The following is a 53,711-nucleotide window of genomic DNA, read 5'->3' on the forward strand; positions in this document are numbered from 1 at the left end:
TGGCTGGCGGGAAAGGGCCACCGTCTGTCGAGTAGCAGTGGTGGCGCGCGGACACGGGAGGAACGCGTAGACGGGAGAGGACGGTCCAGACACCGGTGGTCGAACGTGCCGGTGGGTCAGTTGGAAGGTGCGTCGTCACCGGGGTCCGTATCGGTGGTGGTGGAATCGAGATCGGTACCAGGTCCGACATCGCTCGTCCCATCGCCACCCTCACCACTTGCATCCACGTTGGTCGCAGCCGGCAGATTCGGATCCCGGAACGGATTCCGGCCGTACGCCGGCAACTCGTCGTCGAGCTGGGACTTCAGCACCCGTCGAAGGCGGTTGAGACTCGTCGTATCGAGGCCGTGATCCGCTGCGAGGCGTTTGAACGTCGGCTCGTCGGTGATGTCGTGCGCGCGGTACTGGCCGAACAGTTCGTCCATTCGATCGGCCGACAGCGTCTGGGCGTCGATATCGTCGAGCCCAAAGTAGGCCCGGCGGTCGAGATCGACGACGTGGCGAATCACCACCAGCGCGACCTTGGGGATCGCCCGCTGGCTGCCGAACTCCGTCAGGTCGATCTCGTCCATGACGCCGAGTGCGAGGTCGCGCTGCCAGGGGGTGAGCTCGAGTGCGTTGCACAGCGCCTGCGTCGTCCGCAGTCGGTCGAGGTGGTGGGCACGCTCGCTGTAGCCCGGCGTGGCGGCGTGTTGTTCGTCGTGGAGGCGGCGAACGCTCTCCGAGAGGTCCGAATCGGGTGATTCCGCGCGCCCGATGACGGTCGCACTCGGCGTCACGATACCCCATTGGCGGACCGTCGTATCTCGCTTCGCGGCCGCTCGCGAGAGCGTCCCCGCACCGGGACGGGTCTCCAGCGGACGCTCGGGGCGCTCTCGAGGGCGATCAGGGCGGGCAGTGACGGCTCCCGCCCGCTCGGGAACTGGACCGCGGTCGGCACCGTCGTCGTACATTGTCTGTCGCTCAGACAGGGAGACAGAAAAAGGCTCGCTCGTTTTGCGCCGCGTTTCAAGACGACTGACAGTCGATCCGACAGCTCTCCGGGAACTGGTAACTGATTCCACCTTACTCGAGTTGAACGGAAGCCAGCGCAGTCGCTCTCCGAGCGTAGTTGTCCCGCGAAAAGCCCTTCGTAGCTACACCTTGTGACCAGAGGCACTTAAAGAATCCTTGCCGGTGCGAGACGAACGGCGATAGATAGCCAATGGACAGTCGAACGACTACTCGATTCGAACGAACCGACGCAAAACAGCGCGTCGGTGACCCGTCGTATCTACACCTTGTGACCAGAAGCACTTAAAGAACTGCTGCGAGCAACGCGTCGGTAAACTCGTCCAGCCGCGCCGGCTCCGGGCCCGAACGCGCGTGAATCGCCGGCTCGATCTCGACTGACGGGTGGGCGAACTCGCGACCGACGACGTCGCCGACCATTGCCTCGCCCTCGCCACGGCGCTTTCGCTCGAGCAGGTCCCACGCGCGCTCGATTCGTTCAGTGTCGAAGACCGCTGGTGCCTGCTCGGTGAGAAACTGATCGAACTCGAGTGCTGGCAGGTCGTGGCTGGTTGAGCTGGTTGGGCTGGTGGGGTTGCTGGGGGTGTCGCCAGCCGCTCCACACTCACCAGTCGCCTGCAGATAACGTGCGGCCATCGCCGCGCGATAGATTGTGAGATTGCGCTTGACGGTGGGCTTCGTCTGCGTTTCGGTGAATCGGTCGTCGTCCGCAGCGATGGTCATGGTGGTCGTGTCGTCGCTCGCCGTGCCGTCGCTTGGCTCGTCAGTCGCTCGTTCGACGACGTAGCCATCCGCACTCCGCTCCACGATAGGAAACAGCTCGTCGTCTGTACGCACGAGATGGTGTGAAATGTACTTACGGTAGTTACTCGCCGCGATCCCGCGGTAGGCGTGATAGAGGTCCATCGGGTTGTACGTGTGTTCGACGTAAGTCCGGAGTTCGTCGAGGACAGACGGCTCACACGCGACTCGGTACCGGATCGGGCTCCGAACGAGGTCGAGGGCACCGTCGTTCGACCCCGCGAGCAGGCTCGCGAATTTCCGGACGTTCCAGCCCTGGTAGTCGACGTCGTCTTCGCCACTGAACTGTGTGACGAGGGTGTCGTCGGGGCGCTCGAGATGTGCGTACTGCCGGAGATCGGTCGGCGCAAAGACGAATCCAACGTCGTAGTCGCTCGCCGGACTCGCCCCACCCCAGGCGTGGCTTCCGCGAGCGACGGCCAGCACGACTTTGACGTCGTGGGCGCGCTCGATACGCTCAAGCTGACACTCGACGGTGGCTCGAACACGCGCTGGTACTCGTGCGGAAGCTGCTGGCGCTGTTGGCATAATTCGTTTACCGTAACTGAAACCGCCAGTCGACAAGAAGCCGTATGGCCGCGCAGTGCCGTTCGTAGCTACACCTTGTGACCAGAAGCACTTAAACGGCGATGGGGGAACGGCTGTGACCGACGACCTGTCCTCCCTTCCTGAAGGAATTTCGTCCGGTACTCGAGTAGCCGCCTGCAATTGGGGACGTCTCGCTTCGCTTTCCGGCTTCTCGAGGCTTTTTGGTGGTTCCCGACGGGACAGTAGTATGGGTACTGAGGACACACTACATGGAAAGGCGGCGCTGGTCACTGGAGCGAGCGCGGGAATCGGACGGGAAACTGTTCGAGCACTCGCAGACGAAGGAATGAACGTCGCACTTGCGGCACGGCGTGCCGACGAGTTAGATGCGCTGGCGGCGGATGTCGAAGCGGAGTACGGTGTCGACACGCTCGTCGTTCCAACCGATGTGACGGACGAGGAGGCGGTCGAACAGCTGGTGGCCGAGACGGTCGACACCTTCGGCGGACTCGACGTAGTGGTCGCCAACGCGGGAACGGGAACCGAACGCGGCGTCGGAATCGACGAACTGGACACGGAACAGTACCGGACCGTGATGGAGGTCAACACCGACGGCATGTTCTTTACGACGCGAGCGGCCGTTCCGCATCTCGAGGAATCGGCTGGGACGATTGTATTCGTCGGCAGTTTCGCGGGGAAGTTTCCGCGGTCGGGAAGCCCGGTCTACGCGGGAACGAAGTGGTGGACTCGCGGGTTCGCGCTGAGTCTGGCGGCACAGGTCGGCCCAGATGAGATCGGTGTCACGGTCATCAATCCGTCCGAGGTCAGAACTGAGTTCGGCAAGGAGTACCGCGACGAGGCGGAGTTATCGAAACAGCGGTACGATCCGGGAGAGATTACCGAACCTGCGGACATCGCGGCGGCGGTCGTCTTCGCCGCACAACAGGAACCGCCAAACGCCGTGACTGAGATCGACCTCTACCGGCGAGATAAGTTCGAGATGTTGTAGCGAACTGATTGAGCGCCAAACTGACGGGATACTGAACTGCTGGATACCGAACCGACCAGATTCCGGATTGAGTGGATATCGAACCAACTGGTATCCGATAGAGCCCCAGTCTTCCCAGTCTGAACAAGGGAGAGAGTGACTCCGCAGAACGACGCTCCTCCGTCGTATCTACACCTTGTGACCAGAAGCACTTAAAGAGCCGTCGCGCTGGAGTGGGTCCACTGTGGCCCACAGCGCAACCGGTGCCGTCTGCCGGTATTCGGCAGTGAACTGTCCGTTCCGAAAGGCATAATCGCGCGCTCCCCTGAATGCGGGCAATGAGTCACCAGTTGCCGGACGTGCAGGCGTCCTCGCCGGACGTCACCGTCGGCCTGAGCCAGGTCGGCGTCACCGGTGTCGAAAAGCTCGTCAAGCTCGCCCGGGAGGACAAGCGCCCGATCGTCCTCACCGCCGAGTTCGAGGTCTTCGTCGACCTCCCCGCCTGGCGCAAGGGCGCGGACATGAGCCGCAACATGGAGGTTATCGACGAGATTCTGGAAGACGCCACGCGCGAGGAAGCCTACCGCGTCGAGGATGTCTGTGGCGACGCTGCAGAGCGCCTCCTCGAGAAGCACGACTACACGTCGAAGGCACAGGTCTCGATGGAAGCCGAATTCATGCGCCGCGAGCAGACACCGGCGAGCGACCGCGAGACCCAGCACACCGTCGATATCATCGCCTCAGCGACGGCGACGGAGGACGGCACGCGCGAAGAGATTGGTGCGGAAGTGACCGGCATGACCGTCTGTCCGTGCTCGCAGGGGATGTCGGCCGCGCGCGCAAAGCAGACACTCGAGAACCTCGGCGTCGAGGACGAGACGATCACGCAGTTCCTGGAGGAAGTGCCACAGCCGGGCCACTCCCAGCGCGGGCACGCGACGCTCACCGTCGAGGCGGGCGGCGACCCCGACGTGGATCTGAACGACATTATCGACATCGCGCGCGATTCGATGAGCGCGCGGATCTACAACCTGGCCAAGCGCCCCGATGAGGACCACATGACCTACGAGGCACACGCGGACGCGAAGTTCGTCGAGGACTGTGTGCGCTCGCTTGCGGAGGGCGTCGTCGACGAGTTCGACCAGTTGCCGGACGATGCAGTCGTGACGATGAAGCAGTCGAACGACGAGTCGATCCACCAGCACAACGCCCATGCCGAGCGTATCGTCGAGATGGAGACGCTGCGCGAGGAAATCGCGGCCGACGAGTAAGCGAAACGCAGCTAGAACGTCAGCGGCTCTGCATCCTCCCATCGCGGCGCGAACTCGTCGTGGACGTTCGCCGCGAACTCGGGATCTTTGAGGTCGATCATGCCGAACGCGTCGCCCGACGAGAGCGGGTTCGGCACCTGAATACAGACTTCGGCGTCGTCGATGAGGTTGAACGACCCGGTCACTTCTTCGCTCGTGCGTACGTCGAAATCATCACGCGCCTGCAGCGTCGAGCGATACCGCTCGCCGACGTTCTGGGAGAGCGAGTTGACCAGTCGGCGCGTCATCAACACGTCGACCGAGACGCCGCGATCGAGGGCGTCCTCGAGTGTCGCCAGCACGTCGTCGCCGACAGTCTGCATGTCTCGCTGTGGAACGGGGTCTGCGGCGACCATGACGATGGTCTGATCGGCGGCAGCGAGGCGCTCTAAGAGGAGGTCGATCGTCTCCTCCGGACCGACTGCGGCGGTCCAGAACTGCTCTTCGACCGGATCGGCCGCGTCGAGTTCGTCAGAGAGGTCGTCGACGATGGATTCGTACTGATCTGCTTTCTCGTCGAGTTCGCGTTTCTTGTCCTCGAGCAGGCGGTCGAGCGCGGTCGAGGGTTCGACGGCGACGTACTTTTTCGGTCTGCTCGCGGTCTGCGTTCGGACGAGATTGTACTGCTCGATGCTGTTTAACACGTCGTAGATACGGCCCATGGGAACGTCACTGGCGCGTGACAACTCTTTGGCCGTTGTCGGGCCGGTGTTCAACAGTGCTCGATACGCTCGCGCCTCGTACTCCGAGAGCCCGAGGTCCCTGAGGCTGGCCATGTACTCACCAATCCGACCGGAGAAACATAAACGCTGTGGTGGTTTGCGATCGAATCGAGCCGGCCCGTTTCAGCCCCCGACTAGTCGAGAACGGACTGCACTGCCTCGCTCAACTCAGTTGGAGTTTCAGCGACGGCCGAACTGCGCTCGCCGAGGATCACGCGGGCAGTTCCTGTCTCGACTCCGGGCTCGATATCGACTGTCTCCGCGTCAGGAACAACGACTTTCTCGTGGTCGGCCATCCGCAACGCGGCCCGGTGCAAGTCAGCACCCGGCTCGTCGCCAACCGCAATGACGAGCGGCCCCTCGAGTAGCCGCGACGTTGCCGTCGCGTACTGGGCGATCTGGACACCGAACCGATCGCTCGCGCCGGCGAAGGACTCGAGTACCTCCCGGGCAACGGTGCGGTACGTTCCGTCACCGGTGAGTGCCGTGAGGTCGAGCAGCGCATCGGCGAGTACGACGTTCGAATCGAGCGGGCGAAGCGGGTGATCGAGGAGTCCCGCGCCCGTCTCCGGTCCGTCGACGAACGAGTCGTCATCGCGCAACTGATCGATCGTTGCGTCGGCGACGGCGGTCGCGGTCGGCAAGACGTCTGGGTCGAGAACACTCGCAGCCGTCGTCAGCGCCGAGAGCGTCCGGGCCTGCGTCGCGAGTAACGGCGCGGTTGCACCAGCGCCGCTGGCGACGGTGTCGGGATGGGCGTGTGTAACGACACCCTCGTCGATCAACTCGGAGCGGAGCGTCTCGAGTGCACGCGTTGCGTACCGCCGGGCGCGCTCGTCGTCGGTGTAGGCCGCGTAGGTGGCCAGCCCCTCGATCGCGAGCGCGTTCGGGCCTGCGAGGACGGCGTCGTCGACCGGCGGCTCGGCCGCCGCCTCGCGATCCGTTGCATCGAGGCCGTGGGCGTCAGTCTCGCCCGGCGCCTGGCTGTTCGCGAAGGCGTCGACGGCGTCGTTCCAGAGTGTCGTCGTCAGGAACTCGACCGTCCGCGCGGCCGGCTCGCGGTACTCGTCTCTCCCAGTGAGCAGATACGCGTTCGCGAACGCGCGCACGAGCGCGCCGTTCGAATCCAACAGCTTCTCGTGCTGGAGGCCGGACCAGTCGGGGTCCGTCGCGAAGCGATAGAAGCCGCCGTCGTACTCGTCGAGCAAGTTCGCACTCACCGCGTCGAACGAGCGCAGCGCCATCTCCCGGTCGCGCTTCAGGGCGAACTCGAGTGCGTCGGGCAGCGGGAACTTCGGTTGCTGGCCCCAGCCGCCTGCGGTCTCGTCGTACGCCTCGGTGAGTTGGCCGAGCATGGCGGATTCGATGTCCGGCGTGAGCTCTCCGGCGGGTGGGTTGTCCTCGCGCAGCGGACGTGGGACGCGACCGGCACCGCTGCCCTTCGTGTCCCACATGGTGCGGACGCTGTCGAGGACCTGTCGCATGCCGTCGTGGCCGAGGTAGCCCGCGCCGGTCAGCACCGAGCCGTCGGGTGCCAGAAAGACAGTCGAGGGGAAGCCGCCCATGTTGTACCGATCGCGCACGCGTGGGCGACGATCGACGTCGACGCGGACGGGTACGAAACTATCGTTGACGTTCGCTGCAATCCGCGGTTCTGCGTAGGTCTCTTCGTCCATCTCGTGACAGTGGTCACACCACGTCGCAGTGAGCGAGAGCAAGATGGGGAGCTCTGCCTTCGCTGCCTCGTCGAAGGCCTCCTGGCCCCACTCGCGCCACTCGACGCGCGTTCCGTCGTCGCGGTCACTGCCCATACCGATACCCATACCGGAGGTGGGTGGGTGACTGGGGTAAGCCCTTCGTTCGGCCGTGCTAGCCGTCGCAGTGAGCCTGCTCGTCAGGTGTGATGAGAGTAAAGGGTTTTCACCCTTCGCTGGCTATATTGCGGTATGCTCCGGTGGATCTTCGCGTTGTTGCTCATCCCGTTTCTCGACGCGGTGCTTCTCGCGGTCGTCGTCAGTCAGACGGGCCACATCGGCTGGGTCGGCATGGTGCTTCTCGTCGTCCTCACCGGCCTCGTCGGGATGCTCCTCGTCCGTGCAGAGGGCCGCAGGACGCTCCGGAAGATGCAGCGCTCGCTCGTCCAGGGTGAACCGCCGACGAATCAACTCCTCGATGGGGCACTCCTGATCGCAGCCGGCGCGTTCTTGCTCACGCCCGGTCTCGTCACGGACCTCATTGGGTTCCTGATCGCGATTCCGATCACCCGAATCCCGATCCGAACCGTCCTCAAGCGGTACGTGGTCATCCCCTACGCTGACAAGAAGACCGACGGTCTCGCGAGCGGAGCCGTCTGGACGTTCGGCTTCCCCGACGACGGCCATCCGGACGCAAGCGGCGCCGGCACAACACAGGAGACCACCGGAACCGGTGTCGGAACCGGCACCGCAGGTGGCACGTACGATCTCGGCACCGACGACTACTCGGTAGACACTGGCTCCAGTTCCGAAACGGACGGCGGAAGCAGCCGCGACAGCGCTAGCGACGGCACCACGATCGATCTCGGGGCAGGCGAGGAGAGCGAGAATCCGGATGACAGCGACGAAGACAGTCACCACGCGCGGTAGCGCGTCGCACAGGGCATGGAGAAAGAAACGCTTAAACATCCCACCGAGCAACTACCGAGTGCAGACGCGGGCCAATAGCTCAATCAGGTTGAGCGCCACTCTGATAAGGTGGAGGCTCTCGGTTCAAATCCGAGTTGGCCCACTTCTTACGGCGAACAAGCTCGTGAGCCGCAAGCACGTGCTGCCGCGAGGATTTGAATTACGGAAGTCGCAGCCCGCACAGTGAGCGAAGCGAGCGAGCAGGATCGTCTTCAGGTGGTTCAAATCCGAGTTGGCCCATCCTTTTCCGACGAACAAACTCGTGACCTGAAGATATCGAATCCGACTCGAGTTGAAATAGAGAAATCGCAGTCGACACAGTGAGCGAAGCGAACGAGCAGAATGGTCTTCAGGTGGTTTGGCTTCGAGTGAGTGCTACGGCGTACTGAGTGTCTGGTTGCGCCACTTCGATAGCTGGATACCTGTCGCAGTCGGCCGGCTTCCGAATACTTTTGACTGACTGGTCAGTACGTTACCGTACTCGAATGGACGATACGGAACGAACGATTTTCGAAGCGACCAACCGCGTTCTCTGGGAACACGGCTATGCGGACCTGACAATGCAGTACATCGCGGACGAATCGGAGTTGAGCAAGGCGACTATTCACTCCCACTACGGCAGCAAGGAGCGTCTCTTTGCGGCATTTCTCACGTCTCTCGACGAGCGGTACTCGGATCGACTGGACGAAGTCTCTGAGAAGACCGCGCGTGAGCAACTCGAGGAGTTGCTCACGATGCAACTCACAGAGACGGCAGATAACCGTGGTATCGACGACACGTCTGCCATCGGTGAGACGCCGTCAGAGGTGACCACCTGATGGGGATCAGAAAATCCGTCGACTCGCTGTTCAAGGGACCGGAGGATCTCGATCTCACCTCGGGTGAGATTGGCCGACCGCTGTTTTACCTTTCGCTGCCGATCATTATCCAGAACCTCTTTCAGGTGCTGTACAACCTGGCTGACACCTTCTGGCTCGGTCGCCACAGCACGGAGGCGCTGTCTGCGATTACGTTTGCGTTCCCGATCGTCTTCCTGATGATCTCGCTCGCGCTGGGCGTCTCGGTTGCAGGGAGCGTCCTCGTCGCCCAGCACACCGGGGCGGGCAACGAGAAGCGTGCCGCGTACGCCGCCTCACAGACGATGGCGTATGCGTTCATCATCTCTGTCGTGCTTGGCATCCTGGGATACATCTTCGTCGACGATATTACTGCGCTTCTCGGCGTGAACGAGACCGTCGCGCCGCTGGTCGTCGAGTACATGCGCATCTACGCGGTCGGTCTGTTCGCCGTCTTCGGCTTTGCGGTCTTTATGGCGCTCATGCGCGGCTACGGCGACACGGTGACACCAATGTACGTCATGGCCGGCTCGGTCGTCATCAATATCCTTCTCGATCCGATTCTCATCTTCGGCTTCGAGGCGAATCCGCTGTTTGGCTTCCTCGGACTCGCTGGGCTCGAGGCGGCGGCACTCGACGCGACCGGGTTCGACGGCTGGGGGATTGGCGGCGCTGCGGTCGCAACGGTGTTCTCGCGAGCGGTCGCGCTGGTGATCGGACTCGCCATCCTGTTCCGCGGCAATCACGGCGTGCAGATCCGCCTCTCGGAGATGGGGCCGGATCTCGAGTTTGGGCGGACGATCGTCACCATCGGACTCCCGGCCTCCGTCGAGGGTGCGGCCCGATCGCTCTCTATCACGCTGCTTCTCGTCGTCGTCGCGACCTTCCCGAACGCGGTCAGCGGGGCGTACGGCATCGGGACGCGAATCTTTTCGGTGATCTTCCTCCCGGCGCTCGCCGTCTCCCAGGGGATCGAGACGATGACCGGCCAGAACATCGGGGCCGAGGAACTGGACCGCGCCGAAGAGACGAACCACTTCGGGGCGCGTGCCATGCTCGTCCTCCTCACGATCGGTGGCGGACTCATCATGCTCGCCGCGAGACCGATCGCCGGTATCTTCTCACCGGATCCGGCGGTGGTCGACCACGCCACGACCTTCCTGCGCGTGACCGGGCTCACATTCGGGTTCATCGGCGTCATGCGCGCCTACACCGGTGGCTTCCGCGGTGCCGGTCACACGATGATCGCAGCCGTCGTCTCCCTCATAACGCTCGGGTTCATCCGGCTGCCAGTTGCCTGGGTCGCGTCGGGCCCACTCGACGTGATGGGGCTCTGGATCGCATTCCCCATCTCGAACATCGTGGGAGGGATCGTTGCGTACCTCTGGTTCAAACGCGACACCTGGCGTGATGGTAACCTGACCGAGAGCGGCCCGTCACCCGACGGAATCGAATCGAGCGTCGCATCGACCGACGACGATTAACCACGCCAGTCACGACGATTCCCAGACCAACCAGCCACAATCTCGACACCAGCAGTCGTCGGCCCTATCGCTGCCGTCCTCACTCTCACCGCGATCCGGATAGCTATAGAACAACTGCAACTATTTACACACTGATCGCACAGCAGTCGTGCGATCAGGTGTGCATTGACTTGCAGTGGCTACTATATCGACCGGGTACTCGAGTACTGATCACACGAGAGATAATTCGGTGTGAGAGAGTACAGACTACTCTAGGAACATATCAGAGTAAATTGTATTTCTCGGAGATGGGGAGGGTCGAGAGGTTCGACTGTGGTGTATACGGGTCAGTGTGGACGTGAGTCGACTTTCTGATGGGAATAGGGGACAATTAATCGGAGAGCCGCATATAGAGATACTACTCCCAAAACCGCTTTTGAGGATTGTCTGCGTCCGTACTCGAGAGGTATCGATAACTGAGGACTAAATAGGCAGGTAGCTATGATATTTAGAGCAGGTATCTAGCTAATCCGGTACCAACGGTGAAATCACCTCACGACAGATTCGCAATAACGAGTCCTTCAGCCCGGAGGACGACACCAACGTCGCCGTTGTCGCCCTGAAACACCTCTTCGTGGGACGTAATATCGTCGACACCGGCACCGACTCGGAACTGTTCTGCGTCCGGCAGGGAGGCGAGCGTCCGTCGCTCATCTGGCTGTAACTCGAGATCCTGCATGAAGACCGTGTCCTCGGCCGTCTGACACCGCACGCGCACCGTCGCCGCCCGCGGCAGTTTGTTCTGGACGACCAGCGTCCCTGCACCGAGTCCGACGACTCCCTTTAGGGTCGCCACGAGCATCGAGAGATTCGTCGCACGAATCTGATTCGATATTTTGGTGACCTCCTCCTCGAGTATCCCTGGGACGGCGGCCGGTTCCGGCGGGAAGTTCTCCGGATCGTTGCGGTAGACGAGCAGGGTAAGCGAGGAGACGAGGACGCCGAGCAGTCCGAGGAGGATAAGGAACCACGGCAGCCCAGCCTCGTCTTCTGGGGGGTCAGTCGTCGAGTCGGATTCGTTAGTCGAACTCGAGTCGGACTGGTTGGACGGCGGTTCATCCGGGTCGTCCGAACCGTCGGAATCATCGACCGGTTCGTCGTCGATAATCTCGACGCCGACACCGACTGTCGAAGCGGCGGTTGCGTCGTTCGTTTCAACGGCAAAGTCGTATGCACCGATGTCTTCTGGGGCGTCAATCGTCGTGGAAACGGTCGTCGATTCCCACGGGCCGAGCGTCACCCGGTCGACGTAAACGAGTTCGTCATCAAGCATGAACTCGACGTACTGGTCACCGGGTTCAGTACCGGTATTGTTAATCTCTGAGGAGAGCGTTAGCTCACGGTCGGTGTCGTTGTTGTAGTCCCCAGTCAGATTCTGTGGCTCGTAGTGGGTGCTTTTGGATCGGACCGTGGCATTCGCAAGCGCCTCGTCGTTGTTGCTGAGGATTGCAACCTCGATCATCGGAACGTCGGTCTCACTGGGACGGTAGAAGAACTGTTCAGTTGTCCGTTCACCGACATCGAGTGAGACGTTTTCCCGGTCACGAATTTGTCTCAACGTCCGATCCGAATCGGAGATTCCGCTATCGATTCGCAGTCGGACCTCCTGCTCGCCCGCAATCTCACCGGTGTTCTCGATCACCGCAGTCGTGATGAGTTCCTCGCTCGCGTTGACCGGATCATTGACCTCCTCGATAGTCACCTCGAAGCCGCTTCCGGTGATTCGGGGCTCGTCGGTGTCTCCGGAGCCAGGCGTGATCAGTTCGGCAGCAACACGCGGGGCATCACCCTGTTCTGTTTCGTACTCGAACGTTTCGGTAATTGTCTCATCTCCGTCTAGCTCGACAGTCCGGTTTTCGATGTGTTCATCGTCGATATAGAACTGCACTGGATACTCCTGTGGTTCGTCCGGTATTCGATCCCACCGGTCATATCCGATCTCAGCGGTGAGTTCGAGCGTCTCGCCTTCGTCAGGATCGTTTTGATCGATGAACGTCGCCTCGACGTTCTCTTCGTGAGTTGCCTGACCGAGAACGTCGACTGACGCCGTGTGTGAATTGTAGCCACTCTTGACTGTCGCCTCGACGGATGGTGAATCATCCTCTGAGGTTTCGTAGGTAAACGTCTCGACGGTCTGCTCGCCGGGGCTAAGTGCGACTGGTCTCGTAGTCACGTGCGAATCGTCAATCAGGAAGTCGATGATGTACTCCTGCTCGCCATCCGGGATGTTGCCGTGACGAGTGATCTCAACAGGGACTTCAAGTTCGTCACCCGCAGCGGGGAATCGCGTCCAGTCGTCGGTGATTTCGACATCGACACTGGCTTCGTTGACGGTGATTTCGGTCGTGTCCGTACTCCCATCCTCGGTACGCACACGAGCGCTTTCGATTACGTCGTCGCCTTCTTCGGTTTCGTAGTCGAACGTGACCGTCCCCGAGTCATCACCATCTAACGAGATTGAGTCCGTAAGGGTCTCTTTGATCTCGTCGTTGCCATCGCGCAGGAAGAGTTCGAGTTCCTGGTCATCTGACCCGTAGTGTGGATTCGTGACTTCGACAGTGATAGAGAGCGTCTCCCCTTCTCCAGGACTGTTCGTCTCGGTAATATTGGGCTGGAAGTCGACCGTATCGTGCTCCGTATACTCGACAGTATTGCCGTCCGCCTCGACTGTCGAGCCACCGTTGACAGTCTGGACCGTGCCGTCGTCGGTGAGCTCGAGTGTATCATTGAGGTAGACACCATCTGTGACGACGAGATCAGGATCGTTCTCCGCGACGCGGACTTCGTTGTCAGCGACCATGACTGGTTCACACGATTCTGTCACCACGGTGCCGTTATCGAGGTCGACGACCAGCGCCTCATCGTCAGCGGAAACGACGGGATCAGGAGGTAACGACTCTGCATCCGCACTTGAACCCGTGATAACGTTCTCATCGTCGAACGTAACGACTACCGTATTCGAGTAGTCGTCCGACGGATCGGTACACTGCTGTGTCACAGCCGGCTGTAGTGATGGTGAGGGGCCATCGAGAGTCGTCGATCCGCTCGTCTCTGCTGTCGGCCCACCGGCTATGTTGGTTGCACCAGCTGTACCGGCACCGAGAGCGACGAGCAGCACTGTCAGCACGAGCATCGCACCGAGTGATCGCGGGACACGCCGACCGAAGCACAAACACGACTCGGTGTCCGAAGTTGCGTCCCCGTTCGTCATGCTGTATTCGCTCCGTGCATTGCCGTCGCTGGTTCGGCTCCAGCCCGTTCAACGGGACGTCTCGCCGGCTGTTCGCCAGCGTCCCAATGCTGCTCTGTCATAGTTTCTTCTTTCCGCGTCGCCTCGAACCACATCGAGTCGAGCTGCTCTTGGCGAGCAGTAGGAAATCCATTCATATCATATTGCCGGCCCCGCGAACGACGTTCTGCCAGCAGGGGGCCGAAACAGTTACCCGTACACACCGAACGGCCGACGAATTTTTCACGGTCTGGTGTGACGGCATCGTAACGATGCCACGATATCCTGGGGAGCGCTCTGTTTGCGACGACGAGAGTGACCGGGACTCTTTGCGAGATCGATCACCGACTTCCGCACCGACAACACGGCCCGCTGCCACTGCCGACTCGAGTTCGACTCCCCACTCGAGTACCGGTACTGGACGCAGTGGTCTGACTCGCCGCACTGCGCTGGGTGCGGTGACGACTGCAGCGGTTGGATTGACGGCGGGCTGTCTCGATTCGATCCGCCACATCGGCCAGACGCGAGTGCCAGTCGATCCCGAAGACCCGGGTGACGATCCGGATGCAACGCCGGGTGAATTCTACCACCTTCTCGAGGAGAACGATATTGCGGTCAATGAACTGTATCACGATACGGAAGACGACGACTGGATTCTGTTCTACGAGTCTGCGGCGTCGGATGCGGTCGAATCGGACGACGAGATTGCGCTCATCTATCGTGTGTTCAGCGAGGGGATGGTTGACCGCGGTGCGGAGGTCAACCACCTTTACACTGAAGTCGAAGACCGGTTCGATGGGCAGGTAGAAGGCTGGGCGGTCAACGCCCAGTGGGCCGAAGAGCACCTTGACGGAGAGGCCTCGGATATCGAACTGTGGAACGCGATTGCTGGAACGAAGCAGTACGAAGATGGCGAGGAGCCGGGTGCGGATGCAAACGAGTCCGACGAAGGAGGCGGTGAGTTGTCGGAGGGGGACGACGAAGACGTGGGCGATTCTGATGCGGATGAGGAGAGTGGTGACGGAGACGGCGATGGTGATAGTGATGGTGGTAGCGACGGTAGCGACGGTGACGACGGTGACGATGGCGACGATGGTGAGGGTAGTGAGGAGAGTGAGACTGATGAGGACAACACCGAGGACGAGACCGATGAGAGCGACGAAACCGATGACAACGACGGCTCGTCGGACGACTCATCCACCAACGAGACAACAAATGGCACCGAAAGCGACGAGTAGGTGCACCCGGTGTCACAACCGACCCCGAACCGCCACCGTGAGAGCACAACCAGAACCTGCACCGCGGAGACGGGCTTCTGGCCCCCACCGGTGATCCCGTAGCTATGGCGTTATTCGAACTCGAGCGCAACGCGAACTTCGAACAACTCATCCGGCACCTCGAGGCCAGTTCCAACCCGGACATCCGTCGCCGCGCCGCCGAAATTCTCGGTAGTCTCGAGACGAGTGCGGACGACGTCGTCACCGAGGGACAGCCCCGATCCGTTCGGGACGATGTCGTCGATGCGCTGATCACCGCCTCACAGGAGGACGAGGACGACGAGGTCCGGGCCGCGGCGATCGACGCCCTGGACCAGTACGGCCAGGATGCACTCGAGGAGTTCATCGGCGAACTCTCGGGGCAGGACTTCGAGAACCTCGCGGAGTGGAAGAAGGCGAAGGTGCTCGCGCGCGGGCTGTCGGCCGATCGGGCCGAACTTCGGATGGCCGCCGCGACCGGACTCGGACGGATCGGCGAGGACAACGTCGTAAAAGCGCTCGTCAACCGACTGGACGATCCGGACGCACGCGTCCGAAAGCGTGTCGCCCGCGCACTGGGTCGTATCGAGTCCGCAGGGAGCGTCCCCGCGCTTGCGAAACGGTTTCACGCCGACACCTACGCCGTCCGGATCGAGATTGCCTACGCGCTCGCGGATATCGGGACGGACAACGCACTTCGCGAACTGATCGACGTCGCCGACGCGGAGGACGAGGTGCTCCGGCGGATTGCAGTCGACGCACTCGGTCGCCTCGGCAGCACGGAGGCCGTCGAAGTCCTCGCGAACGCACTGAGCGACGAGACGGACATGGTTCGCCGGACGGCCATGTTCTCCCTCGTCCAGTTGCTCTCGGAGGCCCCCTCGAACGCGAGCCACCAGGTCCGCGAGAAAATTGTGGGTGAACTCGAGGTGGCCGACACCGACGAGGTGATCGATCCGCTGATCGAGATTCTGGATCGGAGTACCGAGACGGCACAGCGACGCAACGCGGCGTGGCTCCTCGGACGTGTCGCGAACGACAACGAAGGCCACACCGAGGACGCACAGGACGCGCTTATCGAGACGATGGGCGACGACGACGAGATGACCTCGAAGTTCGCGGCGACGAGCCTCTCGATGCTCGACAGCGACGGGCTGGAGCTGCGGCTGCTCGAACTGGTTGAGGACGGGCTGAAAGACGAGGAGCTGCGCGTCAAGGCGCTGTTCGTCCTAGGGAAGATCGGCACGGATACCTCACGGCGGCGACTCTCGAGTTTCGTCGAGCGAACCGACAGCGATCGGCTGCGAAAGCGTGGCTTCTCCGCGCTCTCGAAGCTCGGTGGCGTCGGCACAGTGGCTGGTGACCCAGTATGAGCGGCGGCGAACAGAAATTGGCGGACGTCACAGGGAAGTTCACGCAGGTCGTCCGCGAGGGCCGCAAACTCTCGGATACGAACTGGTCGAACGGCCGCATCGTCCTCTCGAACAAGCGAATCGTGATCGTCAGCAACGACGGGAAGGTGACGATTCCGCTCGGGAAGGTGCAGTCGATTCGCGGCCGGTACGACGTGAACCAGACCGTCGCGAAGGTTTCGAACTACATCAGCATCAACTACGGGGCGAACGTCTACCTCGTTTCGATGGGCGACGTCCAGGAGTTCGAACTCCAGATCCAGAAGGCCGTGTTGGACGGCGAAATCGTCCTCGTCAAACACCCTGCTGTAAAAGGCGGCGTCGTTCAGGACTCCTCGTGGCGCAAGGCGCGCGTAAAGATCAACGATGGCGTCGCGAATTTTGCCATCGAGAGCGGTGAGTTCGTCCAGATCGAGGTCGACGACGTGGGGACCGTCGAGAGCGACGAACGGACGGTTCGCTCACAGGAGCGACCCGTGATCGAAGCCGAGCACACGGAGGACGGCTCGAGTGTCCAGACGTATCTGTCGGGCTCGAGCCAGAACTGCGCGATGTTGAAGTCCGTGCTGGATCGCGGGGCGGAGAAGAACGCCTCGCAGATCGACCTCTCCGGGAAGGAAGAGGAGGTGTTGATGGCGATCTACTCGGGTGTCTCGCCGTTCGAGGTGCCGGAGTTTTTGGATATCGAGACGGACGAGGTCGAGGAGATTTACGAGCGCCTGATCGAGCTGCAGGTGTTAGAGGAGGTTCGCGTTCGGCGCGAGGTCGCGTTGAAGCCACGCGGGCGGAACATCGCGAGTGAAGCGATGAATAACAAGTGAGGGCTGGGACGTTAGCGGCGTTTTGTTTCTGCATCGGTTGTGTCTGGGGGCAAAATTGACTGACCGTCCAGTAACAGTCGGTACAGAAGTCTGATCGGGCGGTGTTCTGAGAGAATCGGTGGGACAACAGTCCGCGTTCCCCACCCCCATACTGAGTTCGTCTGTAGTCGCGGTTCGATACCGTCAGCTGCGTCCTATTCGCTCTTGAGGTAGCTCACGTCGCGTTCGAGCTCGTAGCCGCGCGGGACGCCGACGTTTTCGAGGCAGTCGTCACAGAGTGGCTTCGCGTAGGTGCGGTTGTTCGTCTTGCCGAGAATATTGGCGTCGTCGAGTGAGACGATGTCATCACAGCGGCTACACTCGATCTTGTCGCCGTCAACGATATTCATGCCGCAAATTCGTTCGAGCGGGGAGATAAGTCTCCCGGCCGACTGGAAGTCGACGGAGGTGGAACGGGGAATCGGCCACCAAGTTTAATTACCTGTCCAGCAGTTCGGCCATTAGGTTTAAGATATCCACCTATCGGCAGTTAGAGTTAAGAGTGTAAAGTTTGGCAAGTAGACTTAATAACAATCGCTCTGAACCAGTGCCCACTGCCCGGTATCGCCGGGTGTATAATACCAATGTTCGAACGAATTACAGACGACGACCGCGGTCAGGTGGGGATCGGCACCCTTATCGTGTTCATCGCGATGGTGCTTGTCGCTGCGATTGCCGCGGGCGTGCTGATTAACACGGCTGGCTTCCTGCAGACGCAGGCAGAGGCCACCGGTGAGGAATCGACGAGTCAGGTGAGTGATCGCCTGCAGATCGTGAGTGAATCGGGAAGCGTTGCACCTACGTCACTGCAAAGTGATTTGGACTTTGATATTGAGTCCGGACAAGAGGAAATAACCTTCCTTGTCGGAATTGATGAAGCTGACGATAATTCTGCGAATCTGGAAGGTGAAGAATTCACATTGTCGCTAGCAACGGCGGCGACAGAAGGATTCGAAGATACCGTTATTGGTCAATTCCCAGAGAGCGATGAGGGTGATGCAGTTGAGGTTACCTTCACTGGCATTCCCGATACTACCACTGATGCTGATGATCTGGTAGCCACGCTCGACAGTGATAATCTGCAGGCTCAAACCCTTGATGACGTCGATACAACCAACTCGGAAAATAATGGCTTCGAAGAGGTCGGTGATGGCGACAACTCTGAGATCGGTACTGATCTAGATGATGGTGAAGTCTATGCCTTCGTTGAACTCGATAGTTCTGAGTTTGATGTTGACGAGGTCGAAAATGACTTAGCCGTTCGTCTCACTGACCAAGACCGAACTCAGGGAGATACTATCGGTGTGGCCAACGACCCAAGTCAGGAGGATCTCAGTGATGCCTTCGAAGGTCTCGATAGTGAGCTTACTATAGGTGACACTCTAGGTGGTGGAGACTACGTGACCCAAGGTGATGATAGTCTGTTTGGGGATGCTGATCACACTGAAGATGATGAGGCAAATGTCGACTCCACTGACATAATCGTTGGATTCGAAATTGGAGAACTCCCAATCACTTCTGATGGAGAGAATGAGGGCTCGTATGCACTCGAAGTCATCGGTGTTGACGATGACGGTGACGGAACCAACCCAGTCGTGGTTGATTTCGAATTAGACGCTGCTGACGACGGGTCTCTAGTTGGTGTTGATGCGACCGATGGAGAACCAGTCAGTATCGAAAACCGCGTTGATGAGATTCAGTTCGTCACTGCAACTGCACCTGGCTCGAACCCGATCGACCTCGAACAGACGTCTGTTCAGTTCATCGGTGAACAAGGTGCAGACAGTGTTGCTATCAGTGAAGCCCAGAACGTCAACAATATTCAGGGTGTCACTGACGGTGTGCTGACCGACAGTACCGACCGAGCAGAAGTAACGTTCCGTGTTGTCGGTGAAATTGACGAGTACAACCGTTTGACCGAAGGTGAGCGGTTGTCGGTGATCTTTACGACCGACTCCGGTGCGACAACCGAAGCGGAACTTCGTGTTCCAACGACGATTACGAACGATGACGAATCGGTGAGGCTATAACAATGTTCGAAACCAACAATGACGACCGCGGTCAGGTTGGGATCGGTACCCTCATTGTGTTCATCGCAATGGTGCTGGTCGCCGCAATCGCTGCGGGCGTCCTGATCAACACTGCAGGTATGCTGCAGTCGCAGGCCGAAGCGACAGGTGAAGAGAGTACTGAACTCGTTTCCGAGCGGATTGATGCCACGAGTGCTGTCGGTATCGTGGATAACGATGGCGGCGCAGACGAGGGTGAACTCGAAGAGATCCGCGTTGGCATTACTGCCGCACCAGGGGCAGATGATATCTCTCTCGAAGATACGATCATCCAGGCTGTCGGTCCGAACGGACAGGCAAACCTCGTCTACGCAGACGATGACTTCGACCACGACGATGGCGAAGTCGGGCATCTCGATGGAACGTTTGTCGCTGAAAATGCCAACGACGAATACGTCGCCCCATCTGACGCAGTTCTCGACAACGAGAACGACTTCACACTCGTTTTCGACCCAGAGGACACGCCGTTCGGAGATGGTGACCCGTTCGGTGAGGGAGACGAGTCGCAACTCGACATCGTCTCGCCATCGTCCGCAACGACGCAGGTCACGCTGACTGCGCCTGACCTCTTCAGTGAGGACGGCGAAGCAGTCCGACTCTAAGTCGGCACAGCTGACCGCGTTGCAGTTTATTTTTTAGCCGGTGCGTGCTCAATACACAGCACAAGCGAAGAGCAGCAGCGAGCACAGTCCTGTGCAGTACAAGACGATACCCAAACGAACAGGACGAGGGCTGCAACCAGATCATAGCTACTCGAGTACACCACGCCACACCGAAACCGAGTGATCGACACCTGGAGAGACGACTGGCCAGAGCGCTTTTAAGAATCTGATACCTCAAAGAGACGTAATGGGGTTCAGTACGAGCGGCGCTGTTCTCGTCATCCTGGTTGGCTTCCTCGTCGCCATCAGTGTCATCGTCCCCACGGTGTTCAGCGTCGGCGCGGCGACCGGCGACGCGTTCGCCGCCCAGAACGACCAACTGCGAGACCAGCAGAACACTGCCCTCTCCATCGACTCGTTTGAGTACACTGGCGAGGATGGCGAGAGTGACGCCGACGCCATCGTTGTCGTCACTAACGACGGCTCGACCTCCCTCTCCGTCGACAAAACCGACCTCGTTGCCAACGGCCACTTCTACCCCACTCAGGGCTACGACGACGAAACCACGATCATCGACGGCGAGGCAGAACGCGACGACAGCGATGTCTGGACGCCCGGCACGCAACTCGAGATCGAACTCTCCGACGGCGGCGACGCGAACGGCGAACTCGAGTTCACCGGCGACGAAGACGAGGACAGTATCCGCATCACGACTGAACGCGGTGTTGCTGAGACGGCGTGGATTACGGTACCGGAGTGAAGTCGGCGTAAGCGCGGCGGTTGCAGACGAACGCGGGCCAGAAGACAAACCAAGGACGAATCACAACGAATGGAGCACGAATAAATGTCGAGCGTCTCGGCGGCCCACCTGATCATGTTCATCGGCAGTCTCGTGATTGCCTCGGCAGTTGCGGGAACGGTCATCATGGAGGTCGGCAACGTGAGCGACTCGATCGAGATGCGCGGTTCATCGGTCGCCGAGGGGATCGAAACCGACATCGCGATTATCAGCGACGAATCCCAGGCTGATGCGATGGTTACTGCGCCCGAGGGTGACGACGACGTATACGAAATCACGGTTCTCGTGAAGAATATCGGCAGTGGGGATATACCAGCACAACAAAGTGCCGTCGATGCGCTTGTCGACGGGACGTATTCCCCCGTGACGAACGTCGAACGGATCGACTACGACAGCAACACCTGGGACGCCGGTGCGGTCGTCGAGCTCACGATTGAAACCCACCAGGTAAGCGGCGATACGGACGTGGCAGTGCTCGTTACGGGCAGCGAGGACACGATCACGTTCTACTGGGACGAAGAAGACGACTGAACGGACCGGAACAGAACGACACTGAATCAAACCCACACATGACACTACTGCTATTCAGCCAACTCGGTGGCGGCGACGACTCGGACGACGCTGACGATGCCGATGCCGACGAGGGCGACGACCTCCTCGGGAGCGACGACGGCCTGATCGGTGACGACCTCGGCTTCGACGACGGCGGCGACGACGAAGACTCGATGGACGACGAACTCAATTACCGACTCGACGAGGTCGAAAAGGAGGTCGACTCACTCGAGAACAAGGTCGAAACCGTCCGCGGGGAGAACGAACAGATCAGCGACTCGATCACGAGCGTCGAGCGCAACGTCGACAAGCTCGTCGACATGTACGAAATCGTCACCCAGGGAGTCAACCCCTTCGTCGGCGATCAGGAACTCGGCAACGCGTTCGAGACCGCAGCCGGACAGGGCGGCGTCTTTGGCGGTGAGGACGACCCCGCCGACGATATCGACGAGGATATTATGAACTCCGAGGCGGAGGACTTCCTCGACGACGACCTCGACGAGGAGCCCACAGACGACGATTTCGACGAGGTCGACACCTTCGAGGACGGCGACGACGGGCTGGAAGACGAGTTCGACGGTGACGACGATGGTGGCGAGGGCACCGAGTTCGATGACGAGTTAGCTGCAGACGAGAGTTCGTTCGACGACGAACTCGGCGTCGAGATGGACGCGGAGTCGGAGCTGACCGACGACCCCCTGGACGGAGTCAGCGAGGACGACGACGTTCTCGAAGACAACGACGTCGAGACCGAGGCAGATCCTGCAGAATCGACCACCGACGACGCTCCAGATCCTGACTCTCCTGTGCCAGACCCAGCAGCCGAGGATCCATCCGCCACAGCGCCCGACGGAACGAACGGCGAGGACGGCGACCTGCCGTATCTCGTCACCGTCCCCGCCAGAAATGACGCCGAACTGGCGGCACTCGAGTGGCTCCAGTTCCTCGTGGACGGGGCGGGACTCGAGGGGGCGGCACAGACGATTGCGTACTACGAGTCGGTGGGGTGGATTTCGTCGCCGGTGGAGACGTACTTACAGCGGTTGTTGAACGGGTTTGGTGGTGACGATGCGCCGCTTGCGGCTGCGGAGATCGAGCCGAAGTCGGTGTTGCGAAACGATGAGCACAAGCGGAGTTTGCGGTATATTGCGGGGATCGCGACGCCAGAGCGTGATGTGCCGGACGCCGGATCTGTCCCGGATGCTGAGTCTGTCCGGAGTACTGAACCTGCCCAAGATGTTGTGTCTGGCCCGGATGTGGAAACGTCGACAGAGTCTGCCGTCGGTGCTGACGGTGACGCTGGCACTGGAACTGGCACTAACACTGGCACTGATACCCACTCTGAACCGGGTGACCGCAATGAAACTGGCGCTGCGGCCAGCACAGAGACGGACCCCACATCGGATGCACGACTCGAGTCCGGACCAGCGGACGCCGCGACGAGCGAGTCCAGCGAGTCGAGCGGGGAGGTCGCGGAACACGGTGACGAAGGACCCGGGCGTGAGTCTGGGGCGCAACTCGAGTTGGAGGGGCAGGTAGAGCAGGGAGCTGCGGGGGTGGGTGAGGGCGGAGTGAACGCTGAGTCGGCGTCGGAGCCTGAGTCGGAATCTGCACTCGAATCGTGGGTGGAGTCCGGGCAGGAGTCGACGGCAGAGATGCGAGAGTCGGGGTCCGAGTCTGCGTTTGAGTTTGAGTCTGAAGCCGATCCCGATCCCGGTCCTAATCCCGATTCCGTGTCCGAGTCAGAATCCGAGTCTGGACCAGAGTTCGACCCCGAATACTATAGTAACAACTGAAACGGTTTACACACTGATCGCCGATCAGTCTGGCGATCAGGTGTGCACTGACTTTCAGTGGCTACTATAACGCCCGTTGCCACCGCCGCTGTGGAACGCAGATTCCCGGAGATAACAGCGGTCCTGTGTCGTTTTCTGTCGGCCAGTACGTTGATCGTCTCGACACCGTGAGCGTTCCACACCTGATTTGCCACTGTTCGTCGGGCTGACGGTACCAGCCAGAAGTTTTGTATGCTGAGCTTGCAAAGAAGTGCCTACGACACGGACGCGGTCGCGGTCGCAGTCGATGTCAGTCGTCGGGAGCCACAGCGGCTGTCGACGTGTGACCGCACTCGAGGAAACCGCTGCAGACACGCGGTGCGGACGGAGGAACGCAGGACGCACAATGGGTATTGCGGATAACACAGCAGCGATCAACGATCTCAGCAAGTCCATCATTCGGTCGTACGACGAGATGGATCTCCCGGCACGGTTGTACGTCCCGGGAGTACTGCTGCCTGCGTTCCTCTTTTTCCTCGCAACCATCGTCATCGCGGTGGTGCTCGATGTCTTCTTGCTGGTCAAACTCCTGATCCCGGTGCTCGGCCTCCTCGTCTTCGTCGCGGCGGTGGGCTATCCGCGCCTGGCGGTCGACCAGCGCCGGATCGAGATGGAGAACCGGTTTCACCTGTTCATTATCCACATGACTATTCTGTCGACGACGAACATCGACCGGATGGAAGTGCTGCGCAGGCTCGCCCAGGAAGAGGAGTACGGCGAGCTGGCGGACGAGGTACAGCGCGTCGTCGACCTCGTCGACGTCTGGCACCTGAGTCTCGGCGACGCCTGCCGTCGCCGAGCGAAGGCAGTGCCGAGTGAATCCGTTGCAGACCTCTTCGAACGGATGGCTTACACACTCGGTGCTGGCCAGCAACTCGACGAGTTCCTCCATCAGGAACAGGACGTGCTGGTCGAGAAGTACTCGACGGTGTACAAACAGTCGCTTGGCAACCTGGACGTGCTGAAAGACCTCTATCTCTCGCTGATCATTTCGATGACGTTCGCGCTGGTGTTCGCAATCGTTCTGCCGTTGCTGACCGGCAACGATCCGACGCTGACGACCAGCATCGTCATCGTGCTGTTCGTCTTCATCCAGATTGGGTTCTTCTTCGTCATCCGCGCGGTCGTCCCCGACGATCCGATCTGGTACCTCGAAGACGGCTATCGCACGACGACGAAGAAGCGAATGCTTGCCTCGACGGTCGTCGGCGTCGGATTGAGTGTTCTCACCGTCTTCCTACTTGGGCTGATCTTCCTCGACGTGATTCCGGAACCGGGTGGGCTCCCGATTCGTGACCTGCCCTCGATGCTTCACATGCCGATCGCGACGCTCCCGCTGTTGATCCCCGGTCTCGTCTTCTGGTACGAGGAACGACGCGCGTTCGAACGCGACCGGGCGTTTCCGAACTTCATCCGTGCCCTCGGGACAAGCGAGAGCGCAAAGCAGAGCACCACCTCCGAAGTGCTCGCGACGCTGCGCTCGAAGGATTTCGGCCCGCTCACCGAGAACATCGACGACCTCTACCGGCGGCTGAATATGCGCCTGAGCACCGAGAAATCCTGGCGCTACTTCACCGGCGAGACGAACACCTTCCTGATCCAGAAGTTCAGCGAGATGTACCTGGTTGGCCGCGAGATGGGTGGTGGCCCGAAGCGACTCGGCGAACTCATCAGTACCAACATGAGCGAGATCATCAACCTGCGCGAAGAGCGCAAACAGCAGACGACCACGCTCGTCGGCGTGATGTACGGCATCACCGCCGCCTCGGCGTTCGCGTTCTTCATCGGACTCGAGTTGGCCCTGATGCTCTCGAGTTTCGATATCGATCTCGACGGCCAGATGGGCGGGCAACTCATTCACACCGACGAGTACAACGTGCCGGTGCTCCGGTACCTGATCGTGCTGGTGTTGATCTTCAACGCGTTCATCTCGTCGCTGGTGCTCCGAGTGGCAGACGGCGGCCACTTCGGGAACTCCTACGTTCACTTTACGGCGCTGCTCTGGATCGGTGCGGTGACGGGGACATTGACGGAGCGACTTGTCGATGTCCTCATCACGGTCGATCTGTGATCGGTTGCGCCGTGATCGATCGCGGTCTGTATCACTGCTGTCTGGTATGGGACGTCATGGGTATGGATATCGCCATGACTGTCGCTTACTGCCCACTTTTTCCTCTACAACTGTATAGTGACAACTGACAGTGCACGCCGAGTGACCGGTGAACCACTCCAGGTGACCGGCCACAAGACAATTAGTGACAGCGGCGAAATCGACGAGACAGACAACCATGCGCTCCGATCGAACGCAGCGATTTCACGCGGCGGCACGCGGTATCGAGTCGGTACAGAGCGGCGCGCTCCTCTTTGGGTTCTCGCTTATTCTCTCGTTCTTTATGGGGACAGTCATCTTTATGAACGGTGGGTAACCGGCTGACGGTGTCACTGCCGGCTGTTTGAAACGTGCTGTCCGAACCTGTCTCCATATCGTGGCCGACTGTTTCGATTCTGCTGATCTCTACTCGAGTGCATCGCGCAGGTCGCCGATGGTATCGGTGTCGTCGAGTCCGTGTTTAGCGGCGGTTTTTCGCAGTTGTGTCTCGGTGAGTTCCGGAGCGAATTCGGATTTGGCGAACAGGAGGGACGCGGTTCGCATGGTGGGTGTTTTGCGGGCGACGTGCTGGGCGTACCAGAGGACGAGGTTGTCGAAGGTGCCGACGACGTCGTCGGAGGCGGTACGGTGGCGGACGGTGTCGCTGCCAAAGCGGGAGACGATGTCGACGGCGAGTCGGGCGTCGGTGCGCTCGAGTTCGTCGGCGAGGATGGAGCGGGCGTGTTCGGGGCTCTGGGGTGGTTGTGGGGTAGGTTGTTGGTGGTGGTGCTGGGCCGGTTGCTGTTGGTGCTGGCGTTGACGTTGATGTTGGCGCTGGTTGCCCTGCCCTTGCTGTTGCCCAGCGTGCTCCTGCCCAGCCTCGTCCTGTTCGTGCGTTGGCGCGTGCTGTGATGAACGTGCACGTGCCTCACGGTCTGTGTCGGTCTCTGTGCCCGTGTCGCCTGTTCCAGAGCCAGACTCAGAGTCAGACCCAGACTGAGTCCGTACACTGGTGCTCTCGCCGCGTGTACTCGAGTGTGTCTCCTCGGGGACGTTCGGCGGACTGTGGTCGGCTGATACGACGTACCGGCTCTCTGAGACCTCGGCTACGTATGGGCTCTCGGTAAAGTCCAGTTCGTCGGGCGAGAGGACGCCGCCACCGTTGTTGCCGCCGGGTTGCTCGCTTGGGAGCACGGGAGGAACGTCGGCGTCGTCGGACGAGTCTGGATTGCCACCCTCGTTACGATCTGTCATGGAACGATCGATAGTCGGAGTTCGAGGGCAATCGAAAAGAAACCTTTGTTCGGGTGAGCGCCGTGAGAACAGTGGAATTGCTGAGCGGCGAACACACGGGCGGTGTGGCGATAGAATCCGGCCGTTCGGAACGTAACGGTCCAATCGGCCACAATTACTTAATACGTAGGTTGTCATAGTTTTCCTGAATGACGACTCGTAGCCATCCGGAGCGTCGAGCCAGCACGCGGGTTCAGTTCGGTGGCCGACCAGGGATGGCAACGAGTGAGCGAGCGGTAGACGCCAGCGGAACAGGTTCACCATGGTACTCTCGATAATCGGTAACATACTCGGAGACGGCGATGACGATGGCGCCAGTGGTCGCTCGAGCTCCGGGAACGATAGCGACGACATCATCGGTGGTGACCTCGCCGGCAGTATGAGCGACGACGAGTTGCTCCCAGGTGCGCGAACTGAGAGCGCCGCCGGGGGGAACGGCGGCGATGGTACCGGCAACGACGATCTCTTTGACGATGGCGACCTCGGTGGTGATCTCGACGGCGATCTCGATGGCGGTGGGGATGACTTCCTCGACGACGACTCGATGTCGATCGACGGCATGGGCGACATGTCCGAGATGGACGACATGGGGTCGATGGATGACATGGACAGGATGGACGGGATGGACGCCATGAACGACGGTGGCGCCGTCTCGAGTGAGGTCGAAGCACGCGTCGAAGAGATGGAGAACAGTGTCGGATCGCTTTCCTCGACGGTGAACACCGTCCAGAGCGAGAACGAAAAGATCAGCGAATCGCTCGACGATATCGAGGAGAACATCCGGAAACTGCTCGAGGTCTACGAGATGGTGACCCAGGGTGTCAACCCGTTCGTCGAGGGCGATACCCTCACCGATTCGATGGCCGGCGGCGGTGCCGCTGGAAGCGGTGACTTCGGCGGGCAGAGTCTGTTCGACAGTAACGACGGCGACGAGGAAGACGAAGCGATCGATGAGGATATCGCGAACGCCGAAGCCGACGACTTTCTGGACGAGAGCATCATCGACGACGATGAAGGCTTCGACGATGATGACGAGTTCGACGACCTGGAGGACGATATGAGCATGGACGCAGACGCAGACAGCGACCTCGATGACGCTGACTCCGGTGGTGACGATGACCTGTCGTTCGATGAACTAAAATCCGAATACGATTCCGGCGACGCTGACTGGGATGCCGATGCTGATGGCGATGGCAACGCCAAGGCTGAGGGCGATATCGACGAGACAGCAGACCAGAGCGCCACAGAAGGGACGGATCCACTTGAGGACGACCTCGGCGACGAGTCGTTTGCTGACGACCTCGCGGTCGATGGCGAGTCGACGGATGACGCCGCCTCGTTGATCGACGATGCCGATGCCGATGGTGACGCTGATGCTGGCACCGACACCAACGCCGATCCCCTCACAACCGGTGATTCCACGGAACACGCCACCGACAGCCTCGAACACCCGGTGTGGGACGACGGCGGCCGGCCATACCTCGAAACCATTCCCTCCGAGTACGACACCGAGTTCGTCGTCATGGACTGGCTCGAGTACCTGGTCTCCGAACTGGGTCTCAACGGCGCAGCCCGGACGCTCTGTTTCTACGAGTCGATTCACTGGGTGAGTGGCTCGGTCGAGTCACACCTCCAGACGGTATTGAACGGATTCGGCGGCGGCCCGGACATCGGCGACCCGGAACCGCACTCCTCGCTCGGTGTCGACCACAAGCGAAGCCTCTGGTGGATCAGCCAGATTGCGACGCCCGAGAAGAAACGCCGAGCGTTCGACGTGTGGGTCGAGGAGGAAGGGATTACTGTCGCACAGGCGATGGCCGCGGCGGAGCAACACCAGCCAGAGGCGGAGACGGCTGGGACCGACGAGTCCAGCACGTCCAGCACGTCCAGCGAATCGGACACAGCGCCACCAGTTGACGACGTGTCGGCCACTACCGAGACGAACGACCCGGCTGCCGGCGCTTCCGGCGCGGAACTCACGTTCGACGAATCGACAGCTACCGACAGCGACCACGAGTCTGTCTCTGAGTCGGTTGCAGTGACGAACGCCGGCGAGCACGCTGACGGTGCACTCGACACCCACGACACCCACGACTCTCCCGAAGAGACACTCAAGGACGAGACCACTGTCGATGACAGTGCCGATGCAGACGACATCGAACTCGAGTTCACCACAGACGAGCCGCTCGATCCGTTCGCGGCCGAGGGCGACGAGGACGGCTCGGCCGACCAGATCGACGGTGACAGCGAGGGCGACTCGATCTCGGGTGCGGACGACGATGGGACAGCAGCGACGACCGCAACGGCAGCCGACACCGAACTCGAGTCCAGCGGCGCACAGAAAATCTTCATCGAGGAGGCAGAGGCGGATACGACGGACTCGGATCACCGCAACGAACCGGCTGGCGAGCGAGTCGAGCCGGAAGCGGAAGTGACGGATGGCGGGCAGATGATCTGGGTGGACTCGGATGTCGTGCTCTCGGAGTCCGGTGCCAGACTGTGCAACACGCGCGCGACCACCGGTGGCGTCGACCGCGAGGCCCGGACCGAAATTGCAAAGCCGCTTGTCGTTTCGGACGAGCCAGCCGATCTCGAGGGCTGGCAGGTCGAGCGGATCAAACTCCTGCTCGCCCCGGAGGAGTTCGACGTCGGTCGTGAGCGTGGAACCGACCGCGAGGAGGCGGCTGACGAGCGCGAACAGGCTCGTGAGCCCGAACAGGAACAGTAATCGCCGTGGACGAGCCACGAGCAAGTAGACTGAAGAGCCCGGAGAACGAGCCACGAGTCAAGGCGAAGACGAGAGACGATGAGTCAGTTTAAAAATATCTTCTCACTCGGTCTCGACGACCGCGACCGACTGAATAAGGAACTCGGGGGCGGTATCCCGACTGGGAGTATCGTACTGATGGAAGGCGACTACGGTGCCGGCAAGAGCGCTATCTCACAGCGTTTTGCGTACGGCCTCTGTGAGACGGACAAGTCCGTGACGTTTCTCTCGACGGAGCTCGAGGTCAAGGGCTTCGTCGACCAGATGGATTCGCTGAACTACAACGTCGAGGAGCACCTCCTCTTCGAGAACATGCTGTTCCTTCACGGCGACCTCGACAGTGGTAGCGTGCTCTCGTCGACCGACGAGGAGCAAACGCGCCAGGATCTGTTGACGGATCTGATGGACGAAGAAACCCTCTGGTCTGCCGACGTCATCATCATCGACACCTTCGACGCAATTCTCCGAAACGATCCGAAGTTCGAGGCGCTGGTTCGTCAGAACGAAGAGCGTCAGGCTGCCCTGGAGATCATTTCGTTCCTGCGCGACGTGATCTCACAGGGGAAAATCGTCGTGCTAACGGTCGACCCATCGACCGTCGGTGAGGAGGCGATCGGGCCGTTCCGCTCGATCGCGGACGTGTTCATCGAACTCGAGATGATCGAGGTCGGGAACGACATCCGGCGGCAGCTGTTCATCAAGCGCTTTGCGGGGATGGGCGAACAGGTCGGTGACCGGATCGGGTACTCGGTGCGATCCGGAACAGGCATCGTGATCGAGAACCGGAGTGTTGCCTAGAAGGTGACTGTGGCATGACGGAAATGGGAACGCCGAAGCCGTCGGACGAGCTTCAGGAGCTGGCTGCACGTCGTCCACACCTGCGCGAGCACCTGAAGAAGTTCAGGCAGATTACGGGCGAATTCCCGGTGCTGATCGACGAACCCTCTGCGGAGTACGAGACACCGCATCCGAACGTCCTCTATCCGGTCGGTGGCCCGATTTACAGTCACGTCTACGGCGACGTGGGAACGAAGATGCAGTACTTTGCGGTCGAGCCGACGCTGTCGGACGAAGAGCAGTCGGTGTTCTCGACGGTCAAAGACTCGCTGCTTCGCCGAAGTGCGACCAAGGTGGCACCCGAGAAGGACGCAGAGTACAGCGACAGAATCGAGGAGTTGCTGAGTGAGACGACCCACATCAAGGGCAACGAGGTCGAGAACATCGTCGAGCGGCTCAAGGTCCGCTTCCATCCGGGTATTCAGGAGATTCCACAGGAAACCTACGAGAATATCCGCTACCGGCTGAATCGAGACATCGTTGGCCTGGGACCACTCGAGCCGGTCATGCGCGACCCGGCGAACGAGGACATTCACGTGATCGGCCCCAACGAGTGTTACGTCGATCACGGCGTCTACGGGATGGTCGAGACGACGGTCGACTTCGGCACGCAAGACGAGTTCGACCGCTGGCTCTCGAACATGGGTGAGCGTATTGGGAATCCGATGACGGACGCGGAACCGATCGTCGACTCGACGCTGCCCGATGGCTCGCGTCTGAACGTGATCTACAGCGACGACGTGAGTGTGAAGGGGCCCTCCCTGACGATTCGTCAGGGCGACGAGGTGCCCCTGTCGGTCACCCAGATTACGAACTGGGGGACGCTCTCGCCCGAACTGGCGGCGTACCTCTGGCTCTGTCTGGAGAACGAGCGAACGGTGTTCGTCGTCGGCGAGACGGCATCCGGGAAGACGACGACGCTGAACTCGATCATGTCGTTCATTCCGCGGGACTCGAAGATTTATACCGCGGAGGACACCGCCGAGGTGCTCCCGCCACACGACACCTGGCAGCAGCTACTCACCCGTGAGAGTCGCAGCGAGGACAGCGCGGACGTCGACATGTTCAACCTGGTCGAGGCCGCGTTGCGTTCGCGTCCCGAGTACATCGTCGTGGGTGAGGTTCGTGGTGAGGAGGGTCGAATGGCGTTCCAGGCGGCCCAGACCGGCCACCCGGTCATGCTGACCTTCCACGCGAGCGACATCGTCTCGATGATCCAGCGATTCACCGGTGACCCGATCAACGTCCCCGAGACGTTCATGGACAACGCCGACGTGGCACTGTTCCAGAACCGCGTCAAGCAGGGCGACGACGTCCTGCGTCGTGTCACCTCAGTCCAGGAGATCGAGGGCTACTCCGAGCAGATGGACGGGGTCGTCACTCGACAGGTGTTCTACTGGGACCCCGTCGAGGACGAGATCGTCTTCCAGGGGATGAACAACTCCTACGTGTTAGAAGAGCAGATCGCGACCCTGCTCGGCTACGCCGACACGCGCGATATCTACGACGACCTGCAGTTCCGCTCGGACATCATCGAACGGATGATCCAGGAGAACATTCTGGCCTACCACGAGGTAAACGACACTATCGATTCGTTCCAGCGCGACGGTGTCGAGGGCCTCCCGTTCCACGTGACGCGACCGGACTAACGGTCTCCCGTCCACGATTTTGCCCATTCCGGCGAAAACGTGTAAAGAGCTAAGAGATTTCGACGAGAAGGACCTGTCATGTCAGAAGACGTCGTTGCCGACTTTACCGGCCGGTTCTTCCGCAATCACGGAGAATCGCCGGGCACGCCCACGTCGGGACGAATCATCATGACGAAACGCCGCCTGGTCCTCGCGACGAACGACGATAAGACGACAATTCCACTCTCGACGGTCATCGACGTCAACGTCGGAACCGTTCCCAGCCACGTCACGCAGTTCTTCGACGATACGGTGACGATTGGCTACACCGACGACGGGCAGACCCGTAGCGCCGTCATCGAGAGTACGGGTGAAACCGTCGACACCTTCGTTGCAATTCTTTTTCGCTGTCTCCTCAACGGCCGCAAAGCCGCGGTCAAACACCCCGCACGCGTCGGTGGTCGCGTGAAGGATACGCCCGTCGTCCCCGGAAAGATCCGCATCAAAAACCGACGGATCGAGGTAACGACCAAGCGCGGAACCTTCAGCTTCGACGTCGAGACCGTGATGCGAATCCAGCGCTCGAACAAACTCGGCGAGAGTGCCGACCGCGTCACGCTGGTCGTCAAGTACATCGACACGGACACCGACGCCGGTCTGACCAAGACGTCGCTCATCTCGCCCGCCAAGAGCCAGTACGTCAACCTGCTCGGGCGCTTCCTCCGACTCGAGTTCGACGAGCTGCGCGAGGAGGTCGCCGACATCGAACTGACGAATCCCGAAAAGCGCGTGCTGGTCGGGATTCACGCGACTGGTGGCGATATCGACTTTACGAATATGCTGGACGGTGACCCGGCGTACGTGACGAACGTCCTGAACTCGGTGCAGAACAAGGACCTGGTACTCGAGAACGCCAGCGGTCTTTCGCTAACCTCGAAGGGACGAATTATCGTGAGCGAGCGGATCGAGGACGTGAACGCCTGACCGCTTTGGCTGTGTGTTCGAGCGGTCTGCTGTGCTTTCTGGAGACGACATCGCTGGCGAATCGGTGTGGATTGCTGTGTACGCTGTGTATCGCTATGAATTGCTGTATATTACTGTGTACGCTGTGTATCGCTGCGAATTAGCGCTATGGTACAAACACGAAGCTCCGACACGACTTGCTCGTCAAAAATCTGGCCTCGGGGTGTGATTACTGGCGGTCGAACAGTTCCGCTGGATCGACGCTCGTGTTCTCGGAGTTCTCGATCAGGAGGTCTCCAAGCGCCTGCTTGAGTTCAGACCGTCGCGGTAGTGCGAGCATCTGGCAGGTGAACACCTGGTCGCTGTTGGTCTGGATGTTCGAGTCGAGCATGAACGCGTGATCGTCGGTTTCGGCCATCTTGGCCGTGATCGGCGTCATGATCGACGAGCCGGTGTCGGCGACAAACTGCGGCGGCTCGTGTTTGATTTCGGCGTTCAGCACGTTTGCCCAGCCGTCGACGAAGCCGCTGGTCATGATGTTGCCGAGTTCCTTCAGTGCGCCCTGTTCGACGGAGCCCCACTGCTTGTCGGTCTCCATCGGGACGAGGGAGTCGACGACCGCCCGCCCGGACGGCTGATCGAACAGAATGACCAGGTTACCGCTGAACTTGCCGTCGAACGGCATGACGGTCCCAACGTAGCGCTTGTTGCCGACCTCCGCCGGAATATCATCGATCGGAACCAGCGTCAGGCGGCTGATTTCGACCGTCGTATCGATGCCGGTCATCGACGTAATGTTCGCTGCGGCCTTCTCTGCGCCCTCTTTGGTCATGTCATTGAAGACCTTGAGCTTCTCCACCGAGACGATGTCGTCGGTCCGCGGCTCGAAGGCGCGCTCGAGTGAGCTCGATTCGGGGACGAGCAAGATTCGGAAGTCGATCGGTTCGTTGACGCCTTCATCGGCCGCTTCGACGCGGCTTCGGAAGACGAACAGATAGTTGTCCTCGGTCGTCGCGGACTTTGGTAGCACGTCGGTTCCAGTGCCCTGGATGTACGACGGCGGCGAACTCTTGATCTTCGCGTTCAGGTAGTTCGCCCAGCCGTCGACGAAGCCGCTCGACATGATGTTGCCGACCTCCTCGATGCTGCTCTTTTTCTTCTCTGGGTCGTCCGCCGGGACGAGTTTGTCCGTGATCGCTTTCCGTCCCTGTTCGTCGAACGCGAGGACGACCTCGCCCGAGATTTCACCGGAGAGGTCGATGTTGACGCCGGCGAACTCGTTGCCGATGAACTCGTACTGGAGGTCCGAGGAGGACATGAGCGAGACGTTCGTCACCTGTACGCTCGTACTGATCCCCGTCAGTTGCGAGAGCGATTCAGCAGCTGATTGTGCGCCGTCGTGAGCGAGCTCCTGGTAGGTTTCGAGCTCGCGAATATCGATTTCCATGGCGGATTACCCGGCCGCGATGCTGTTGAGTTCCTCGAGGACGCTCTCCTTCTGGAACGGTTTCGTGATGTAGCCCTCGGCACCGGCCTTGATCGAGTCTTTCATCTGCTCGGCCTGCTCGACACTGGTGCACATGACGACCTTTGCGCTCGGATCCATATCCGTAATTTCGTCGGTCGCCTCGATGCCGTCTTTGATCGGCATCACGATGTCCATGAAGACGATGTCCGGCTGTTCTTCCTGATAGAGTTCGACGGCCTCGACCCCGTTTTCGGCCTCACCGACGATGGTGTGGTCTTCTTCCAAAATTTCACGGAGAAGATCCCGCATGAAGCCGGAGTCGTCCGTGATCAGCACATCCATGACCGAGTCAATACACGCAGATTACTTAATAATATTGACCAAGATGGTGACACTCGACCGACTGGAATCCACTGACGGCGTGGCGGTCTCCGAACCGCGTCTGCCGTGTGAGCAGGTGTGTGGTGACTTGTGGTGGCTACTACGGATGATGGCTGTGGCCGACGAGAGACGGCGGGAGACGGCCAGAAACGGTCGGGGACGACCAGTGGTGACGGGAAAAGCTGACCAGCGACCAGTAGACCAGCACCCGATCTGATAGCATTCCGAGACCGTTTACAGCCCAAAACCGTCTCCAGAGCGTCTCTAACTGGACTCTTGAATACCAGCCGAACCAAGAATCGGCCACAAGCTTTACAACCGTATGGGCATAAATCGGTTTCAAATCTGATAATACAGCCGGTGTGTTCGTTAGTACATCAGCGGGGGGTCCAAAACAAACAGTCTCGTCGGTGAGCACACTGCATCCGTTCGGTATCGGCGACTCACAGTAGGTCCACACCCCGACAGAAACGCCGGTTGAATCACGCGGTCACCTATAGTAGCCACTGCAAGTCAATGCACACCTGATCGCACGACACTGTGCGATCAGTGTGTAAATAGTTGCAGTTGTTACTATACGACCGCACACCAATCTGTTCTCAGTCGTCGATCAGCACACGACTCAGTCCCGACAGCGAACGCGTTCCGTCACTCACGTCCGTCGATAGATTCGATGGCGGTTGTCCGTCGCCTCGAACGTCGACTTCAACGACGGCGGAATTGTTTCGCTCTTCCCAATCACCAGATAGCCGTCCTCCTGCAGAGAGTTGGCAATCGTTTCGAGCATCGATCGCTTGTACTCCGTATCGATATAGATGAACAGATTTCGGCACGTCACCAGATTGAAGCCGGACTTCGACGCCCCGCTGATCAGATCGTGGCGCTCGAAGCTCACCGGTCGCTTGACTCGGTCGCGCACGCGATAGACTCCCTCCTCTCGGTCGTGGTCGACGTACTGCTCGTAGTTCGAGAGGTACTCGAGTTCCCCGCCGAGATCGGTCGTTCGTGACTCCTCGTAGACGCCGTCGCGGGCGACTGCGAGGGCGTCCTCGCTGATGTCGGTGGCGACGATGTCGACGGCGGATTCGTCGATCTGGGGGTCGGCATGGATGAGCATCGAGAGCGAGTAGGGTTCGCGGCCGTCAGCGCAGGCGGCACTCCAGATCGAGACCTGGCGTTCGCGTGCGGAGAGGGTGCGAAGGACATCGCGGATGCCGTCCCAGACTTCGGGGTTGCGAAAGAAGCCGGTGACGTTGATGCTCATCGAGTCGAGCAGGGCCGCTTGCTCGTCGGGGTCGGTTCGAAGCTGATCGAAGTAGTCGTCGTAGTCGTCGCACTTCGTTCGGCGAAGCCGGGCCGTGACTCGTCGGTCGAGGTAGCTATCGTTGTAGTGGCTGGTCGAGAATCCAAGTTCGGTTTCCATATAGTCGAGGAGAGCGCGGAACGAGTCATCGGCGGGCACGGTTATACACAACTTTCAGATTCCGTGCAATAATAACCTTACGACACTGTGTAGCTCTCTTACACCTCTGTAGTAGTTGATCTGCATATGTTTTTATTGTTATGTGTGTGGCCAAGCGCGGGAAAATCACAGGCGGGCTCCGGGTCGAAACGAACGAGACGCTGTTCACGCTGAAAAACCGGCCAAGAAGTGTAGATTCACAAATCATTATGTGTGTTGACAAACCATCACAACCGGGTGGGTCTCTCTGACAGAACTCAGTAATTCGCGACGGAGTCGACGAGACGGACGGTGGTATCGGGTCGACAACACAGACCGACAGCCGACGCTCGATGGGTGGGCACAGCGACAACACGCAGCCGGCTATCTCCCCTCGGTGATCCACCGATGATCGCGAGCGAGCCGATTCTCGCGGGCTCGGGGATACTGTTACTCCTCGGGGCCGGTGGCTTCACACTCGGCACACGGCGGTTGCCAGCGACCACACGGCAGTTTGGCTACGCGGTTGCACTCGCCTGTGCCGGCATGGGGGCCGCATACCTGCTTATGGCTGCAGACGCGCTGACAGTCGCAACCTCCGGCCGCGAGGAATCGGCCGCTCGATTCCTGGGGTACACGGTCGTGATGACGACCAGTAGTCTCGTCATCGGTGCGCTCGCAGGCGCGCGACGGCGACAGACACTCCTCCTCGTGGGCGGGAATCTGGTCGCAGTCTGGGGAACGCTCGGCAGTTGGGTCCTGAGTGGGACAGGAGAACTGCTCGCCACCGGGCTTATCCTCGGTTCGTTCCTCGGCGTCACGGTCCTCCTGCTCGGACCCATGGCACGCACAGCCAGCACGGTTCACGCCGAGCGAACGCTCCTCTACGGCAAACTCAGGAACCTGCTGTTGCTCGTCTGGGCCAGTCTCATCGTTCTCGGAGCGATCTCCGAACAGACACTCGGCCTCACCGATGCTGTCGTCGGCCAGCTCGCCGCAACCTACGTGGATCTCGTCTTCCTGTTCGGATTCGGGTTCCTCCTCGTGCGAAACACCACGGCACTCGAGTCCACCGGGCGGCTCGTCTCGTGGGGCGCGGTTAAGGGTGGGTCGAGTACGGACGACTCGAGTACGGGGCACTCGAGTGGAGACTGATCGACTGTGAGTGGAACTGGGGCACAGACGCCTGGCTCGAATGCAGTAGAAGTAGAGAGCAACTGAGGAGTGACTGAGTGTGGAATCGGTGCGGTCGTGAATCGGTGTGAGTGCGTGTAGGACAGTCGGCAGCTGTGATGATGCTCGTCGTGATATGGGGTGACCGATTTGTGTGGCATGGGATGCGTAAGTGGTGTCACATGGAGTGAGCTACCGTGGTGGCAATAACGATTATGTGGGGGTAGTGAGATGTCTACTCTAAGGCGGGAGTCTGTGTGTTGACTGAGTAGACGCACTGACTCCAGCGGTATGAGAAGGGAGACCACGGGATGCAACTCGATTCACTACTACCAGCACGGATTCGTCGCCAGTACAGTCTCAAGATAGCCGGTGCGCTCGGTTTCGTCGCCGTCGTGACGATCGGATTCGGTGTGTTGTTCGGACTGCACATCGTCAACGGCCCGACCGAGGGACTGCAGGAACGCGCCATTGCCGGACTGACCGGCCTGCTCGTTATTTTCTCAGTCAATCTCGGACTCGTCGGGATCGTTCTCGGCGGCAACGTCGCCCTGTCGCTGCGCCAACTCGGCGAGCGAACCGAGCAGATCGGCGACGGCGAGTTCGACGTCGACCTCGAAACCAATCGGGCCGACGAGATCGGCCAGCTCTACGACTCAGTCGGTGCGATGCGCGACTCACTCGAGACGACACTCGAGGAGGTCGAGGCCGAACAGGAACGCGCCGAGACGGCCCAGCAGGAAGCCGAAGAGCAGGCAGCCCAGCTCGAAGAAGAGCGCGAACGGATTCAGGACCTCCAGCATCAGGCCGAACAGCAGAATCAGGAGCTCGTCGCCGAAGCCCAGCGCTTCTCGGACGTGATGGACGAGTGTGCTGCCGGCGACCTCAGTCGGCGACTCGATCCGCAGACGGACGACGAGGCGATGCAGGCGATCGCGAACTCGTTCAACCGGATGCTCGATCGCATCGGCGACGTGGTCGCCGAGGTCCAGGACGCGAGCGAGACGGTCGACGAGATGTCCGGCGACCTGCAGGGTTCGAGCCAGCAGATCCGCGCAGCCAGCCAGGAAGTCGCCGAGTCGGTCCAGGAGATCGCAGACGGTGCGACGAGCCAAACCGAAGACCTCGAACTCGCCGCCAGCGAGGTCAGCGACCTTTCTGCGGCCACTGAGGAAGTCGCGGCGACGACCTCCGAGATCGCAACCCAGTCCGAAGGGATGGCGACGCTCGCAGACGACGGCCAAGACGCAGCAGCCGACGCCGCACAGAACATCGACCAGCTCGTCGAGGCGACCGAAACCGTCGTCGAAACAGTTGAGGAACTCAACGAGGAAGCCGCCCAGATCGGCGAAGTGATCTCACTCATCGACGACATCGCCGACCAGACGAACCTGCTCGCACTCAACGCGAACGTCGAAGCCGCCCGCGCCGACGAGAGCGGTGACGGCTTCGCAGTCGTCGCGAACGAGATCAAATCGCTCGCCGAGGAAACCATGGACGCCGTCGACGAAATCGAAGGCACACTCGAGTCCATCCGTGATCGGACGGGGACGACCGCAGAGGAGATCACGATGGTCGACTCGAATATCAAGACGACGGCGACCCGCGTCGAGGAGTTACAGACCCAACTCGAGACGATCAGTTCCGAGGCGGACCAGATGGACGCGAGTATTCAGGAGATTACGCAGACTGCGGACGACCAGGCCAGTTCAGCACAGGAGCTTGCGACGATCGTCGACGACGTGACGAGCGTGTCGGCGGAGACGAGCAGCCAGGCCGAGCAGGTCGCAGCAGCCTCCGAGGAGACGACGGCGACGACGGAGAGTGTCTCGACGATGGCGGGCGATCTGGACGAGCAGGCCCAGCGGCTCAACGAGCTGATGGAGACGTTTACGATCGATCGCCAGCAGTCTCAGATGGCGACTCCGGCTGGAGCCGGCGACGACTAACACTGGCGTAGATAGCGGTTCTGGAGTGGCTTTCCTACCGTATAATTCGGCAAATAGCTGTTGACGATTCGACGGTAGGACGACGGGATCACGACAACATCACGACTACGACGCTACGACGATACCACGACTACAGCAGTACGACGACGCTACGGCGATACCACGACACCACCACGACGACGCTACGACGATACGACGACAACACCACGACTACGACACTACTACCACTACAATGATTGACCACACGACAACCTTCGTACTGACGAGCACGATTCTTGCAGCGATGACCGCACTCTTCCTGCTATGGACCCGCCGACTCGAGGCCGGATCGCGGCGTCTCGGCTACGCAGCCGTCGCTGCCTGTGGCGTGATGAGTCTCACATACTTGCTCATGGCTGCAGGCGTTCTCACCGTCTCGACGACCGGCCGTGACGAGTCGGTCGCCCGGTTCCTCGGCTACTCGGTCGCCTGGGGTGCCGTCGTCTCCGTAATCGGGCTGATCTCCGGTGCCGAACGGCGGTACACACTCACCCTGCTCGGCGGGATTCTGCTGAGTCTCTGGGCGACTGTAGGGAGTTGGATTCTCGGTGGAACGGCCGGGACCGTCGTCTCACTCGCGATCGTCGCCGGTGTCGGCGTGATGGGTGTTACTCTGTACGGTCCGCTCGCACGTCAGGCACAGACCGTAAGCAGCGAGCGAACGCTTCTGTACGGCCGACTCAGGAACCTGACCGTCCTCGTCTTCGTCGGTCTCCTCGCAACCGGCATGCTCTCCGCACAGAACCTCGCGTTCACCGACGCCTTCGTCGGCCAGACGCTTGCAACCTACCTCGACATCGTCTGGCTCGCCGGCTTCGGCATGCTGGTGCTTCGCAGTACGGATGCGCTCGCAGACGCCGGCGACGACCAGCACGCGAGAGCCGCGGTGAACTCGAGTTCGAGTACTGGCAGTGCCACGTCCGGGACGGCACACTCTGCGGACTGAGCGGTGCGGGTGCCGTTGCCGTTGCTGATGCTGATGCTGATGCTGATGTTGATGTTGGTGTCGGTGTCAGTGTCTGAATTCGAGAGTGAACGAAGAAGACGCAAATGACTGCGGACTGTGAACTGCGGTCGAATCTCTGCCCGTTCTATCTGCTGCACAGCACAGCACGACGAGCGTCTGCTGGCAGCTACGTTGAGTGCGTGTCGTCGGCAAGTCGGTCGACTTCGGACTCGATCTCGTCGACCAGTTCCTCGACCTGCTCGTTCTGGTCGACGATCGCCTCGATTTCGGTTGTGACCTCGTGTGACTGTTCCATTGCGGTGTCGGCCATGCTTGCAACTTCCTCAGTACTCGCAGCCTGATCGTCGGTTGCCGTTGCGACCTCCTGGATGCCCGTACTCGCCTCCTGGACGGACTCTTCGATTCGCTCTAAGTTGTCGACTGTCTCTTCGACCAGGCCGACGCCGCTTTCGATCTCCTCGTTTGCCGTCTCGAGACTGTCGACCGTCTCCTCCGTGTCTGTCTGGATCTGGTCGATCATCCGCTCGATATTCTTGGCTTCCTCCTGGGATTCCTCGGCCAGGGACTTGACCTCGTTTGCGACGACCGCGAAGCCGTCGCCGGCCTCACCGGCCGTCGCCGCCTCGATCGAGGCGTTGAGCGCGAGCAAATTCGTCTGGTCGGCGATGTCGTTGATCACGTCGACGATCTCGTCGATTGTCTGGACGCTCNAATTCGTCTGGTCGGCGATGTCGTTGATCACGTCGACGATCTCGTCGATTGTCTGGACGCTCTCGCGCAGATCCTCGACGTCCTCAGTTACCTCGTCTGCGGCGTCGTCGACGACCCCCATTTTGTTGATGGCCTCCTCGGCTGTCTCCGTCGTATCAATCGCGATCTCCTCGGCGCGCTCGCTGGTCGCGCTGACCTCTTCTGCGTTCGAGGCGATCTCCTCGACCGTCGCCGACAGTCCGGCAACCTCGCTCGAAATCTCGCCCATCGCGTCGGACTGTCTCGCCGCCAGGTCGCTGATCTCCTCGGATCGCTCTGAGACATCCGTGGAACTCTCGCGCAGGTCACTAACCGATGACTGGACGTTCTTCGAGACCTCGCGTCGGTGCTCGAGTTCGTCCTCGACGTCCGCGTAGGCGTCGATGTAGGTGTCCATCGCGATCTGCTGGTCGACGTTTAACAGTTTGAGCACGGAGAGTGACTGTTCGACGACGTCGTCGACCATCGCCTGGGCCTCCGAGAGCGGCACGAGTGGCTCGTCCTCGGTCGTGGCTGGCGTGTGCTCCTCGCCTGCAGACACAGACGACTCTGTGGCAGATGTCTCCGAAACAGTCTCACTGGCAAGCTCGTCCATCGCCTCCTCGGCAAGCGCCGTCAGAATCCCCTCGTAGTAGATCGAATAGCCGCCGAGATAGAACTTCGGCCCCATATCCAGCATATCGTGGATCTTGCCAATTCTGGCACGCCGCTCAGCGTACTCGGCTCCGTACTCGCCACGACCAAGATCCAAGAGATACTCGTACTGGGTCTTCTCGAGTGCGTCGACAGATTTCGACGAGGAATTGAGAACAGCGGTCGCATCAGTGTTCGACTGCAGATGGGCGTAGAATTCGTCGACGAGGTCGTCCGCAATCTCCTCGAAGAGTGGTGCCATCGACTCGAGTCGGTCTTCATCTGCGGCGTCGAAGCCGACGAACTCCTTTCGCCACTCGATTTCGCGGCGGTCAAGTCCGATTCGGGCGGCGAGTTCCTGACCGTCTACCTGGCGTCTCTCGGCTGCATCGACTTTGAACTGCGATTGGCGCTCCGTCTGGTGGGCCGGCATTGTCCCGATGTTCTGTCGAGTCACCCATATACTTATTGGCAGGGCGACGCTTCGCAGCCGATATGACCGCCTATTGGCTGTTTCAACGGGTTCGGATATTGAGAGGTGTCAGAAAATGGTGGGCGCTCTGACGATCGTACTCGAGTCCGGGCTGCCGTACCGAAACACGTTATCGTCGGGTCCCGCGTTACCGTGGTGAATGAGACACCGTGGGACCGTGGTATCGTCCCGAAACGAGTTGCCGTGGTGAAACAGTCTCACAGCGGATCGTATTCTGGGGCTGGGACCGGACGGTTAGACGCGAACGTCCGTCGGATCAATCCACAGCACGAATTCGTCTTCCTGTCGAACGATGCCAGCGATTCCCTCGCCGTCAACGGCGGTGTCGACCGTCGTCGCGTCGATCTTGCGTACCTGGCGCACTTCGTCTGCGAGCCAGCCGATCCGGTCGGTCGAATCGCGCTTTCGCTTGAAGACGATGATTCGATTCCCGAGTTCGTCGCTGTCGTTCTCGCCAAAGATCGTTCGCAGGTTGACGATCTTCGTTGTTTCGCCACGGAGGTCCATCACGCCCTCGACGTGGTCGGGGGTGTTCGGGATCGTGGTCAGTTCGTCCGTGTTGACGATCTCCGCGACGTAGCCGATGTCGACACAGTAGCGGTTTTCGCCGAGGTCGAACTCGAGTACGTGGACGGTGAGTTCGTCGGGGGTGTCGGTGTCGGTGTTGGTGTTAGCGGTGGCGTTGGCGTTAGTGTTCGTGTTGGCGTTAGTGCTCGTGTTGGTGTTGGTGCCAGCGTTGGTATTCGTCTCTTCAGTCGCGTTCGATTGTGTTGCGTTGGGTTGATTCGTGGATACCATGGCAGTTCGGTGTTCGGCGTTCGGCGTTCGGTGTTCGGTGTTCGGCGTCCGGCAGCCAGCAATCGGTAGTCGAAGTCGTGGTCCGCAGAGAGACCGCTCTTCAGCTGTGGTCGTCCGTCGACAGACGACGAACGTCGCCCTCGACATTGTCGACCAGTTCGTCGACGGTCTCGGCGTGGTCCTCGATGGCTTCGAGACCGCTGGCGACCTGCTGGGATTTGTCCATCGCAGTATCGGTCATGCTTGCGACCTCCTCAGTACTCGCGGCCTGGTCGTCGGTCGCGATCGCGACCTCCTGGATGCCCGTACTCGCCTCCTGGACGGACTCTTCGATTCGCTCTAAGTTGTCGACTGTCTCTTCGACCAGGTCGACACCAGTGGAGACGCGCTGATTCGCCGTCTCGAGGCTGTCGACCGTCTCCTCGGTGTCTGCCTGGATCTGGTCGATCATCCGCTCGATGTTCTTGGCCTCTTCCTGGGACTCTTCGGCCAGGGACTTGACTTCGTTCGCGACGACCGCGAAGCCGTCGCCGGCCTCGCCGGCAGTCGCCGCCTCGATCGAGGCGTTGAGCGCGAGCAAATTCGTCTGGTCGGCGATGTCGTTGATCACGTCGACGATCTCGTCGATTGTCTGGACGCTCNAATTCGTCTGGTCGGCGATGTCGTTGATCACGTCGACGATCTCGTCGATTGTCTGGACGCTCTCGCGCAGATCCTCGACGTCCTCAGTTACCTCGTCGGTTGCGTCCTCGACGTCCTCGATCTGATCGATTGCTTCCTCTGCTGTCTCCGTCGTATCGTTTGCGATCTCCTCGGCGCGTTCGCTGGTTGCACTGACCTCCTCGGCGTTCGAGGCGATCTCCTCGACCGTCGCCGACAGTCCAGAAACCTCGCTCGCGATCTCGTTCATCGACGCCGACTGTTCGTCCGCGAGATCGGTGATCTCTGCGGTCCGCTCGGTCACGTTGTCCGTCGAATCTGCGACCTCGCGAAGCGTCTCCTGAATGCGGTCGCCAACGGCCTCACGGTTGCGTTTCGTCTCTAACTGGTCTTTCAGCTGTGCTTCGTACTCTGCGATCCGCTCCTTGTCGGCTGCCCGCTGTGTGTGCTGTGCGCTGGCGTAGGTCTCCATCGCGAGTTGTTGATCGATGAGACTGTGGCGTAGGAGCGAAAGAGTCCGCTCGACGACGGTGTCGACGGCGTCGTCTACTGCAGCCTCCACATCGTCCGCCGTCTCGCCGTCGGTATCGGCATCGGCAGCGGACTCGAGTTCGGCTTCGGCTGCAAACCCAGATTCGGCCTCACTCCCAACTTCTGCTTTCACATCCGCAGCAATCGCCTCGAGTGCCCCCTCGTAGTACGCACCGAACGAGCCGATGTACACGTCAGGACCTGCCGCGAGAAGGGTTCCGACAGCCGGCGACTCGAACCGCGCTGCGAACACATCGGCGTCGGCCCGCCCGTTCGCCGCGGCGTCGACGAGCGCGGCCTGGGCGGACTCGAGTTCCTCCTGGCTGGCCTCACGCTGGTCTGCGAGTGCACTCGAAACGGCAGGGTCGCGGCAGGCAGCGTCGGCGGACGCTGCGGCGAGGGCTGTGCGATTGTCGGCGAGGAGTTCCGAGAGCGACTCGAGTCGAGCCTCGTCGTCGGCGTCCAGTGACACGAGAGTGCTCGCGCGTTCGACGCGTTCGGAGTCGACGCCGGCGTTCGTAATGGCGTCGACGTCCGCGTCCGTGACCGACGCCGACCCGGTTGCCGTTGGGTCGGTAGCGGCCTCGAGACGGGACGCTCCGCCGTCTGTTCTGGGCATAGTGGTGACAGTGAGAGTCAGCTAAATAAGTGTTTTTGCAGATTCGAAGAAGCGGGAGGGTTGGTGGCCACAACAGTCATATACGGTGGTTTGAGGGCCGAGACATATGCAGCGATCGGTACAGAACGCAACAGCTTTTTGGTGAATAGTTACTCAGGATCGGCGAACAAACCGAGAACAAAGACGACCGCATCAGCGAGTAAAACGAGAGCGAAGACGACCACATCAGCGAGCGAGGCGTCAGTCGATGTTCGCGATGAGTTCGTCGATATCGAGCCAGGCGACGAGCGTCGTTCGGTCGTCGTCGTCCTGCTTTTTGATGATGCCGCGAACGCACTCGTGTTGGTGGTCGCCGGCGGCGTCCATGACGCTGCCCGTCTCGTCGATCTGGCTGTCGTGATAGGTGACCGCCTGCGAAACGTCAGTCACGCGAACGCCGAGTTTCTGCTTGTCGTCGTCGCGTTCGAGGACGACGATGTACTGGTCGTCGGACAGTTCGTTGTGCTCGACGTCGAGCATCGTCGTCGGGTCGAGAACGCCCGTGATCTCGCCGCGGAGGTCCGTCACGCCGTCGATTGCGGTGGGGCCGCGCGGGAAGCGCGTGATGTCTTTCATCTCGACGATGGCGCTGATCCGGTCGATCTCGATGGCGTAGCGGTTCTCGTTCAGGTAGAACTCGAGCATCTGGATCGTCGACTCGCTGTCGTGTGTCGAGTGGATCAGCGTGTTGCCCTGCTCGAACATGGCGTCCTTGCGCGCGGCGGTCGCGTCGCCGTACCCTTCGGCATCCGCCATCGTCGCGGAGCCGTCGACGGTCGGTTCTGCGCCGGTTCCCGTGAGTTCGGCGACGGTAGACTGGCTGGCGACGGCACCGCCGAGTGCGGCGAGCGGACCGCCCGCGTTGGCGTTCGGCCCAGCGTCGGAGACCGAGTCGCCTTCGTTGAACGAGAGCGTGACATCGCTGTCGTCCGTCTCTGCCGACGCGTCGGCAGCTGCGGTCTCGACAGGCCCCTCCGCGGGGGCAACAGCCTCAGCCCTGGTCTCACCCTCGCCAGCGGCGTCAGAATCGCCTGCTGGTGCCCCAGTCTCTCCCTCATCTGCCTCCGAATCGGCCGCGTCCGATTTCTGTTCTGCCTCGGAAGGGGCGTTTGCCGTCTGCTGCCCGTCGACGCGACCATCGTCGCTGTCATCCGTGGTCCCGTCGCTGCTCGCTGCTGGCCCGTCGCGTTCGCCTGCTGATTCGGTGCCGCTATCTGTGCTGTCGTCGTCCGCAGACGGAGATTCTGCTGTGATCTCGCCCGCGTCGTCTTGCGCTGTTGTCTCCGCAGTTTCTTCAGTTTCTCCAGTCTCTCCAGTCTCTTCCGTCTCTTCAGTTCCCTCAGTCCCCTCAGTCTCCGCTGTCTCCGCTGTCTCACGTGCTCCACCAGCCGCACGGTTGCGCATCTCCCGTAGTCGACGTGCTCTGTCGTCAGTCATGCTGGAATCCCCTGTCGTGGCAACTGCTCATCTAGCTGCTCGGCCATCTCCATGAACACTGCGCTCATATCAGTCTCTTCTTCCACCGCAAACACCGACTTCCCCGACGCGAACGCCCGCTGCAACGCCACACGCTTTCGAATCCGATACAGCGGCACGTCCGGCAGCGCCTCGTCGAACCACTCGAGCATCTCCGTCGCCGCTCGCGTGTTCTCGATCCGGTTTGCCACCAGTGCCTGCGGCTCGATCGTCACGTCGTGGTCCATCTCCAGCGCACCGACGTAATCGAAGAGCAACTCGAGTGACCGCTTGCTCGTCGGTTCGGCGAGCGCGGGAATTACGAGGTTCTCCGTCGCGTACAGCGCGTTGTCGGTCAGGAGACCGAGGTGGGGCGAGCAGTCGACGACGGTGACGTCGTACTCGCCTGCGGCCTCGAGTCGGTCGAGGAGTGCATCGAGTCGTGTCTCGCCGTCGGGTTCCTGGACGAGCGTAGACTCGGCGGCGTTCATGTCGACGTTACTCGTGACGACGTCCATCTCCGGATGAGCGGAGACGAGGTCGTCGCAGTCGACAGTCGCCGGGTCGACGAGCGCGTCGAGTAACGACGGTGGTTCGGCGTCGTAGGCCTCGAGCAGGCCGAGTCCTTCGGTCGCGTTCCCCTGCGGATCGAGGTCGACGAAGAGGACGTCACGTCCGAGTTCGTTCAGCGCACCCGCGAGGTTGATCGCGACGGTCGTCTTGCCGACGCCTCCTTTCTGATTTGTCACACACAGCCGAGCAGCTCCCGCCATTCGAGTGAGTCGTTTCAACTCTGCCTACATAACTCACACGGCCACTGCGGGTGAGAACGTGGTATTCGTCGGATCGAACGGTGCTTGAATGGCGGTCCGGCCGAACGCTTTATGCGGGGATCATTACAAACCAGTGCCATGGCAGTGAACGGATCGAGCGCCGACGCCGTCGACGCCGGCTACGCGACGGATTGTTTTGGCGCTCGTCGGGCGGGGCGAATCGAAGCGGGGGCGTTCAGCGCTTTGGTACAGCGTACTGGGGAGCAAGAGTGTGACGTCGGAACTGACTCCGGACGGCCCAGCGGACGAGTATCGAACCCACCGGGCCACACCTCCGGGTCGCGGGAGGACACCTGATGGTCGATGCAGTAATCGCAGACGACTCGGCAGTGATGCGCGAGACGCTCGGAAAGATTCTGGAGGATGGTGGCATCACCGTCGTCGCCCGTGCCAAAGACGGCATCGAGGCGGTCGAACTGATCGAGCGCCACGAGCCCGACGTGGCGACGATCGACATTCAGATGCCCGGACTGACGGGCCACGAAGTGATCGAACAGGTGATGGCCGAGAACCCGATTCCGATGCTGGTCATCAGCTCGCAGACGACGCGCAACGCGGATGCGACGTTCGACGCACTGGATGCTGGTGCGGTCGACTTTCTGGCGAAGCCGTCGGGCGACGGCTCGGTCAACATCTGGTCCCAGCAGGACACGATCGTCAACCGCGTCCGTGCGGTCGCAGCGGCGGACGTTGCAGGGATGGAGACGGGCCGGGTCAGCGAGGAACAGTCCCAGACGATCAGCGTCAGTTCCGAATTTCCCTGCGATCCGACGCTCGTCATCGGTGCATCGACCGGCGGCCCGCGAGTCGTCGAACAAGTGCTGTCCGAACTTCCACAGCGGGCAGGCCTCCGAGTGCTTGTAGTCCAACACATGGCAGATCATTACACAGAGCGATTCGCGAAACGGCTCAACGAACGAACGGCGTACGACTTCAGACAGGCCCGAGAGGGGGATACTGTTGGCCCAGGCGAGGGCGTCCTGGCGAAGGGTGGCTCACACCTACGGGTGACCAACGAACGGAACGGTCGACTGACAGTCTCCCACGACAACGGCCCCAAACGCCATAACGTCAGGCCCGCCATCGACGTAACGATGGAAACCGCAGCCGAAACGGTCACCGGGAATCTCACCGGTGTGATTCTGACCGGGATGGGTGCCGACGGCGCAGCCGGCCTCGCCGCGATCAAAGACGCCGGCGGGAAAGCGATCGTCCAGGACGAGGCAACCTCGCGCGTCTACGGCATGCCGAAGGTGGCAGCCGAGAACGTCGACGTCGACATGGTGCTCCCCAAGGACCGAATCACCGAGGGCATCACGAACGCCTTCCGGGGGTGGTCCGCGTGAGCGACGCAACAAGCACGTTCGTCCAGGAGAGCCAGGAGGACATCCAGAAGCTGAACAACGCACTGCTCGACCTCGAGGACGACCCCGAGAGTTCAGACGCTATCGAGACGGTGTTCCGCGTCGCGCACAACCTGAAGGGGAACTTCGGCGTGATGGGCTACACCACGGCGAGCAACCTCGCTCACGCTATTGAGGACTTACTCGACTGCATTCGCGACGGCGAACTCGAGGTCACCGCCGAGCGAATGGATCTCATCTTCAACGGCGTCGACCACCTCGCTCAGATGGTCGAGGAAATCTCAGATACCGGCGAAACGAACACCGACCCCGAGGAGACGATCGAGGCGATCCGCGCGTCGATCGAGGGCGGCGAGTCCGCTCCGGCCGAGACCGCAGCAGCAACCGAAGCGACCGATGACGACGCCGTCGACACCGACCGCGACGTCCCGCTCGCGGACCTCGCCGACGACGTCGACCGCGAGGCACTCGATTCCGACACCGCTGTCTACCGGGCGGCACTCGAGTTAGACGACAGCGGCTCGCCGCAGGTCGATGCGATGTTCGTCATCGACGCGGCCGGAGACGAGTACGAGTTGCTGCGGACGGTGCCGACGAACGAGACGATCGAGGCAGGCGAGTTCGATGCGGTCTTCGACGCCTACGTGACGGCGACGGGCGACGATGCAGACAACGAAGCCGTCGAGGCGTTCTTCGACGACAACCGGTACGTCGAGGGTGCCAGCGTCACGGACGTAACGGACGACATTATCGACGAGGTGACGGCGGATGCAGACGATTCGGACGACGCCGACGCTGATGCCGAGTCCGACGATTCGGCAGGGAGCAGTTCGAACGTCACCCACAGCAGTAAGGAAGTCGAGTCGATCCGTGTCGACGTCGAACAGGTTGACCAGCTATACAACCAGGTCGAGGAGATGGTCACGAGCCGGATCAAGCTCCGCAAGATCATCGAGGACAACGAACTGGTCGAAGCCGAAGACGAACTCGAGGAGCACGGCAAGATCACGGCCAGTCTCCAGGATACGGTCCTCGAGATCCGTCTGGTGCCGCTGAAGAAGATCGTCGGCAACTTCCCGCGGGTCGTCCGTGACATTTCGCGCGATCAGGGCAAGGAGATCGACTTCCAGATGGAGGGCGTCGACATCGAGATGGATCGATCGATCCTGAACGAACTCGGCGACCCGCTGATGCACCTCATTCGAAACGCGGTCGACCACGGCATCGAGTCGCCCGAAGAGCGCGAGGCAAAGGGTAAACCTCGCGAGGGATCGATCAAACTCATCGGTGAGCGCGAACGCGACCGCGTCTCCGTGACGGTGAAAGACGACGGTGGCGGCCTCGACGTCGAGAAGATTCGCTCCAAGGCGGTCGAAAAGGGTGTGATGGCCGAAGAAGAGGTCAAGCTACTCGACGACTCCGAGGTGTACGACCTCATCTTCCACCCCGGCTTCTCGACGACCGACGAGGTGACCGAGGTCAGCGGCCGCGGCGTCGGGATGGACGTGGTCAACCAGGTCGTCCGCGGCGTGGACGGCTCGATTAACGTCGAGAGCGAACCCGACGAGGGAACCGAGATCACGCTGATGCTACCCGTCAGCGTGGCAATCGTCCGGGTCCTGTTCGTTACAGTCGGCGACGAGACCTACGGCGTTCCGATCAAGAACATCGACGAGATTTCCGAGTTCGAGGACATCGATATCGAATCCGTGGAGGGCCGACAGACCGTGACCCACGACGGCGACGTCTACCCGCTGCTGTCGCTTGGCGACCGCCTCGACGTCCCCGATAGCGAGCCCGACGAAGACGACATGGTCGTCCGCATCAAAGACAGCGTCAGGCAGGTCTGTCTGCGCTGCTCCGACGTAATGGGACAGGAGGAAGTCGTCATCAAGCCGTTCGAAGGCGTCCTGAGCGGCGCACCCGGAATCAGCGGCGCGTCGGTGCTCGGCGAGGGAGAAGTCGTGATGATCCTCGACGTGGATACGCTGTAGCAACGCCTATCGTACTCGAGCTCGGCGGCGGCACAGACAACAGGTGTGGGTGGTGGCACACTGCGGGAACCGAACAGCCAACAATTCAGACTATGACGGACAAAAAGCGACTCGGTCGGGACCAATCCGCGCCAGAACGAGCGGAAACGCCATCAATCGGCGACAGTACAGACGAGATTATCGCGACCCTGCGTACGGACCCGGACTCTGCAGCCCACTCTTCAGCGCACGACGACACCGGTGCGATTCCCGTTGGCATCGCCGACTACGCGCTCACAGACGACGAAACGACGCTCAAAACCAGCGGGCTCGGCTCCTGTATCGGCGTCGCAATCCACGACGACCGCGCCGGCGTCAGTGGGCTCCTCCACTTCATGCTTCCAGCCGCCGCCGACGCGAACGGCACCCACCCCGACGCGAAGTTCGCCGACACCGGCTTCGAGTCAATGCTCGAGTCCTTCCGCGACCTCGGCGGCACCCCCGCCCGCTCGTGGGCCAAAGTCGCCGGCGGCGCGGCGATGCTCGACACCCACCTCACCGCCACCATCGGCGAGCGCAACATCGAAGCCGTCACGGCCGAACTCGAGGCCGCCCACATTCAGATCCGCGAGACCGACGTTGGCGGCTACCACGGCCGGTCGCTCGCGTTCGATCCGTCGACCGGGACGTTGACGGTGACGAGCGCGAACGGCGATGTTCGGCAACTCTGACGGCTGTCGGCGGCGTCTGCGGCGTACGAACTGTCGACCGGCGTGAAAGACGGCCGCCAGAATTTATTTAGTGGGTACGTTCCTGATTCCCGACAATGCGAATTCCATCGGGTGTACCGGGGTTCGACGAACTGCTCAACGGCGGGCTCTTGAAAGACCGCCTGTACGTCATCAGCGGTCCGCCCGGCAGCGGAAAGACGACGTTCTGCTCGCAGTTCGTGACCAAGGGTGCGATTGACGGGGAGACGACGCTATTTCTGACCCTCCACGAGTCCCAGCAGGAACTCGTCTCGGACATGGCCAACTACGAGTTCGGCTTCGACAAGGCCGTCAGCTCCGGCCACGTGAAGGTGCTCAACGTCTTCGATACGGAAGCACAGCGGCTCTTCTCGTCCTCGTCACGAAGCTCCGGGGACTTCCCCTCGAACGTCGAGAACCTCTCGAACCAGCTCGTCGCCTTCGTCGAATCGCGCGACGTCGACCGGCTGGTCATCGACTCGACGATGTTACTCGAGTACTACTTCTCGGACGACCTGAACGCGCTGATCAAGTTCCTGACGAAGTTGAAGCGGGCCGATGCGACGGTCGTCCTGATCTCGGAGATGACGGATCCCTCCTCGTACTCGGACGGCCACTATCTGGCCCACGGGGTGGTCTTCATGCACAACTATCTGGAGGCCGGTGGGATGACGCGCGGGGTGCAGATCATCAAGATGCGCGGGACGGAGATCGACTGTGACATTCGACAGGTCGAGTTCACGGACCGCGGATTGCAAGTCGACCCGAGCACGAAGATCCAGACCTGAGTTCGATGTACGACAAAAGCTTCGGCACGGACTGGGAGTCGATCGACGGCCGCGAGGAGGTCGTCGAACGGGCCTACGCCCTCGGCGTCGCAGTACGTCTCGGCGACACGTACACCGACGAACTCGATCGGCTGACGAATCAGGTCGAGACGACCTACGACGAGAGTTTCGTCAACCTCGCCTATCAGAAGGGCCGCGACGAGGCGGCGAACTTGTCGAGCCAGCCCCCCAGAGAGATCTGGCAGGAACTGGTCGAGGATCAGACGATCATCGAGGCCACAGAGACGGAGGAAACTGACGACACGCTACCGGACGCGATTCGCGGCGTCGACATCGATAGTCCGCCTGCCGACAGCACTGAGAGCCTTCGCAGACCCGGGTTGCTGGAACGCCACCGTGCAACACAGGGTGAGTCGGAGGACGGCGTCCAGAGCCTGTTCGGTGACGGTCGGTCGATCTTCGGCCGCTCGATGGCCAAGATCAGGCGGACCCAGTCACAACCGGACTCGCAAGGCGACGACGGGGACGGGGACGGGGATAGCGATGGCGGTGACGAGTCGAGCGACACCGACGACGCCAGCACCGACGAGTCAGCAACCACCGACTCGAGTTCGTCGCGCCAATCGACGACGGACTCGAATGGTGGCAACCGACCGTCGTCCAGTTCGTCATCGAGCGACGGCAGCGGTGGGTCCACGTCGGGGTCGAGGTCGGGCGAGGGGGCACGATAGCGCGGCGATTGCCAGGGTACTCGAGTGACGATGGCGATGGCGAGCGGCGATGCTGAGCGGTCATGCCGGGTGACGAAACTGGCATTCGGACCCAGACGTAACACATACCGAACTATTCTCTCAGAAAGATATAATCTGGAGTCTGAGTGTTGACGTCTCAGCCAGCAAAGGCTGTCTGTTCGTCATCCGACGGCGAGACAATACCCGTGATGCTGTGGATGACATGACTCTCGAGGCGGGGTACTCGAGTCGAGACTGCTCTATCCTGTTGCTGTCTGTGGGTGGCAATCGACCGTCCCACAGCGAGGAACCCAAAAGCCGAAAACGTGGACAGGTACACGAAAACGACGGTGATTCGGGCCGTCTCGCACCGCGACAGACGAGATCAACGCTGGGGCTGGCAGAACCCCTTCGGAGAAGAACAGTACCTCAGAATGTAGGGGTGATGCTAAACAAATCAACTTCTAGAGGTGTCCTTTGCGGAGCTAGAACGACCGGAGGTCCTCGAGTACCGCTGCCGCGCTGCCATCGTCGATAACCTCGCGGGCGCGCTCGAGTCCGTCCTCGAGGCTGTCGACGTCCTGGCGGGCGTACATCCGGAACGCACCGTTGAGTGCGATTGCGTCGGTAAACTCGTCGTCACGCTCGCCGGCGAGGACGGCCTCGGTGATCGAGGCGGAGTCGGCGGTCACGTCGTCGACGGCGAGGTCGTCGCCCTCCATCTCCATGCCGTACTCGGCGGTCTCGATTTCGTAGTCCTCGAAACTCTCGTCGCCGTCAGCACCCGTCTGGTCCCACTCGGCGACCTTCGTATACCCTGGCCGAATATCGTCGTAGCCTTCCATTCCCTGGAAGAAGATCGCGCGGGTGTACTCGAGTTGCTCGCTGCCTTTGAGCAGGTCCGTCAACTTCTTCGCGAACGCGAGGTGATAGAACGAGCCGAGGTGGACGTCGGCGTTCGCGGGGTTGGCGACGGTTTCGATGGTGTTGACGAAGGTTCGGACGCCCATCTGGTCGCGTCGGTCGAAGAGGTCGTGGACGCCGGGGTTGAACTCGGGCTGGTAGTAGAAGCCAAAGCCGGTTTCGTCGACCATATCGGCGCTCTCCTGGGGTGCGAGTTCGGTCCGGACACCGAGTTCGTCGAGGACGTGCTTGTAGGCGGTCTCCTTCTGTGTCGGGACGCCGTCGCCGGAGTGGACGACGACGGGTGTGCCCGCGGCCGCGGCGACGACGCCGGCCCCGACGCCGAGCAGGGCGGAGGTGTGCTTGCCGTCGTAGTTCGCACCGCAGTCGACGGGATCGGC

General features: G+C 60.8%; 44 protein-coding genes and 1 tRNA gene. 29 read left to right on the forward strand and 16 right to left on the reverse strand.

The window, feature by feature from the left end:
- Nucleotides 1-116: 116 nt before the first annotated feature.
- Nucleotides 117-953, reverse strand: a complete 837-nt coding sequence (locus C483_RS12650; protein WP_006653747.1) for a hypothetical protein — start codon at nucleotides 951-953, stop codon at nucleotides 117-119.
- Between the two features lie 343 nt (nucleotides 954-1,296).
- Entirely contained in the window at nucleotides 1,297-2,340 is a 1,044-nt protein-coding gene (locus C483_RS12655; RefSeq protein ID WP_006653748.1) for a nucleotidyltransferase domain-containing protein, read from the reverse strand.
- Between the two features lie 247 nt (nucleotides 2,341-2,587).
- Between C483_RS12655 and C483_RS12660 the strand changes: the two genes are divergently transcribed.
- Together C483_RS12660 and mptA are read left to right on the forward strand one after the other, a co-directional pair.
- Nucleotides 2,588-3,349, forward strand: a complete 762-nt coding sequence (locus tag C483_RS12660; protein WP_049912659.1) for an SDR family oxidoreductase — start codon at nucleotides 2,588-2,590, stop codon at nucleotides 3,347-3,349.
- Nucleotides 3,350-3,666: 317 nt separating this feature from the next.
- Nucleotides 3,667-4,599, forward strand: a complete 933-nt coding sequence (gene mptA, locus C483_RS12665; RefSeq protein ID WP_006653750.1) for a GTP cyclohydrolase MptA — start codon at nucleotides 3,667-3,669, stop codon at nucleotides 4,597-4,599.
- Between the two features lie 11 nt (nucleotides 4,600-4,610).
- Here the strand turns inward: mptA and C483_RS12670 are convergent, their stop codons facing one another.
- Both C483_RS12670 and C483_RS12675 read right to left on the reverse strand, forming a co-directional pair.
- Nucleotides 4,611-5,414, reverse strand: a complete 804-nt coding sequence (locus C483_RS12670; protein ID WP_006653751.1) for a TrmB family transcriptional regulator — start codon at nucleotides 5,412-5,414, stop codon at nucleotides 4,611-4,613.
- Between the two features lie 80 nt (nucleotides 5,415-5,494).
- A complete protein-coding gene (locus C483_RS12675) occupies nucleotides 5,495-7,183 on the reverse strand; it encodes a DUF255 domain-containing protein (protein WP_006653752.1) in 1,689 nt (562 codons plus the stop codon).
- A gap of 123 nt (nucleotides 7,184-7,306) precedes the next feature.
- On the opposite strand from C483_RS12675, the gene C483_RS12680 reads away from it, so the two are divergent.
- From C483_RS12680 to C483_RS12695, 4 genes are all read left to right on the forward strand, one after another.
- Nucleotides 7,307-7,984, forward strand: a complete 678-nt coding sequence (locus C483_RS12680) for an FxsA family protein (protein WP_006653753.1) — start codon at nucleotides 7,307-7,309, stop codon at nucleotides 7,982-7,984.
- Nucleotides 7,985-8,052: 68 nt separating this feature from the next.
- Nucleotides 8,053-8,126 (forward strand) — tRNA-Ile (locus tag C483_RS12685).
- A gap of 382 nt (nucleotides 8,127-8,508) precedes the next feature.
- Nucleotides 8,509-8,841, forward strand: a complete 333-nt coding sequence (locus tag C483_RS12690) for a TetR/AcrR family transcriptional regulator (protein ID WP_006653754.1) — start codon at nucleotides 8,509-8,511, stop codon at nucleotides 8,839-8,841.
- Nucleotides 8,841-10,343, forward strand: coding sequence for an MATE family efflux transporter (locus C483_RS12695; protein ID WP_006653755.1), 1,503 nt, complete (start codon nucleotides 8,841-8,843; stop codon nucleotides 10,341-10,343). The genes C483_RS12690 and C483_RS12695 overlap by 1 nt, the downstream gene beginning before the upstream one ends.
- Nucleotides 10,344-10,875: 532 nt before the next feature.
- Here C483_RS12695 and C483_RS12700 read toward each other — a convergent pair.
- Nucleotides 10,876-13,593: a hypothetical protein gene (locus tag C483_RS12700; protein ID WP_006653756.1), complete on the reverse strand. Its 2,718-nt coding sequence runs from the start codon at nucleotides 13,591-13,593 to the stop codon at nucleotides 10,876-10,878.
- A gap of 476 nt (nucleotides 13,594-14,069) precedes the next feature.
- On the opposite strand from C483_RS12700, the gene C483_RS12705 reads away from it, so the two are divergent.
- The 3 genes from C483_RS12705 (at nucleotide 14,070) to C483_RS12715 (ending at nucleotide 17,100) form a co-directional block, all read left to right on the forward strand.
- Nucleotides 14,070-14,849, forward strand: a complete 780-nt coding sequence (locus C483_RS12705) for a hypothetical protein (protein ID WP_006653757.1) — start codon at nucleotides 14,070-14,072, stop codon at nucleotides 14,847-14,849.
- Between the two features lie 104 nt (nucleotides 14,850-14,953).
- Nucleotides 14,954-16,240 (forward strand): HEAT repeat domain-containing protein, encoded by a 1,287-nt coding sequence (locus C483_RS12710; RefSeq protein ID WP_006653758.1) that lies wholly within the window; start codon nucleotides 14,954-14,956, stop codon nucleotides 16,238-16,240.
- Nucleotides 16,237-17,100, forward strand: a complete 864-nt coding sequence (locus tag C483_RS12715) for a CheF family chemotaxis protein (RefSeq protein WP_006653759.1) — start codon at nucleotides 16,237-16,239, stop codon at nucleotides 17,098-17,100. Before C483_RS12710 ends, C483_RS12715 begins: the two co-directional genes overlap by 4 nt.
- A 194-nt stretch (nucleotides 17,101-17,294) precedes the next feature.
- Here the strand turns inward: C483_RS12715 and C483_RS12720 are convergent, their stop codons facing one another.
- Nucleotides 17,295-17,489, reverse strand: coding sequence for a hypothetical protein (locus C483_RS12720; RefSeq protein WP_006653760.1), 195 nt, complete (start codon nucleotides 17,487-17,489; stop codon nucleotides 17,295-17,297).
- A 234-nt stretch (nucleotides 17,490-17,723) separates the two neighbouring features.
- On the opposite strand from C483_RS12720, the gene C483_RS12725 reads away from it, so the two are divergent.
- The 7 genes from C483_RS12725 (at nucleotide 17,724) to C483_RS20480 (ending at nucleotide 25,422) form a co-directional block, all read left to right on the forward strand.
- On the forward strand, nucleotides 17,724-19,169 hold the full coding sequence (locus tag C483_RS12725) for an archaellin/type IV pilin N-terminal domain-containing protein (RefSeq protein WP_006653761.1): 1,446 nt from the start codon (nucleotides 17,724-17,726) through the stop codon (nucleotides 19,167-19,169).
- Between the two features lie 2 nt (nucleotides 19,170-19,171).
- Nucleotides 19,172-19,810, forward strand: coding sequence for an archaellin/type IV pilin N-terminal domain-containing protein (locus C483_RS12730; protein ID WP_006653762.1), 639 nt, complete (start codon nucleotides 19,172-19,174; stop codon nucleotides 19,808-19,810).
- A gap of 247 nt (nucleotides 19,811-20,057) precedes the next feature.
- The gene (locus tag C483_RS12735; RefSeq protein ID WP_006653763.1) at nucleotides 20,058-20,570 is read left to right on the forward strand and encodes a flagellin; all 513 of its coding nucleotides are present in this window, start codon (nucleotides 20,058-20,060) and stop codon (nucleotides 20,568-20,570) included.
- An 84-nt stretch (nucleotides 20,571-20,654) separates the two neighbouring features.
- The gene (locus C483_RS12740) at nucleotides 20,655-21,140 is read left to right on the forward strand and encodes a flagellin (protein WP_006653764.1); all 486 of its coding nucleotides are present in this window, start codon (nucleotides 20,655-20,657) and stop codon (nucleotides 21,138-21,140) included.
- A gap of 38 nt (nucleotides 21,141-21,178) precedes the next feature.
- Nucleotides 21,179-22,957, forward strand: a complete 1,779-nt coding sequence (locus C483_RS20905; RefSeq protein WP_006653765.1) for a FlaD/FlaE family flagellar protein — start codon at nucleotides 21,179-21,181, stop codon at nucleotides 22,955-22,957.
- 385 nt (nucleotides 22,958-23,342) lie between these two features.
- Nucleotides 23,343-25,067, forward strand: a complete 1,725-nt coding sequence (gene flaJ / locus C483_RS12750; RefSeq protein ID WP_006653766.1) for an archaellar assembly protein FlaJ — start codon at nucleotides 23,343-23,345, stop codon at nucleotides 25,065-25,067.
- Between the two features lie 217 nt (nucleotides 25,068-25,284).
- Nucleotides 25,285-25,422, forward strand: coding sequence for a hypothetical protein (locus C483_RS20480; protein WP_006653767.1), 138 nt, complete (start codon nucleotides 25,285-25,287; stop codon nucleotides 25,420-25,422).
- A gap of 89 nt (nucleotides 25,423-25,511) precedes the next feature.
- Here the strand turns inward: C483_RS20480 and C483_RS12755 are convergent, their stop codons facing one another.
- The gene (locus C483_RS12755; RefSeq protein WP_006653768.1) at nucleotides 25,512-26,339 is read right to left on the reverse strand and encodes a DUF7500 family protein; all 828 of its coding nucleotides are present in this window, start codon (nucleotides 26,337-26,339) and stop codon (nucleotides 25,512-25,514) included.
- 301 nt (nucleotides 26,340-26,640) lie between these two features.
- Between C483_RS12755 and C483_RS12760 the strand changes: the two genes are divergently transcribed.
- From C483_RS12760 to C483_RS12775, 4 genes are all read left to right on the forward strand, one after another.
- Nucleotides 26,641-29,106, forward strand: coding sequence for a FlaD/FlaE family flagellar protein (locus C483_RS12760; RefSeq protein WP_006653769.1), 2,466 nt, complete (start codon nucleotides 26,641-26,643; stop codon nucleotides 29,104-29,106).
- A 78-nt stretch (nucleotides 29,107-29,184) separates the two neighbouring features.
- On the forward strand, nucleotides 29,185-29,943 hold the full coding sequence (locus tag C483_RS12765) for an ATPase domain-containing protein (RefSeq protein ID WP_006653770.1): 759 nt from the start codon (nucleotides 29,185-29,187) through the stop codon (nucleotides 29,941-29,943).
- A gap of 14 nt (nucleotides 29,944-29,957) precedes the next feature.
- Nucleotides 29,958-31,631: a type II/IV secretion system ATPase subunit gene (locus C483_RS12770; protein WP_006653771.1), complete on the forward strand. Its 1,674-nt coding sequence runs from the start codon at nucleotides 29,958-29,960 to the stop codon at nucleotides 31,629-31,631.
- A 78-nt stretch (nucleotides 31,632-31,709) separates the two neighbouring features.
- Nucleotides 31,710-32,594, forward strand: a complete 885-nt coding sequence (locus C483_RS12775; protein ID WP_006653772.1) for a CheF family chemotaxis protein — start codon at nucleotides 31,710-31,712, stop codon at nucleotides 32,592-32,594.
- Between the two features lie 208 nt (nucleotides 32,595-32,802).
- Here the strand turns inward: C483_RS12775 and C483_RS12780 are convergent, their stop codons facing one another.
- The 3 genes from C483_RS12780 to C483_RS12790 form a co-directional block, all read right to left on the reverse strand.
- Nucleotides 32,803-34,020, reverse strand: coding sequence for a chemotaxis protein CheC (locus C483_RS12780; RefSeq protein WP_006653773.1), 1,218 nt, complete (start codon nucleotides 34,018-34,020; stop codon nucleotides 32,803-32,805).
- A gap of 6 nt (nucleotides 34,021-34,026) precedes the next feature.
- Nucleotides 34,027-34,383: a chemotaxis protein CheY gene (gene cheY / locus C483_RS12785; protein ID WP_006653774.1), complete on the reverse strand. Its 357-nt coding sequence runs from the start codon at nucleotides 34,381-34,383 to the stop codon at nucleotides 34,027-34,029.
- Nucleotides 34,384-35,074: 691 nt separating this feature from the next.
- Entirely contained in the window at nucleotides 35,075-35,884 is an 810-nt protein-coding gene (locus C483_RS12790; RefSeq protein WP_049912663.1) for a CheR family methyltransferase, read from the reverse strand.
- Between the two features lie 387 nt (nucleotides 35,885-36,271).
- Here C483_RS12790 and C483_RS12795 point away from each other — a divergent pair, with 387 nt between their 5' ends.
- From C483_RS12795 to C483_RS12805, 3 genes are all read left to right on the forward strand, one after another.
- The gene (locus C483_RS12795; protein ID WP_006653777.1) at nucleotides 36,272-37,018 is read left to right on the forward strand and encodes a bacteriorhodopsin; all 747 of its coding nucleotides are present in this window, start codon (nucleotides 36,272-36,274) and stop codon (nucleotides 37,016-37,018) included.
- A 329-nt stretch (nucleotides 37,019-37,347) separates the two neighbouring features.
- Nucleotides 37,348-38,985: a methyl-accepting chemotaxis protein gene (locus C483_RS12800; RefSeq protein ID WP_006653778.1), complete on the forward strand. Its 1,638-nt coding sequence runs from the start codon at nucleotides 37,348-37,350 to the stop codon at nucleotides 38,983-38,985.
- A 232-nt stretch (nucleotides 38,986-39,217) separates the two neighbouring features.
- Nucleotides 39,218-39,970 carry a bacteriorhodopsin gene (locus C483_RS12805; protein ID WP_006653779.1) on the forward strand — a complete coding sequence of 251 codons (753 nt, stop codon included), beginning with the start codon at nucleotides 39,218-39,220 and terminating at the stop codon, nucleotides 39,968-39,970.
- A 187-nt stretch (nucleotides 39,971-40,157) separates the two neighbouring features.
- On the opposite strand, the gene C483_RS12810 is transcribed toward C483_RS12805, so the two are convergent.
- The 5 genes from C483_RS12810 to C483_RS12830 form a co-directional block, all read right to left on the reverse strand.
- Nucleotides 40,158-41,807, reverse strand: a complete 1,650-nt coding sequence (locus C483_RS12810) for a globin-coupled sensor protein (RefSeq protein ID WP_006653780.1) — start codon at nucleotides 41,805-41,807, stop codon at nucleotides 40,158-40,160.
- Between the two features lie 294 nt (nucleotides 41,808-42,101).
- Nucleotides 42,102-42,665 (reverse strand): chemotaxis protein CheW, encoded by a 564-nt coding sequence (locus C483_RS12815; RefSeq protein WP_049912686.1) that lies wholly within the window; start codon nucleotides 42,663-42,665, stop codon nucleotides 42,102-42,104.
- A gap of 100 nt (nucleotides 42,666-42,765) precedes the next feature.
- Nucleotides 42,766-44,475 carry a methyl-accepting chemotaxis protein gene (locus C483_RS12820; protein ID WP_006653782.1) on the reverse strand — a complete coding sequence of 570 codons (1,710 nt, stop codon included), beginning with the start codon at nucleotides 44,473-44,475 and terminating at the stop codon, nucleotides 42,766-42,768.
- A 240-nt stretch (nucleotides 44,476-44,715) separates the two neighbouring features.
- Entirely contained in the window at nucleotides 44,716-45,951 is a 1,236-nt protein-coding gene (locus C483_RS12825; RefSeq protein ID WP_006653783.1) for a chemotaxis protein CheW, read from the reverse strand.
- Nucleotides 45,948-46,742 (reverse strand): ParA family protein, encoded by a 795-nt coding sequence (locus C483_RS12830; protein ID WP_006653784.1) that lies wholly within the window; start codon nucleotides 46,740-46,742, stop codon nucleotides 45,948-45,950. The genes C483_RS12825 and C483_RS12830 overlap by 4 nt, the downstream gene beginning before the upstream one ends.
- 138 nt (nucleotides 46,743-46,880) lie before the next feature.
- On the opposite strand from C483_RS12830, the gene C483_RS20020 reads away from it, so the two are divergent.
- The 6 genes from C483_RS20020 to C483_RS12855 all read left to right on the forward strand — a co-directional run bounded on the left by C483_RS20020 (nucleotide 46,881) and on the right by C483_RS12855 (nucleotide 52,407).
- A complete protein-coding gene (locus tag C483_RS20020; protein WP_152419882.1) occupies nucleotides 46,881-47,099 on the forward strand; it encodes a hypothetical protein in 219 nt (72 codons plus the stop codon).
- Nucleotides 47,099-48,148: a chemotaxis-specific protein-glutamate methyltransferase CheB gene (gene cheB / locus C483_RS12835; RefSeq protein WP_006653785.1), complete on the forward strand. Its 1,050-nt coding sequence runs from the start codon at nucleotides 47,099-47,101 to the stop codon at nucleotides 48,146-48,148. Before C483_RS20020 ends, cheB begins: the two co-directional genes overlap by 1 nt.
- Nucleotides 48,136-50,160, forward strand: coding sequence for a chemotaxis protein CheA (gene cheA / locus C483_RS12840; protein WP_006653786.1), 2,025 nt, complete (start codon nucleotides 48,136-48,138; stop codon nucleotides 50,158-50,160). The genes cheB and cheA overlap by 13 nt, the downstream gene beginning before the upstream one ends.
- A 92-nt stretch (nucleotides 50,161-50,252) precedes the next feature.
- Nucleotides 50,253-50,870 carry a chemotaxis protein CheD gene (locus C483_RS12845; protein WP_006653787.1) on the forward strand — a complete coding sequence of 206 codons (618 nt, stop codon included), beginning with the start codon at nucleotides 50,253-50,255 and terminating at the stop codon, nucleotides 50,868-50,870.
- Between the two features lie 95 nt (nucleotides 50,871-50,965).
- Nucleotides 50,966-51,676 (forward strand): RAD55 family ATPase, encoded by a 711-nt coding sequence (locus C483_RS12850; RefSeq protein WP_006653788.1) that lies wholly within the window; start codon nucleotides 50,966-50,968, stop codon nucleotides 51,674-51,676.
- A gap of 5 nt (nucleotides 51,677-51,681) precedes the next feature.
- Entirely contained in the window at nucleotides 51,682-52,407 is a 726-nt protein-coding gene (locus C483_RS12855) for a hypothetical protein (protein ID WP_006653789.1), read from the forward strand.
- A 485-nt stretch (nucleotides 52,408-52,892) separates the two neighbouring features.
- Here C483_RS12855 and C483_RS12860 read toward each other — a convergent pair.
- A partial coding sequence (locus C483_RS12860) for an anthranilate phosphoribosyltransferase (protein WP_006653790.1) occupies nucleotides 52,893-53,711 on the reverse strand: 819 nt, incomplete at its 5' end.

The organism is Natrialba hulunbeirensis JCM 10989, assembly GCF_000337575.1.
In the GTDB taxonomy this organism is placed as follows: Archaea; Halobacteriota; Halobacteria; order Halobacteriales; family Natrialbaceae; genus Natrialba; species Natrialba hulunbeirensis.

What these genes read in the sequence shown, in the direction of transcription:
- C483_RS12735 (WP_006653763.1), top strand. Translation starts at nt 20,058, where the DNA reads ATGGGGTTCAGTACGAGCGGCGCTGTTCTCGTCATCCTGGTTGGCTTC.
- C483_RS12825 (WP_006653783.1), bottom strand. Translation starts at nt 45,951, where the DNA reads ATGACTGACGACAGAGCACGTCGACTACGGGAGATGCGCAACCGTGCG.
- C483_RS12675 (WP_006653752.1), bottom strand. Translation starts at nt 7,183, where the DNA reads ATGGGTATCGGTATGGGCAGTGACCGCGACGACGGAACGCGCGTCGAG.
- cheB (WP_006653785.1), top strand. Translation starts at nt 47,099, where the DNA reads ATGGTCGATGCAGTAATCGCAGACGACTCGGCAGTGATGCGCGAGACG.
- C483_RS12855 (WP_006653789.1), top strand. Translation starts at nt 51,682, where the DNA reads ATGTACGACAAAAGCTTCGGCACGGACTGGGAGTCGATCGACGGCCGC.
- C483_RS12850 (WP_006653788.1), top strand. Translation starts at nt 50,966, where the DNA reads ATGCGAATTCCATCGGGTGTACCGGGGTTCGACGAACTGCTCAACGGC.
- C483_RS12830 (WP_006653784.1), bottom strand. Translation starts at nt 46,742, where the DNA reads ATGGCGGGAGCTGCTCGGCTGTGTGTGACAAATCAGAAAGGAGGCGTC.
- C483_RS12670 (WP_006653751.1), bottom strand. Translation starts at nt 5,414, where the DNA reads ATGGCCAGCCTCAGGGACCTCGGGCTCTCGGAGTACGAGGCGCGAGCG.
- C483_RS12760 (WP_006653769.1), top strand. Translation starts at nt 26,641, where the DNA reads ATGGTACTCTCGATAATCGGTAACATACTCGGAGACGGCGATGACGAT.
- C483_RS12815 (WP_049912686.1), bottom strand. Translation starts at nt 42,665, where the DNA reads ATGGTATCCACGAATCAACCCAACGCAACACAATCGAACGCGACTGAA.
- C483_RS12755 (WP_006653768.1), bottom strand. Translation starts at nt 26,339, where the DNA reads ATGACAGATCGTAACGAGGGTGGCAATCCAGACTCGTCCGACGACGCC.
- C483_RS12710 (WP_006653758.1), top strand. Translation starts at nt 14,954, where the DNA reads ATGGCGTTATTCGAACTCGAGCGCAACGCGAACTTCGAACAACTCATC.
- C483_RS12720 (WP_006653760.1), bottom strand. Translation starts at nt 17,489, where the DNA reads ATGAATATCGTTGACGGCGACAAGATCGAGTGTAGCCGCTGTGATGAC.
- C483_RS12800 (WP_006653778.1), top strand. Translation starts at nt 37,348, where the DNA reads ATGCAACTCGATTCACTACTACCAGCACGGATTCGTCGCCAGTACAGT.
- C483_RS12770 (WP_006653771.1), top strand. Translation starts at nt 29,958, where the DNA reads ATGACGGAAATGGGAACGCCGAAGCCGTCGGACGAGCTTCAGGAGCTG.
- C483_RS12805 (WP_006653779.1), top strand. Translation starts at nt 39,218, where the DNA reads ATGATTGACCACACGACAACCTTCGTACTGACGAGCACGATTCTTGCA.
- C483_RS20480 (WP_006653767.1), top strand. Translation starts at nt 25,285, where the DNA reads ATGCGCTCCGATCGAACGCAGCGATTTCACGCGGCGGCACGCGGTATC.
- C483_RS12690 (WP_006653754.1), top strand. Translation starts at nt 8,509, where the DNA reads ATGGACGATACGGAACGAACGATTTTCGAAGCGACCAACCGCGTTCTC.
- C483_RS12650 (WP_006653747.1), bottom strand. Translation starts at nt 953, where the DNA reads ATGTACGACGACGGTGCCGACCGCGGTCCAGTTCCCGAGCGGGCGGGA.
- C483_RS12765 (WP_006653770.1), top strand. Translation starts at nt 29,185, where the DNA reads ATGAGTCAGTTTAAAAATATCTTCTCACTCGGTCTCGACGACCGCGAC.
- C483_RS12725 (WP_006653761.1), top strand. Translation starts at nt 17,724, where the DNA reads ATGTTCGAACGAATTACAGACGACGACCGCGGTCAGGTGGGGATCGGC.
- C483_RS12795 (WP_006653777.1), top strand. Translation starts at nt 36,272, where the DNA reads ATGATCGCGAGCGAGCCGATTCTCGCGGGCTCGGGGATACTGTTACTC.
- C483_RS12660 (WP_049912659.1), top strand. Translation starts at nt 2,588, where the DNA reads ATGGGTACTGAGGACACACTACATGGAAAGGCGGCGCTGGTCACTGGA.
- C483_RS12775 (WP_006653772.1), top strand. Translation starts at nt 31,710, where the DNA reads ATGTCAGAAGACGTCGTTGCCGACTTTACCGGCCGGTTCTTCCGCAAT.
- C483_RS12700 (WP_006653756.1), bottom strand. Translation starts at nt 13,593, where the DNA reads ATGACGAACGGGGACGCAACTTCGGACACCGAGTCGTGTTTGTGCTTC.
- C483_RS12655 (WP_006653748.1), bottom strand. Translation starts at nt 2,340, where the DNA reads ATGCCAACAGCGCCAGCAGCTTCCGCACGAGTACCAGCGCGTGTTCGA.
- C483_RS12715 (WP_006653759.1), top strand. Translation starts at nt 16,237, where the DNA reads ATGAGCGGCGGCGAACAGAAATTGGCGGACGTCACAGGGAAGTTCACG.
- cheY (WP_006653774.1), bottom strand. Translation starts at nt 34,383, where the DNA reads ATGGATGTGCTGATCACGGACGACTCCGGCTTCATGCGGGATCTTCTC.
- C483_RS20905 (WP_006653765.1), top strand. Translation starts at nt 21,179, where the DNA reads ATGACACTACTGCTATTCAGCCAACTCGGTGGCGGCGACGACTCGGAC.
- C483_RS12695 (WP_006653755.1), top strand. Translation starts at nt 8,841, where the DNA reads ATGGGGATCAGAAAATCCGTCGACTCGCTGTTCAAGGGACCGGAGGAT.
- flaJ (WP_006653766.1), top strand. Translation starts at nt 23,343, where the DNA reads ATGGGTATTGCGGATAACACAGCAGCGATCAACGATCTCAGCAAGTCC.
- C483_RS12845 (WP_006653787.1), top strand. Translation starts at nt 50,253, where the DNA reads ATGACGGACAAAAAGCGACTCGGTCGGGACCAATCCGCGCCAGAACGA.
- mptA (WP_006653750.1), top strand. Translation starts at nt 3,667, where the DNA reads ATGAGTCACCAGTTGCCGGACGTGCAGGCGTCCTCGCCGGACGTCACC.
- C483_RS12780 (WP_006653773.1), bottom strand. Translation starts at nt 34,020, where the DNA reads ATGGAAATCGATATTCGCGAGCTCGAAACCTACCAGGAGCTCGCTCAC.
- C483_RS20020 (WP_152419882.1), top strand. Translation starts at nt 46,881, where the DNA reads ATGGCAGTGAACGGATCGAGCGCCGACGCCGTCGACGCCGGCTACGCG.
- C483_RS12680 (WP_006653753.1), top strand. Translation starts at nt 7,307, where the DNA reads ATGCTCCGGTGGATCTTCGCGTTGTTGCTCATCCCGTTTCTCGACGCG.
- C483_RS12730 (WP_006653762.1), top strand. Translation starts at nt 19,172, where the DNA reads ATGTTCGAAACCAACAATGACGACCGCGGTCAGGTTGGGATCGGTACC.
- C483_RS12740 (WP_006653764.1), top strand. Translation starts at nt 20,655, where the DNA reads ATGTCGAGCGTCTCGGCGGCCCACCTGATCATGTTCATCGGCAGTCTC.